At 59.8% G+C, this 57,671-nt stretch carries 41 protein-coding genes (2 of these 41 cut by a window edge); 25 read left to right on the top strand and 16 right to left on the bottom strand.

Features of this window, described 5'->3' with window-relative positions; genetic code table 11:
- Together H8F23_RS04445 and H8F23_RS04440 are read right to left on the bottom strand one after the other, a co-directional pair.
- A protein-coding gene (locus H8F23_RS04445; protein ID WP_194933550.1) for a molybdopterin oxidoreductase family protein crosses the window boundary here: on the bottom strand, window positions 1–283 show its start. Its footprint begins 1,823 nt before the window's first position; only the first 283 of its 2,106 coding nucleotides appear in the window; it begins with the start codon at window positions 281–283; its stop codon lies off the left edge, out of view.
- Between the two features lie 134 nt (window positions 284–417).
- Entirely contained in the window at window positions 418–708 is a 291-nt protein-coding gene (locus H8F23_RS04440; RefSeq protein ID WP_016986650.1) for a hypothetical protein, read from the bottom strand.
- Window positions 709–1,111: 403 nt separating this feature from the next.
- Between H8F23_RS04440 and argF the strand changes: the two genes are divergently transcribed.
- Both argF and H8F23_RS04430 read left to right on the top strand, forming a co-directional pair.
- The gene (gene argF / locus H8F23_RS04435) at window positions 1,112–2,032 is read left to right on the top strand and encodes an ornithine carbamoyltransferase (protein WP_093430582.1); all 921 of its coding nucleotides are present in this window, start codon (window positions 1,112–1,114) and stop codon (window positions 2,030–2,032) included.
- The gene (locus tag H8F23_RS04430; RefSeq protein ID WP_102901027.1) at window positions 2,029–3,138 is read left to right on the top strand and encodes an ABC transporter ATP-binding protein; all 1,110 of its coding nucleotides are present in this window, start codon (window positions 2,029–2,031) and stop codon (window positions 3,136–3,138) included. Before argF ends, H8F23_RS04430 begins: the two co-directional genes overlap by 4 nt.
- A 78-nt stretch (window positions 3,139–3,216) precedes the next feature.
- Here H8F23_RS04430 and H8F23_RS04425 read toward each other — a convergent pair whose 3' ends face one another.
- Both H8F23_RS04425 and ybaK read right to left on the bottom strand, forming a co-directional pair.
- Complete coding sequence (locus H8F23_RS04425; protein WP_194933549.1) at window positions 3,217–3,999, bottom strand: PhzF family phenazine biosynthesis protein; 783 nt, start codon at window positions 3,997–3,999, stop codon at window positions 3,217–3,219.
- A gap of 95 nt (window positions 4,000–4,094) precedes the next feature.
- On the bottom strand, window positions 4,095–4,565 hold the full coding sequence (gene ybaK / locus H8F23_RS04420) for a Cys-tRNA(Pro) deacylase (protein WP_090285884.1): 471 nt from the start codon (window positions 4,563–4,565) through the stop codon (window positions 4,095–4,097).
- A 363-nt stretch (window positions 4,566–4,928) separates the two neighbouring features.
- On the opposite strand from ybaK, the gene H8F23_RS04415 reads away from it, so the two are divergent.
- From H8F23_RS04415 to H8F23_RS04365, 11 genes are all read left to right on the top strand, one after another.
- Window positions 4,929–5,780 (top strand): MIP/aquaporin family protein, encoded by an 852-nt coding sequence (locus tag H8F23_RS04415; RefSeq protein ID WP_016986645.1) that lies wholly within the window; start codon window positions 4,929–4,931, stop codon window positions 5,778–5,780.
- Window positions 5,781–5,857: 77 nt separating this feature from the next.
- Window positions 5,858–7,360 carry a glycerol kinase GlpK gene (glpK, locus tag H8F23_RS04410; protein WP_093430586.1) on the top strand — a complete coding sequence of 501 codons (1,503 nt, stop codon included), beginning with the start codon at window positions 5,858–5,860 and terminating at the stop codon, window positions 7,358–7,360.
- 95 nt (window positions 7,361–7,455) lie between these two features.
- Window positions 7,456–8,211, top strand: a complete 756-nt coding sequence (locus H8F23_RS04405; RefSeq protein ID WP_007916700.1) for a DeoR/GlpR family transcriptional regulator — start codon at window positions 7,456–7,458, stop codon at window positions 8,209–8,211.
- Window positions 8,212–8,455: 244 nt separating this feature from the next.
- Window positions 8,456–9,994 carry a glycerol-3-phosphate dehydrogenase gene (gene glpD, locus H8F23_RS04400; protein WP_194933548.1) on the top strand — a complete coding sequence of 513 codons (1,539 nt, stop codon included), beginning with the start codon at window positions 8,456–8,458 and terminating at the stop codon, window positions 9,992–9,994.
- A 503-nt stretch (window positions 9,995–10,497) separates the two neighbouring features.
- Window positions 10,498–11,424, top strand: a complete 927-nt coding sequence (locus H8F23_RS04395; protein WP_137219176.1) for a glutamate/aspartate ABC transporter substrate-binding protein — start codon at window positions 10,498–10,500, stop codon at window positions 11,422–11,424.
- 193 nt (window positions 11,425–11,617) lie between these two features.
- Complete coding sequence (locus H8F23_RS04390) at window positions 11,618–12,364, top strand: amino acid ABC transporter permease (RefSeq protein ID WP_016986630.1); 747 nt, start codon at window positions 11,618–11,620, stop codon at window positions 12,362–12,364.
- Window positions 12,364–13,035 (top strand): amino acid ABC transporter permease, encoded by a 672-nt coding sequence (locus H8F23_RS04385; protein ID WP_003227756.1) that lies wholly within the window; start codon window positions 12,364–12,366, stop codon window positions 13,033–13,035. Before H8F23_RS04390 ends, H8F23_RS04385 begins: the two co-directional genes overlap by 1 nt.
- The gene (locus tag H8F23_RS04380) at window positions 13,032–13,766 is read left to right on the top strand and encodes an amino acid ABC transporter ATP-binding protein (protein ID WP_007963947.1); all 735 of its coding nucleotides are present in this window, start codon (window positions 13,032–13,034) and stop codon (window positions 13,764–13,766) included. The genes H8F23_RS04385 and H8F23_RS04380 overlap by 4 nt, the downstream gene beginning before the upstream one ends.
- A gap of 170 nt (window positions 13,767–13,936) precedes the next feature.
- Window positions 13,937–15,838, top strand: a complete 1,902-nt coding sequence (gene aauS / locus H8F23_RS04375) for a two-component sensor histidine kinase AauS (RefSeq protein ID WP_194933547.1) — start codon at window positions 13,937–13,939, stop codon at window positions 15,836–15,838.
- The gene (gene aauR / locus H8F23_RS04370; protein ID WP_007949592.1) at window positions 15,835–17,163 is read left to right on the top strand and encodes a two-component response regulator AauR; all 1,329 of its coding nucleotides are present in this window, start codon (window positions 15,835–15,837) and stop codon (window positions 17,161–17,163) included. Before aauS ends, aauR begins: the two co-directional genes overlap by 4 nt.
- Before the next feature lie 11 nt (window positions 17,164–17,174).
- Window positions 17,175–17,513 carry a GlpM family protein gene (locus H8F23_RS04365; RefSeq protein WP_194933546.1) on the top strand — a complete coding sequence of 113 codons (339 nt, stop codon included), beginning with the start codon at window positions 17,175–17,177 and terminating at the stop codon, window positions 17,511–17,513.
- Between the two features lie 196 nt (window positions 17,514–17,709).
- On the opposite strand, the gene H8F23_RS04360 is transcribed toward H8F23_RS04365, so the two are convergent.
- Both H8F23_RS04360 and H8F23_RS04355 read right to left on the bottom strand, forming a co-directional pair.
- On the bottom strand, window positions 17,710–18,375 hold the full coding sequence (locus H8F23_RS04360; protein ID WP_194933545.1) for a DsbA family oxidoreductase: 666 nt from the start codon (window positions 18,373–18,375) through the stop codon (window positions 17,710–17,712).
- A 177-nt stretch (window positions 18,376–18,552) separates the two neighbouring features.
- On the bottom strand, window positions 18,553–19,587 hold the full coding sequence (locus H8F23_RS04355) for an alpha/beta fold hydrolase (RefSeq protein ID WP_095048301.1): 1,035 nt from the start codon (window positions 19,585–19,587) through the stop codon (window positions 18,553–18,555).
- Window positions 19,588–19,805: 218 nt separating this feature from the next.
- Between H8F23_RS04355 and H8F23_RS04350 the strand changes: the two genes are divergently transcribed.
- The 3 genes from H8F23_RS04350 to metR all read left to right on the top strand — a co-directional run bounded on the left by H8F23_RS04350 (window position 19,806) and on the right by metR (window position 27,048).
- A complete protein-coding gene (locus H8F23_RS04350) occupies window positions 19,806–25,352 on the top strand; it encodes a dermonecrotic toxin domain-containing protein (RefSeq protein ID WP_194933544.1) in 5,547 nt (1,848 codons plus the stop codon).
- Window positions 25,353–25,478: 126 nt separating this feature from the next.
- Complete coding sequence (locus H8F23_RS04345) at window positions 25,479–25,991, top strand: hypothetical protein (protein ID WP_194933543.1); 513 nt, start codon at window positions 25,479–25,481, stop codon at window positions 25,989–25,991.
- Window positions 25,992–26,130: 139 nt separating this feature from the next.
- Window positions 26,131–27,048 (top strand): transcriptional regulator MetR, encoded by a 918-nt coding sequence (metR, locus tag H8F23_RS04340; RefSeq protein WP_007916739.1) that lies wholly within the window; start codon window positions 26,131–26,133, stop codon window positions 27,046–27,048.
- 36 nt (window positions 27,049–27,084) lie between these two features.
- On the opposite strand, the gene H8F23_RS04335 is transcribed toward metR, so the two are convergent.
- From H8F23_RS04335 to H8F23_RS04320, 4 genes are all read right to left on the bottom strand, one after another.
- The gene (locus H8F23_RS04335) at window positions 27,085–27,582 is read right to left on the bottom strand and encodes a GNAT family N-acetyltransferase (RefSeq protein ID WP_194933542.1); all 498 of its coding nucleotides are present in this window, start codon (window positions 27,580–27,582) and stop codon (window positions 27,085–27,087) included.
- A gap of 2 nt (window positions 27,583–27,584) precedes the next feature.
- A complete protein-coding gene (locus H8F23_RS04330; RefSeq protein ID WP_093430595.1) occupies window positions 27,585–28,223 on the bottom strand; it encodes a LysE family translocator in 639 nt (212 codons plus the stop codon).
- A gap of 23 nt (window positions 28,224–28,246) precedes the next feature.
- The gene (locus H8F23_RS04325; protein ID WP_194933541.1) at window positions 28,247–28,681 is read right to left on the bottom strand and encodes an NUDIX hydrolase; all 435 of its coding nucleotides are present in this window, start codon (window positions 28,679–28,681) and stop codon (window positions 28,247–28,249) included.
- A 67-nt stretch (window positions 28,682–28,748) separates the two neighbouring features.
- Window positions 28,749–30,110 carry an HD domain-containing phosphohydrolase gene (locus H8F23_RS04320; RefSeq protein WP_194933540.1) on the bottom strand — a complete coding sequence of 454 codons (1,362 nt, stop codon included), beginning with the start codon at window positions 30,108–30,110 and terminating at the stop codon, window positions 28,749–28,751.
- Window positions 30,111–30,362: 252 nt separating this feature from the next.
- Between H8F23_RS04320 and H8F23_RS04315 the strand changes: the two genes are divergently transcribed.
- From H8F23_RS04315 to H8F23_RS04295, 5 genes are read left to right on the top strand one after another with little or no spacing between them, the layout of a single operon-like run.
- Window positions 30,363–32,621, top strand: a complete 2,259-nt coding sequence (locus H8F23_RS04315; protein ID WP_194933539.1) for a GGDEF/EAL domain-containing response regulator — start codon at window positions 30,363–30,365, stop codon at window positions 32,619–32,621.
- Window positions 32,618–34,492, top strand: a complete 1,875-nt coding sequence (locus tag H8F23_RS04310; RefSeq protein ID WP_194933538.1) for a putative bifunctional diguanylate cyclase/phosphodiesterase — start codon at window positions 32,618–32,620, stop codon at window positions 34,490–34,492. The genes H8F23_RS04315 and H8F23_RS04310 overlap by 4 nt, the downstream gene beginning before the upstream one ends.
- 40 nt (window positions 34,493–34,532) lie before the next feature.
- Window positions 34,533–35,486, top strand: a complete 954-nt coding sequence (locus H8F23_RS04305; protein ID WP_194933537.1) for a cytochrome-c peroxidase — start codon at window positions 34,533–34,535, stop codon at window positions 35,484–35,486.
- Window positions 35,483–37,297, top strand: coding sequence for a DAHL domain-containing protein (locus tag H8F23_RS04300; RefSeq protein ID WP_194933536.1), 1,815 nt, complete (start codon window positions 35,483–35,485; stop codon window positions 37,295–37,297). Before H8F23_RS04305 ends, H8F23_RS04300 begins: the two co-directional genes overlap by 4 nt.
- Window positions 37,294–38,697, top strand: a complete 1,404-nt coding sequence (locus H8F23_RS04295; protein WP_194933535.1) for an ATP-binding protein — start codon at window positions 37,294–37,296, stop codon at window positions 38,695–38,697. Before H8F23_RS04300 ends, H8F23_RS04295 begins: the two co-directional genes overlap by 4 nt.
- A 7-nt stretch (window positions 38,698–38,704) precedes the next feature.
- On the opposite strand, the gene H8F23_RS04290 is transcribed toward H8F23_RS04295, so the two are convergent.
- Together H8F23_RS04290 and H8F23_RS04285 are read right to left on the bottom strand one after the other, a co-directional pair.
- Window positions 38,705–40,030: an APC family permease gene (locus tag H8F23_RS04290; protein ID WP_194933534.1), complete on the bottom strand. Its 1,326-nt coding sequence runs from the start codon at window positions 40,028–40,030 to the stop codon at window positions 38,705–38,707.
- A 316-nt stretch (window positions 40,031–40,346) separates the two neighbouring features.
- Window positions 40,347–41,168, bottom strand: coding sequence for a carbon-nitrogen hydrolase family protein (locus tag H8F23_RS04285; RefSeq protein WP_194933533.1), 822 nt, complete (start codon window positions 41,166–41,168; stop codon window positions 40,347–40,349).
- Between the two features lie 125 nt (window positions 41,169–41,293).
- Here H8F23_RS04285 and H8F23_RS04280 point away from each other — a divergent pair, with 125 nt between their 5' ends.
- Both H8F23_RS04280 and H8F23_RS04275 read left to right on the top strand, forming a co-directional pair.
- Entirely contained in the window at window positions 41,294–42,094 is an 801-nt protein-coding gene (locus H8F23_RS04280) for a helix-turn-helix transcriptional regulator (RefSeq protein ID WP_194933532.1), read from the top strand.
- 171 nt (window positions 42,095–42,265) lie between these two features.
- Window positions 42,266–43,885, top strand: a complete 1,620-nt coding sequence (locus H8F23_RS04275; RefSeq protein ID WP_194933531.1) for an FMN-binding glutamate synthase family protein — start codon at window positions 42,266–42,268, stop codon at window positions 43,883–43,885.
- A gap of 37 nt (window positions 43,886–43,922) precedes the next feature.
- Here the strand turns inward: H8F23_RS04275 and H8F23_RS04270 are convergent, their stop codons facing one another.
- The 3 genes from H8F23_RS04270 to H8F23_RS04260 form a co-directional block, all read right to left on the bottom strand.
- On the bottom strand, window positions 43,923–44,285 hold the full coding sequence (locus tag H8F23_RS04270) for a GtrA family protein (protein ID WP_194933530.1): 363 nt from the start codon (window positions 44,283–44,285) through the stop codon (window positions 43,923–43,925).
- Between the two features lie 117 nt (window positions 44,286–44,402).
- Window positions 44,403–45,887, bottom strand: a complete 1,485-nt coding sequence (locus tag H8F23_RS04265) for a glucosyltransferase domain-containing protein (RefSeq protein ID WP_194933529.1) — start codon at window positions 45,885–45,887, stop codon at window positions 44,403–44,405.
- A gap of 156 nt (window positions 45,888–46,043) precedes the next feature.
- The gene (locus tag H8F23_RS04260; protein WP_194933528.1) at window positions 46,044–47,465 is read right to left on the bottom strand and encodes an amino acid permease; all 1,422 of its coding nucleotides are present in this window, start codon (window positions 47,463–47,465) and stop codon (window positions 46,044–46,046) included.
- Window positions 47,466–47,990: 525 nt separating this feature from the next.
- On the opposite strand from H8F23_RS04260, the gene H8F23_RS04255 reads away from it, so the two are divergent.
- Entirely contained in the window at window positions 47,991–51,134 is a 3,144-nt protein-coding gene (locus H8F23_RS04255) for a transglycosylase domain-containing protein (RefSeq protein ID WP_194933527.1), read from the top strand.
- A 192-nt stretch (window positions 51,135–51,326) separates the two neighbouring features.
- On the top strand, window positions 51,327–56,441 hold the full coding sequence (locus H8F23_RS04250; RefSeq protein WP_194933526.1) for a dermonecrotic toxin domain-containing protein: 5,115 nt from the start codon (window positions 51,327–51,329) through the stop codon (window positions 56,439–56,441).
- Window positions 56,442–56,496: 55 nt separating this feature from the next.
- Here the strand turns inward: H8F23_RS04250 and H8F23_RS04245 are convergent, their stop codons facing one another.
- Window positions 56,497–57,671, bottom strand: the 3' portion of a protein-coding gene (locus H8F23_RS04245) for a hypothetical protein (protein WP_194933525.1). Its footprint extends 46 nt past the window's final position; the window shows 1,175 of its 1,221 coding nt (coding positions 47–1,221); its start codon lies beyond the right edge, outside the window — the gene reads right to left on this strand; the stop codon is at window positions 56,497–56,499.

The raw sequence follows: 57,671 nt of genomic DNA, 5'->3' as shown, positions 1-57,671 counted from the left end.
TGGCCGCCAGCTTCTCGGCCACCAGCGCAAAAGCCTCGTCCCACTCTATCGGCAGCCATTCACTGCCCACACGGCGCATTGGCTGGCGCAGGCGATCCGGATCGTTCTGGATGTCTTGCAGGGCCACAGCCTTGGGGCAGATGTGTCCACGACTAAACGTGTCGAGCGCGTCACCCTTGATTGAAGTGATTGCGACGTTGCCATCGGTTTCGGTGGTTTCGATGGTCAGCCCGCAAATGGCTTCACACAGATGGCAGGCACGGTGATGGAGAGTCTTGGTCATGGCCAGTCTCTGTCTTGTTCTGGGCAGGCATTCACGCCCGCGGGAACAAAACTATGGCCCCGGCGCCGATCCTGCGCCAGCGACGTTCGTCCTGTGAATCGGCGGTTATCAGGCGAGCCGATAAACCGCCTAGATCAGTTGGACGGCAGCTGAGGCGGTGCGGCCAGCTGAATCTCCTGAATGGTTTCAATCTGCTCGTGGGCGACGTGTACGCCGGTGAGTTCGCCGATCAATCGCCAGTGTTCGTCGAGCCCGGCACTGATGGTCGCCATGCGATCGATCATGTGGCGGCCGGCACTCTTCACCACTTCGTCTTCGCTGCGCAGCAGTTCGAATGACATTGAAGTGACTGAGGCGGTGAGATGGGTCAGTGAGCGAGCCGTGTGGCCCAGCAGTTCCATTAACAGTTTTTCTTTCGATTCCATGCGGAGGCTTCCTGCGTCGCTCGAAACTTATTTATAACCCAGCACTTTGCTTTAGCAAATGTTTCAGCCTGAGCATCCGACCAAGTGATGGCATGGCGCCACGGTCGTAAACCGACCCAAGCGACGCGTTCCCCGCCACACCGCATTGCCAAGCCCTGTAAGGCCAGTGTACAAAGAGGCTCGCTGCTGTCCTGAACCCGGCTTCAAATGCGCGACTGCAACATTCAGTGCGCCCTCCGAATCCCGCAAAAACCGTAGCCTATTGGAAAAACGCGACATTTAGTGTCAATATCGCGCCTTCCCCTATTTCGTCGCCCCGTGCGGCTTACGCCGCAGGTCTCGCCCGTTGTTCCGTTAAACAAGGCTTTGAGCATCTGCGGTTTGTAGCAAAAGGTAGTCAATGATGAGCGCAAGGCACTTTCTCTCCCTGATGGATTGCACGCCCGAAGAGCTGGTCAGCGTGATCCGTCGAGGCGTTGAGCTCAAGGACCTGCGTAACCGCGGCGTACTGTTCGAGCCTCTGAAAAACCGCGTGCTGGGGATGATCTTCGAAAAATCCTCGACCCGTACCCGGATCTCCTTCGAGGCCGGCATGATCCAGCTCGGCGGCCAGGCAATCTTCCTGTCGCCGCGCGATACCCAACTGGGCCGTGGCGAGCCGATCGGCGACTGCGCCATCGTCATGTCGAGCATGCTCGATGCGGTGATGATCCGTACCTTTGCCCACAGCACCCTGACCGAATTCGCCGCCAACTCGCGCGTGCCAGTGATCAACGGCCTGTCCGATGACCTGCACCCGTGCCAGTTGCTGGCCGACATGCAGACGTTCCTTGAACACCGTGGCTCGATCCAGGGCAAAACGGTCGCCTGGATCGGCGACGGCAACAACATGTGCAACAGCTATATAGAAGCGGCGATCCAGTTCGACTTCCAGTTGCGCGTTGCCTGCCCGGAAGGCTACGAGCCAAATCCTGAGTTCGTCGCCAGAGCCGGCGATCGCGTGACCATCGTCCGCGACCCGCAAGACGCCGTGCGCGGCGCGCATCTGGTGAGCACCGACGTCTGGACTTCGATGGGTCAGGAAGAGGAAACTGCCAAGCGCCTCAAGCTGTTCGCGCCGTTTCAGGTCAACCGCGCCCTGCTCGACCTCGCTGCCGAGGACGTGCTGTTCATGCATTGCCTGCCGGCGCACCGTGGCGAAGAAATCAGCCTCGACCTGCTTGATGACCCGCGCTCCGTCGCCTGGGATCAGGCAGAAAACCGTCTCCACGCACAGAAGGCCCTGCTCGAGTTCCTCGTTGAACCGGCATATCACCACGCATGAGTCATGAATTACTGCTGAACCTGCGCAACCTTGCTTGCGGCTATCAAGATCAACGTGTGGTGCAGAACCTCAATCTGCACCTCAACGCCGGTGACATCGGCTGCCTGCTCGGCTCGTCCGGCTGCGGCAAGACCACCACCCTGCGTGCCATTGCCGGATTTGAGCCGGTGCACGAAGGTGAAATCACCCTCGGTGGCGAAACCATTTCCAGCGCCGGCTTCACCCTCGCCCCGGAAAAGCGCCGGATCGGCATGGTGTTCCAGGACTACGCACTGTTCCCGCACCTGAGCGTCGCCGACAACATTGCCTTTGGTATTCGCAAGCACCCGAACAAGGAACGCGTCACCGAAGAGCTGCTCGAACTGGTCAACCTGAAAAACCTCGGCAAGCGCTTCCCGCACGAGTTGTCCGGCGGCCAGCAACAGCGCGTTGCCCTCGCCCGTGCGTTGGCGCCGGAGCCGCAATTGCTGCTGCTTGATGAGCCGTTTTCCAACCTCGATGGCGAACTGCGGCGCAAGCTCAGCCATGAAGTGCGCGACATCCTCAAGGCGCGTGGCACCAGCGCAATTCTGGTGACCCACGACCAGGAAGAGGCTTTTGCCGTCAGCGATCACGTTGGCGTGTTCAAGGAAGGTCGACTGGAGCAGTGGGACACGCCGTACAACCTGTATCACGAACCGGCAACGCCTTATGTGGCCAGCTTCATCGGTCAGGGTTACTTCATTCGTGGTCAACTCGGCAGCCCGGAATCGGTGCAGACCGAACTGGGTGAGTTGCGCGGGAATCGCGCTTATACGTGGCCGATTGGCGGCGCGGTGGATGTGTTGCTGCGTCCCGATGACATTGTTTATGCCCCGGACAGTGGGTTGAAAGCGCGGATTGTCGGCAAGACGTTCCTTGGCGCTTCGACGCTGTATCGCCTGCAATTGCCAACGGGTGCGCAGCTGGAATCGATTTTCCCCAGCCATGCGGATCATCAGGTGGGTGCGGAGGTGGGGATTCGTGTAGCGGCCGAACACTTGGTACTTTTCCAGGCCTCCGGCAGCACCGCCGCACAAATCCCGGCAGTGGAAAACGGCGTCCGCCGCTACAGCACCGCGCTTTAAAGATCAAAAGATCGCAGCCTTCGGCAGCTCCTACAGGGATCAATGTAGGAGCTGCCGAAGGCTGCGATCTTTTAGCTTTTAACCGAGGATCAGGGTGCCGCTCGCAACCAGCGTCGCATTGCCGCCAATCTTCACCCGTTCACCCTCCAGACGACAGAATAACTCCCCGCCCCGCGCTGAACGCTGGCACGCGGTCAGGCTCGACTTGCCCAGACGTTTCGACCAATACGGAATCAGGCTGCAATGCGTCGAGCCGGTCACCGGATCCTCATTGATGCCAATTGCCGGGGCGAAATAGCGCGAGACGAAGTCGTGCTGATTGCCCCGCGCGGTGACGATCGCGCCGAGCCACGGCAGCTTGGCCAAAGCGACCATGTCGGGCTTGCAATCGAGCACGGCCTGCTCCGACTCCAGCACCACAAACAATTCGTTTGAGCCAAGTACATCAACCGCTTCGACACCCAGCGCCCGCTCAACGTCGACAGTCACACCAATCTCAGACGGCATGATCGACGGGAAATCCAGCCACAACCGATCACCTTCCCGCGTGACGCTAAGCGGACCGGATTTACAGGTAAAGTCGATACGCTCGGCGCTTTCCTTGTAGATCTCGAACAGCACATAAGCACTGGCCAACGTGGCGTGCCCGCACAACGGCACTTCAGTGGTCGGGGTAAACCAGCGGATATGCCAGGCCTGACCTTCGCGCACCAGAAATGCGGTTTCCGCCAGATTGTGTTCGGCGGCGATCTTCTGCATCAGCTCATCCGCGAGCCACGTCTCCAGCCGATAAACCATCGCCGGATTACCACTGAACGGCCGATCACTGAACGCGTCGACCTGATGAAACTCGAGCTGCATAATTTTCTCCCTGAGCCAGTCGACAGAGGATGCAGCCACGCTGTGATCAGCGCCAGTGACAGAACCCGTCAATTTTTTACATACAGCATTAATGACTACGGACGGCCGATGTCGGCAAATTTGGCCTGGGTGTGTTCGGCGAGTACTGCGGGTGCCAGTTCCACTTCCAGGCCACGCCGACCGGCGCTGACATAAATAGTCGCAAAACCCTGAGCCGAGTTGTCGATAAAGGTACGCAGGCGCTTCTTCTGCCCCAACGGGCTGATGCCGCCCAACAGATACCCGGTGGAGCGCTGAGCGGCTGCCGGGTCAGCCATCTCGACTTTTTTTACGCCAGCGGCATGGGCCAGACCTTTGAGGTCGAGGCTTCCGACGACCGGCACCACCGCCACCAGCAACTCGCCTTTTTCACTGGCCGCGAGCAGGGTTTTAAACACCTGTGCCGGTTCAAGTGCCAGCTTCTCTGCGGCCTCAAGGCCATAGGACGCGGCCTTCGGGTCATGTTCGTAACTGTGCACGCGATGTTCGGCACGAACTTTTTTCAACAAGTCCAACGCAGGGGTCATGGCAAGCTCCAGGCTCGGCAATGGCAAAAAAAACCTCCGCCGGATTCTAGGTGATCAGCCTCCAAAAGGCTCTATCCCAAGCCACGATTCCCGTGGCTCGCAGACATTCAGCGCACGTTGTCGCACTTGGGCCACAAAGGATCATTCACCCAGCGAATAGTTTTATTGTGACCGACGGTTCACTTTCGACCTTTGACAGGTTTGTTTCTTGTCTATATTTTTTCGAATCTGAATAATGTAAGAATTGTCGTCACAGCGGCACTCAGCAGTAAACCGGGAACGGAATGGGGATTCCTACTCGGGGAAAATCGCGCCTTGCCCTGTTGGCAAACGCGCCAGACAACAACAAAAACGAGGTTTTCAATGACAACTGCTTTACAGCAACCAACGCTCTCGAGCCAATGCATGGCCGAGTTTCTGGGTACTGCACTACTGATTTTTTTCGGCACCGGCTGTGTCGCCGCGCTCAAAGTCGCGGGTGCCAGCTTCGGCCTATGGGAAATCAGCATCATCTGGGGCGTCGGCGTCAGCATGGCGATCTACCTCACCGCCGGAGTTTCCGGCGCACACCTGAACCCGGCCGTGAGCATTGCCCTGGCGATCTTCGCCGACTTCGAAAAGCGCAAACTGCCGTTCTATATTCTTGCCCAGATCGCCGGCGCCTTCTGCGGCGCGCTGCTGGTTTACACGCTGTACAGCAATCTTTTCTTCGATTACGAACAAACTCACCAAATGGTCCGTGGTTCGGCCGCCAGCCTTGAGTTGGCCTCGGTGTTTTCGACCTTCCCGAACCCGGTGCTGTCCACCGCCCAGGCATTCCTGGTCGAGATGATCATCACGGCGATCCTGATGGGCGTGATCATGTCCCTGACCGATGACAACAACGGCCTGCCGAAAGGCCCGCTGGCACCGCTGCTGATCGGCTTGCTGATTGCCGTGATCGGCAGTTCGATGGGACCGTTGACCGGTTTCGCCATGAACCCGGCGCGTGACTTCGGTCCGAAACTGATGACTTTCTTCGCCGGCTGGGGTGAAATTTCCTTCACTGGCGGCCGTGATATTCCGTATTTCCTGATTCCGATTTTTGCACCGATTGTCGGTGCCTGCCTCGGCGCTGCCGGGTATCGCGGGCTCATCGCCCGTCACCTGACCGGCGCCACACCTGCTACAAAGGATGCAGAACCGGCCATTGACGGCAAACCAAGAACTTCTTGAAACAGTCGGCGCCGGCTCCTGCCCTATAGAGCCTGCGCCACGGCCCAATCTCCCTTATTTCGTCCAAGGCAATCGACATGACCGACATTCAGAATAAGAACTACATCATTGCCCTCGATCAGGGTACGACCAGCTCCCGCGCGATCATTTTCGACCGCGACGCGAACGTGGTCTGCACCGCGCAGCGCGAATTCGCCCAGCATTACCCGCAAGCCGGTTGGGTTGAACACGACCCGATGGAAATCTTCGCCACCCAGAGCGCGGTGATGGTTGAAGCGCTGGCCCAGGCTGGCCTGCATCACGATCAGGTGGCTGCCATCGGCATCACCAACCAGCGTGAAACCACCGTGGTCTGGGACAAGACCACCGGCCGCCCGGTGTACAACGCCATCGTCTGGCAGTGCCGCCGCAGCACCGAGATCTGCCAGCAGCTCAAGCGCGATGGCCACGAAGACTACATCCGCGACAACACTGGCCTGGTTACCGACCCGTACTTCTCCGGCACCAAACTGAAGTGGATCCTCGACAACGTCGAAGGCAGCCGCGAACGAGCGCGCAACGGCGAACTGCTGTTCGGCACCGTCGATAGCTGGCTGATCTGGAAATTCACCGGCGGCAAGGTGCACGTTACCGACTACACCAACGCGTCGCGCACCATGCTCTTCAATATCCATTCGCTGGAATGGGATTCGAAGATGCTGGAAATCCTCGACATCCCGCGCGAGATGCTTCCGGAAGTGAAGGCTTCTTCGGAAATCTACGGTCGCACCAAGAGCGGCATTGCCATCGGTGGTATCGCCGGTGACCAGCAAGCCGCGTTGTTCGGGCAGATGTGCGTGGAGCCGGGTCAAGCGAAAAACACCTACGGCACCGGCTGCTTCCTGCTGATGAACACTGGCGACAAAGCGGTGAAATCCCAGCACGGCATGCTCACCACCATCGCTTGCGGCCCGCGTGGCGAAGTGGCTTATGCGCTGGAAGGCGCGGTGTTCAACGGCGGTTCGACCGTGCAGTGGCTGCGCGATGAACTGAAAATCATCAACGACGCCCACGACACCGAATACTTCGCCAATAAAGTAAAAGACAGCAACGGCGTGTACCTGGTGCCAGCCTTCACCGGTCTGGGCGCGCCGTACTGGGACCCGTATGCCCGTGGCGCGCTGTTCGGCCTGACTCGCGGCGTGCGCGTGGATCACATCATCCGCGCCGCGCTGGAGTCGATCGCTTACCAGACTCGCGACGTGCTCGACGCCATGCAGCAAGACTCCGGCGAACGCCTCAAAGCCCTGCGCGTGGACGGCGGCGCGGTGGCGAACAACTTCCTCATGCAGTTCCAGGCCGACATCCTCGGCACGCAGGTCGAGCGTCCGCAAATGCGCGAAACCACTGCACTTGGCGCCGCGTATCTGGCCGGTCTGGCGTGCGGTTTCTGGGGCAGCCTGGACGAACTGCGTGGTAAAGCGGTGATCGAGCGTGAGTTTGAACCGAGCCTGGACGAAACCGAGAAAGAGAAGCTGTACAAAGGCTGGAAGAAAGCCGTCAGCCGCACCCGTGACTGGGCGCGTGAAGACGCTGAATAAGCCAACCTTCAGATCCAGATAGGCATCTAACTGGTCGGGAGCGGATTCCTGCGGCATCATGGGCAAATTTTGCACGGCAGCCCAAAGGAAGCCCCATGAATCTGCCTCCCCGTCAGCAGCAAATCCTCGAGCTGGTCCGCGAACGCGGCTATGTGAGCATCGAGGAAATGGCCACGCTGTTCGTTGTTACCCCGCAAACCATCCGCCGCGACATCAATCAGCTCGCGGAAGCTAATCTGTTGCGTCGCTACCATGGTGGCGCAGCCTACGATTCCAGCGTCGAAAATACTGCCTATGCGATGCGCGCCGACCAGATGCGCGATGAAAAACAACGCATCGGTGAAGCCATCGCCGCCCAGATCCCCGATCACGCCTCGCTGTTCATCAATATCGGCACCACCACCGAATCGATTGCCCGCGCCCTGCTCAACCACAATCATCTGAAGATCATCACCAACAACCTGCATGTGGCGTCGATGCTCAGTGCCAAGGATGATTTCGATGTACTGCTGACCGGCGGCAATGTGCGCCGTGATGGCGGCGTGGTCGGTCAGGCGAGTGTGGATTTCATTAATCAGTTCAAGGTTGATTTTGCGCTGGTCGGGATCAGCGGGATTGATGAAGACGGCAGTTTGCTCGACTTTGACTATCAGGAAGTGCGGGTTTCCCAGGCGATCATTGCCAATGCGCGGCAGGTGATTCTGGCGGCGGACTCGAGCAAGTTCGGGCGTAACGCGATGATTCGCCTGGGGCCGATCAGCCTGATCGATTGCCTGGTAACCGATCAGCAGCCGGTGCCGGCGCTGGCGCAGTTGTTGAGCCAGCACAAGATTCGCCTGGAAGTCGTTTAACCCGCAAGATCAACAGATCGCAGCCTTCGGCAGCTCCTACATGGGTTCACTTGACCTGTAGGTGCTGCCGTAGGCTGCGATCTTTTGCTTTTAATGTTCGAAAATTTTCTTTTAACCGCCCTTCGATGAGTTTTTTCAATCGAACGTGACTGGCTGCGCGGGTGTTTATGGGCTACCATTTTCGCAAATGAACATTCATGTTCGATTTCCAATATAGAAAATCAAAAGAACCCGAGGCCAGCCGATGTCCACCTCTACCTTGCGTACGCCCCCAATCTCCGAGATCTACGACATCGCCGTCATTGGCGGCGGGATCAATGGCGTGGGGATCGCAGCGGATGCCGCCGGTCGCGGGCTTTCGGTGTTCCTTTGCGAAAAAGACGATCTGGCCAGCCACACCTCGTCGGCCAGCAGCAAGCTGATCCACGGCGGCCTGCGCTACCTCGAACATTACGAATTCCGTCTGGTGCGGGAAGCACTGGCTGAGCGCGAAGTGTTGCTGGCCAAGGCGCCGCATATCGTCAAACCGATGCGTTTCGTGTTGCCGCACCGTCCACACTTGCGTCCGGCGTGGATGATCCGCGCTGGCCTGTTCCTGTATGACAACCTCGGCAAGCGCGAAAAACTGCCAGGTTCGAAAAGCCTGAAGTTCGGCGCCGACAGCGCGCTGAAAAGTGAAATCAAGAAAGGCTTCGAATATTCCGACTGCTGGGTCGATGACGCCCGCCTCGTTGTCTTGAACGCCATGGCCGCCCGCGAAAAAGGCGCTCACGTGCACACCCAGACCCGGTGCGTCAGCGCCCGTCGCACCAAAGGCCTGTGGCACCTGCATTTGGAACGTGCCGACGGCAGCCTGTTTTCGATCACCGCCAAAGCGCTGGTGAACGCCGCCGGCCCGTGGGTTGCCAAGTTCATTCGTGACGACCTGAAGATGGAATCGCCTTACGGCATCCGTTTGATCCAGGGCAGCCATATCATCGTGCCGAAGTTGTACGAAGGCGATCACGCGCACATTCTGCAAAACGAAGATCAGCGCATCGTCTTCACCATTCCATATTTGAACCACTTCACCCTGATCGGCACCACCGATCGTGAGTACACCGGTGATCCGGCGAAAGTGGCAATCACCGACGCCGAAACCGACTACCTGTTGAAAGTGGTCAACGCCCACTTCAAGCAGCAGATCAGCCGTGACGACATCCAGCACAGCTACTCTGGCGTACGCCCACTGTGCAACGACGAATCCGACAATCCGTCGGCCGTCACCCGTGATTACACCCTGGCCTTGTCGGGCAGCACTGAAGAGGCACCGCTGTTGTCGGTGTTCGGCGGCAAGCTGACCACCTACCGCAAGCTCGCCGAGTCGGCGATGGCACAGTTGATGCCGTTCTTCACCCAGATGCGCCCGAACTGGACCGCCACCGCTACCCTGCCTGGCGGCGAGGACATGACCACCCCGCAAGCCTTGTGCGCGCAGATCCGCGACAAGTTCGACTTCGTACCGACCGAGATCGCCCGCCGCTGGGCCACCACCTACGGCAGCCGGACCTGGCGCATGCTTGAAGGTGTGGAAAGCCTCGCGGACATGGGCGAACACATCGGCGGCGGGCTCTACACCCGCGAAGTCGATTACCTGTGCAGCGAAGAGTGGGCAACCACGGCCCACGACATTCTGTGGCGCCGCAGCAAGCTGGGCCTGTTCACCACTCCGGCCGAGCAGGAGAAACTGGCGGCGTACCTGGGTAAGGTCGAGCAGAACCGTAGCAAGATTGAAGCGGCGTGATCTGAACATCGCTTAAACGAAAGCCCCTGAATTGAGAGATTCAGGGGCTTTTTGTTTTGTGGGCTCTGCAAAATGTGATTGTGTCAGTTTGATCGTTTCCCCCTCACCCCCAGGGGTTGGAGGGGGAAGGGAGTCGATCGAGGTGCTCTGTAAATCCTGAGTTCGACTCGGTATTCCAGGTCGGCGTAACTTGCCCAAACAACGCGGTCGGTCCCCTCTCCCTCTGGGAGAGGGTTAGGGGCTTTTGATCGTTCGGTTTTCCGAACGCGACTTCTCGGTCGATTCGGTAAACCGGATCAGTTACACCAAAACAAACCATCACAAAACTTTAATAACGTTATAAATCATAAAGTTAAGTACATCTCCCTGGTCTGGCACGAGTCATGCTCTACACTCTCTCGACGAATGCTTGTTGTGCCAACACTTCAGGAGCCGTCAGGCATTCGAAGCACAAAAGGGCCGACGAACTGGCTCCATAAAAAAAACAATTCGAGGAAAATTTGATGCGCATCGTTCCCCATATCCTGGGCGCAGCCATTGCGGCCGCTCTGATCAGCACGCCAGTTTTCGCCGCCGAGCTCACCGGCACCCTGAAGAAAATCAACGATTCGGGCACCATCACGCTCGCTCACCGCGACAGCTCCATTCCGTTTTCCTACATCGCGGATGCTTCCGGCAAACCAGTGGGCTACTCCCACGACATTCAAGTGGCCATCGTTGAAGCCCTGAAAAAAGACCTGAACAAGCCAGACCTGCAGGTCAAATACAACCTGGTAACCTCGCAAACCCGTATCCCGCTGATCCAGAACGGCACCGCGGATATCGAGTGCGGCTCCACCACCAACAACGCCGAACGCGCTCAGCAAGTCGACTTCACCGTCAACATCTTCGAAATCGGCACCCGTCTGCTGGTCAAGAAAGACAAGGATGGCAAGCCGTCCTACGCTGACTTCGCCGACCTCAAAGGCAAAAACGTCGTGACCACTGCCGGCACCACGTCCGAGCGCATCATCAAAGCGATGAACGCCGACAAGCAGATGGGCATGAACATCATCTCCGCCAAAGACCACGGCGAATCCTTCAACATGCTGGAAAGCGGCCGCGCCGTTGCCTTCATGATGGACGACGCTTTGCTGGCCGGCGAAGAAGCCAAGGCCAAGAAGCCGAACGACTGGATCATCACCGGTACTCCACAGTCCTTCGAAGCCTATGCGTGCATGGTTCGTAAAGACGACCCGGCCTTCAAGAAGGCTGTCGATGACGCCATCGTCGCCCTGTACAAGTCTGGCGAGATCAACAAGATCTACAGCAAGTGGTTCGAAAGCCCGGTTCCACCAAAAGGCCTGAACCTGAACTTCCCGATGAGCGACAAGGTAAAAGATCTGATCGCCAACCCGAGCGACAAGCCGGCGCCTGACGTAAAAATCTGATTCCTGACTAACCTTACTGCCTGAGGGGGCCACTCTCCCTCAGGCGTCTGTTACTACCTGCGGGCTTCACTGTGGAACACTCGACCTGGCGGTTTCCGAGCCGATCGCGTGTGCCTGACGTTCAGCGTCAGGCGGGAAAGGATCTTCCCCAAGCGGGTGCTTGTACATCGATCGATCTCGAGGGGAGACCCTAATGAATTACAACTGGGACTGGGGCGTGTTCTTCAAGTCCACCGGCGTCGGCAGCGAGACTTATCTCGACTGGTACGTCACCGGTTTGGGCTGGACCATTGCCATCGCCATCGTGGCATGGATCATCGCCTTGCTGCTGGGCTCCATTCTGGGGGTCATGCGCACGGTGCCAAACCGCATCGTATCGGGCATCGCCACCTGCTACGTCGAGCTGTTCCGTAACGTGCCGCTGCTGGTGCAACTGTTCATCTGGTACTTCCTGGTGCCCGACCTGCTGCCGCAAAACCTGCAGGACTGGTACAAACAGGACCTCAACCCGACCACCTCGGCTTACCTGAGCGTTGTCGTGTGCCTGGGCCTGTTCACCGCCGCCCGTGTCTGCGAGCAAGTGCGTACCGGTATCCAGGCGCTGCCACGCGGCCAGGAATCCGCCGCGCGCGCCATGGGTTTCAAGCTGCCGCAGATCTACTGGAACGTGCTGCTGCCCCAGGCCTACCGGATCATCATTCCGCCGCTTACCTCGGAATTCCTCAACGTCTTCAAGAACTCCTCCGTGGCGTCCTTGATCGGTTTGATGGAACTGCTGGCGCAAACCAAACAGACCGCTGAGTTCTCGGCCAACCTGTTTGAAGCCTTCACCCTGGCCACGCTGATCTACTTCACCCTGAACATGAGCCTGATGTTGCTGATGCGCATGGTCGAGAAGAAAGTCGCAGTGCCCGGCCTGATCTCCGTGGGGGGTAAATAATGGACTTCGATTTCAGCGGCATCATCCCCGCCATCCCGGGCCTGTGGAACGGCATGGTCATGACCTTGCAGTTGATGGTCATGGGCGTGGTCGGCGGCATCGTGCTGGGGACCATCCTCGCACTGATGCGCCTGTCGTCGAGCAAACTGCTGTCGCGGGTGGCCGGCGCTTATGTGAACTACTTCCGTTCGATCCCGCTGCTGCTGGTGATCACCTGGTTCTACCTGGCGGTGCCGTTCGTGCTGCGCTGGATCACCGGTGAAGACACGCCGATCGGTGCGTTCACCTCCTGCGTCGTGGCCTTCATGATGTTCGAAGCCGCGTACTTCTGCGAGATCGTCCGGGCCGGTGTGCAGTCGATCCCCAAAGGCCAGATGGCCGCCGCGCAAGCGATGGGCATGACCTATGGCCAGACCATGCGCCTGATCATCCTGCCCCAGGCGTTCCGCAAGATGACCCCGTTGCTGCTGCAACAGTCGATCATCCTGTTCCAGGACACCTCGCTGGTTTACACCGTGGGTCTGGTGGACTTCCTCAACTCCGCCCGCTCCAGCGGCGACATCATTGGCCGGTCCAACGAGTTCCTGATCTTCGCCGGTGTCGTCTACTTCATCATCAGCTTTTCCGCCTCGCTGCTGGTCAAGCGTCTGCAAAAAAGGTTCGCCGTATGATCTCTATCAAGAACATCAACAAGTGGTATGGGGACTTCCAGGTGCTGACTGATTGCAGCACCGAGGTCAAGAAAGGCGAAGTGATCGTGGTCTGCGGCCCGTCGGGTTCCGGCAAATCGACCCTGATCAAATGCGTCAACGCGCTCGAGCCGTTCCAGAAAGGCGACATCGTCGTCGACGGCACCTCGATTGCCGACTCGAAGACCAACCTGCCGAAACTGCGTTCGCGCGTGGGCATGGTGTTCCAGCATTTCGAACTGTTCCCGCACCTGACCATCACCGAAAACCTGACCATCGCGCAGATCAAGGTGTTGGGCCGCAGCAAGGAAGAGGCGACCAAGAAAGGTCTGCAATTGCTCGAGCGCGTCGGCTTGTCCGCTCACGCCCACAAACATCCGGGGCAATTGTCCGGTGGTCAGCAACAGCGTGTGGCGATTGCCCGTGCGCTGGCGATGGACCCGATTGTCATGCTGTTCGACGAACCGACTTCGGCGCTCGATCCGGAGATGGTCAACGAAGTGCTCGACGTGATGGTGCAACTGGCCCACGAAGGCATGACCATGATGTGCGTAACCCACGAAATGGGCTTTGCGCGCAAAGTGGCTGACCGGGTGATCTTCATGGACGCCGGCAAGATCATCGAAGACTGCCCGAAAGAGGAATTCTTCGGCGACATCAGCGCCCGCTCCGAACGCGCGCAGCACTTCCTCGAGAAAATCCTGCAGCACTAAAACCGAGTACTTGCGCCATCACACTGATCCCTGTGGGAGCGAGCTTGCTCGCGAAAGCGGACTGACATTCAACATTGATGTTGAGTGATCCGCCCCCTTCGCGAGCAAGCTCGCTCCCACAGGGACAGCGGTGAACCTGCAAGTGTGGTGGTTGACCCAAGGCAACTGTGATGAAATGCGACCCCACTCTCTATCGCGCCGCGCCGCCATCACTTGCCGTGAAGCCTCGTCTGATTCGTCATCTGTTTCTGCCGCCACTGGTCATCGTCCTGATGATCGGGTTGGGTTACGCCGGCTTCTGGACCAGTGAGCATTTCGGCATTCGCAGCCTCAGCGAAAACGGCCAGCGTCAGCTCGAACTGAACGCCCGCGCCGTCGAAAGCGAAATCAGCAAGTACACCTATCTGCCCAGCCTGCTGGAACTCGAAACCAGTGTGTCGCAGCTGCTGGCCGACCCGACCCCGGAACACCGGCAAACGGTCAACGATTACCTTGAAGGCCTGAACCGGCGCAGTCGCAGTCGGGCCATCTACGTGATGGACACCACCGGCCGTGTGATGGCCACCAGCAACTGGCGCGATGTCGACAGTTACCTCGGTGAAGACCTGTCCTTTCGCGCCTACTTCCAGAAAGCCGTACGCGGCGAGCCGGGGCGTTTCTACGGCATCGGCAGCACCAACGGCGAGCCCGGCTATTACCTCGCCCACGGCCTCGAAGAGCATGGCAAGATCATCGGCGTCGCCGTGGTCAAAGTGCGCCTGGAAGCCATGGAAGAACGCTGGCAACGCGCACGCCTCGAAGCCTTTGTCAGCGATGAGAACGGCATCATCATTCTCTCCAGCGATCCGGCCCGACGCCTCAAGTCAGTGATCCCGCTCACCGACGAAACCAAAGAAAAACTCGCCCGCAGCCTGCAGTACTACTGGTTCCCGCTCAACGAACTGCAACCGCTGGCCCGGGAAACCCTGTCCGAAGGCGTGGAAAAACTGACCTTCCCCGCCAACAGCGAAGTGCGCTCCGACGATGACGACATCAGCTATCTGGCACAAACCCGGCCACTGAGCGACACACCGTGGAATTTCACCCTGCTCACGCCGTTGCAGGACCTGCGCCGCGAAGCCATCAACCAAGGGATTCTGGTCGCCGTCGCGTTTGCGCTGGTGGCATTCCTGTTGATCGCCTGGAACGAGCGGCGCAAGGTCATCGCCACCCGTCTCGCCGCCCGCGAAGCCTTGCAGGAAGCCAACAATCAACTGGAGCGTCGGATTACCGAACGCACCACTGATCTGCGCGCCAGCAACGAGCGCCTGAAGAGCCAGATCCGCGAACGGCGTCAGGCCGAAGAGACGCTGCGCCGTGCGCAGGATGAACTGGTGCAGGCCGGCAAGCTCGCCGCCATCGGTCAGATGTCGACCAGCATCGCCCACGAATTGAACCAGCCGCTGGCGGCGATGCGTACGCTATCGGGCAACACCGTGCGCTTCCTCGAACGGGGCCAACTGGATGTCGCCAGCACCAATCTGAAAACCATCAACGAGCTGATCGACCGCATGGGCCGGATCACCGCCAGCCTGCGTTCGTTCGCCCGGCGCGGTGACAACCAGGGCCAGGCCAGCCTCGGCAAAGCCGTGGAGGCCGCGCTGCAATTGCTCGGGGCACGCCTGGAGAGTTCGGCGGTCAACATTCACCGCCAGTTCATCGATGTCCAGGTGCAGATCGACCAGACCCGCCTCGAACAGATTCTGGTCAACCTGATCGGCAACGCCCTCGACGCCATGCAGGCGCAACCCCTGCCCGAGCTGTGGCTGGAGGGTGAAGAATTCAACGCCAAATACCGCCTGCGTGTACGTGACAACGGTCACGGCATCGACGCTGAAGCGCGCAAGCATCTGTTCGAACCGTTTTTCACCACCAAGCCCGGCGAACAAGGCCTGGGCCTTGGCCTGACCCTTTCCGCCAGCCTCGCCGCCGCCACCGGCGGGCATCTGGGTGTCGAACACCCGGCCAGCGGTGGCACCACCTTCGTCCTCAGTTTACCGTTGGTAAGCCCTACTCCTGCCGAGCCAATATGAACCACGACCTTAGTGTGCTGATCGTCGAAGACGACCCCCATGTGCTGCTCGGCTGCCAACAGGCGCTGACCCTCGAAGACATTCCCTGTGTCGGCGTCGGCAGTGCGGAAGAAGCGCTGGAGCGCGTCGGCGACAACTTTGCCGGCATCGTCATCAGCGACATTCGCCTGCCGGGCATCGATGGCCTCGAACTGCTGACCCGCCTCAAGCAACGTGATCGCAGCCTGCCGGTGGTGTTGATCACCGGCCACGGCGACATTTCCATGGCTGTCGGCGCGATGCAGAAAGGCGCCTACGACTTCATGGAAAAACCGTTCTCGCCGGAGCGTCTGGTCGACGTCGCACGGCGGGCGCTGGAGCAACGCAGCCTCGCCCGCGAGGTCTCATCGCTGCGCCGGCAACTGGCCGAGCGCGACTCCCTTGAGGGGCGGATCATTGGCCGCTCGCCGGCGATGCAGAACCTGCGCGAACTGATTGCCAACGTCGCCGACACTTCGGCCAACGTGCTGATCGAAGGCGAGACCGGCACCGGTAAGGAACTGGTCGCCCGCTGCCTGCACGATTTCAGTCGTCGCCACAGCAAGCAATTCGTCGCGCTGAACTGCGGCGGGCTGCCGGAAAATCTTTTTGAAAGCGAGATTTTCGGCCACGAGGCCAACGCCTTTACCGGTGCCGGCAAACGCCGTATCGGCAAGATCGAACACGCCGACGGCGGCACGCTGTTCCTCGACGAAGTGGAAAGCATGCCGCTGCCATTGCAGATCAAACTGCTGCGCGTACTGCAGGAACGCACCCTCGAACGTCTCGGCTCGAACCAGAGCGTGGCCGTGGATTGCCGGGTGATCGCAGCAACCAAATCCGACCTCGACGAAGCGAGCAAGGCTGGCGAGTTTCGCAGCGACCTGTACTACCGCCTCAACGTCGTGACCCTGGAACTGCCGCCGTTGCGCGAGCGCCGCGAAGACATCCTGCAACTGTTCGAACACTTCACCCAGCAGTCGGCCCTGCGTTTCGATCGCGCGCTGCCGGAGCTGGACAACCAGACCCTGTCGAACCTGATGAGCCACGATTGGCCAGGCAATGTGCGCGAACTGCGCAACGTCGCCGAACGTTTTGCCCTCGGCCTGCCGGCGTTCAAAAAGTCCGGCGCCAGCAGTGGCGGACAAGGCCTGGCGTTTGCCGAAGCGGTGGAAGCGTTCGAGCGCAACCTGCTCAGCGACGCCCTGCAACGCAGCGGCGGTAACCTGACTCAGGCCAGCCTGGAATTGGGCATGGCCAAGACCACGCTGTTCGACAAAGTGAAGAAGTACGGGTTGAGCCATTAAGCGAGAACAATGTGGATCTGTTTTTCAAAGCCCTGTTGGGCGCAGCGGTGGTGCTGATCATCGCGGCGCTGTCGAAAACCAAAAACTATTACATAGCCGGACTGGTACCGCTGTTTCCGACGTTTGCGCTGATTGCGCATTACATCGTCGGCAAAGGGCGTTCGATTGAAGATCTGAAGACCACGATCGTGTTCGGCATGTGGTCGATCATTCCGTACTTTGTGTATCTGGCGACGTTGTATGTGATGGTGGATCGGCTGCGACTGGAGGTTTCGTTGGCCGTGGCGGCGGTGGCGTGGTTGATGGCTGCTACGGTGTTGGTGACGGTTTGGGTTCGGTTACACAGCTGACCCTCACCCCAGCCCTCTCCCAGAGGGAGAGGGGGCCGACCGCTGAATATTGAAGATCTCCGCCGACGTGAAAGTGCAGTACCGAATCCATAATCGACTCAATGCATCAGGTCGGCGGATAGCCAAATACAACGCGGTCAGTCCCCTCTCCCTCCGGGAGAGGGTTAGGGTGAGGGGCTTTTGGCTCCTACCGATATCAGCTGACCGTCCCGCCCTTGGACTCCGCCATGATCTGCCGGATCGCGCCAACAAACGCCTCCACCGGCTGGCCACCCGTCACCGCGTACTGCCCGTTGAACACCACCGTCGGCACCGAACTCACCCCTCGCTGCAACCACAATTGCTCTTCTTCACGCACCTCATCGGCAAACTCGTCCGACGCCAGAACTGCCTCTGCACGCTGACGATCCAGCCCGACACTTTCCGCAATCTGCACCAGTTGCCGATGATCCGACGGATTGCCGCCATCGCTGAAATACGCCTTGAACAGCGCCTCTTTCAACAGCTGTTGCACACCTTCAAGACCGGCCCAGTGCAGCAAGCGGTGCGCATCGAAAGTGTTGTAGATACGGCTGTTGCCGTCAGTGCGAAACGCAAACCCGAGCTCAGCGCCACGGGCACGAATGGCTTCACGATTTTTCTGCGATTGCTCAGGGGTCGAGCCGTACTTCTCTTGAATATGCTCGGCGATGTTCTGCCCGTCTGCGCCCATTTTCGGATTGAGTTCGAACGGCTGAAAACGGATCTCGGCCTGCACTTCGTTGCGCAGAATTTCCAGTGCCTCTAACAGGCCATACAAACCGACGACGCACCAAGGGCAGGAGACGTCGCTGACAAAATCGATTTTCAAGGCAGAACTCATCACACACCTCGCGGGGGGAAATCGTGCGGGAAAGTTTGCACGATACACCTGCCCTGACCTTTGTGGTCACCGTAATGCCCCTTCGCGAGCAAGCTCGCTCCCACAGGGGAACGCATTCCAAATGTGGGAGCGAGCTTGCTCGCGAAGGGGCCATCACCATCACCACAAATCTTTGGGCTACAGCAGATTCCCGCCCACCACCGGCTCAATCTGCGCCCAATGCGAGGTGTCTTCACGATGCGCCTGCAAATACGGCAACACCGCCGCCAGCAACGGCTCCTTGAACGCCTCTTGAAAACGATGCGCCAACCCCGGAATCAGCTTCAACTGGCTGCCGCGAATATGCGCCGCCAGATGAACCCCGTGCATCACCGGCAACAACGGATCCGCCGTGCCATGCACCACCAGCGTCGGTACCCGCAACTGATTGAGTAATGCCACCCGGCTCGGCTCGGCAAGAATCGCCATGATCTGCCGCTTCACGCCTTCGGGATTGAACGCGCGGTCATACGACAGCGCAGCCTGATGCAGCAAGACCTGGCGATCATCGGTGACCGCCGGGCTGCCCAGCGCGGCCAGCAGATCAGCCTGCTGTTCCAGCGCCACCTGTCGATTCGGTGCGCCGCGACGCGACAATAACTGCACCAGCGCCGCGCTTGGTGCCGGCAGACCTTCGGCGCCCGAGGTGGTCATGATCAACGTCAGACTCTCGACCCGCTGCGGTGCCATCGCCGCCATGTGCTGGGCAATCATCCCGCCCATGCTCGCGCCCAGCACGTGGAATTGCTCGACGTGCAACGCGTCCATCAAGCCCAGCGCGTCGTCTGCCATGTCGGTCAGGCTGTAAGGCGCCGCCACCGGCAGACCGAGCTTGTAGCGCAGCACCTCGAAGGTCAGATTGGCGTCAGCCGGCGCCTGCCGCCAGGTCGACAGACCGACGTCGCGGTTGTCATAGCGAATCACCCGAAAACCCTGCTGACACAGCGCAACCACTACTTCGTCCGGCCAGTGGATCAACTGTCCACCCAAGCCCATGACCAGCAACAACGCCGGATCCGACGCGCGACCAATGCTCTGGTAAGCCAGGCTCACCTGCTGCAGATCAACGTGCTCGGTCGGCACATTGACGTCGCAACGCGCCGCCGCCCAAGACGACGATCCGAAAAAAATCGCGACCAGAACAGCCGCGACCGATACAAAACCCTTGACCATGAAAAACACCGAAACGCAGAACCCCAGTAGAGCGCGAGTCTGATGAAGTTTGTTCAAGCGCGCTGCCACACTTCGATGACAGTTTGATGAAGAGTGCCGAGTGGTCATGGGCGGTGGTTGCAAACAATATCTATGTACCGCCATCGCCTTGCGCGATTTCTCTTGAATGACCCGCTCAGGGACGGATTCCCCGCCCCGCCAATGCGAGTCACGCCACCATGCTCGAGCGCCTTATTCTGGATGAGCTCCCCGCACCGTCACCGTTGCCCGAGACCGTCGAACTGCTGCCGAAAACGATTGATGACAGCCTGCTGCTGCAGGCTTGCCAACGCTGGCGCGCCAGCAGCGAGGGTTTGCGCGATTTGTTTGCCGCCAGCCCGGCCCTGCGCGACAGCGTCAATGAATTGCTGCGCCAACAACTGCAACTGGACGGCGAAAAGACCGGACTGCGCTTTGCGGCCACCGCTGACCAGCCGGAGCACATCGTCAGCCTCACCGACGCCTGTGCCTTTGTCGTTCAACACCCGACACTGGAAACCGATCTGGATCAGCGTTGTGTCCTCACCGGTATCCGCGCGGGCCATCTGTTATCCACTCTGAAGCCCCTGCAGCTCCTGAAAAAACTCAAAGCCCTCGACCCGCGCAAATGCCACGAGATTCGCTGGGCAGAATTCTGGGACGCGCGAGCGCCGCGCACACCGGTGTCGCGACGTACCCGCGCCACGCAGCTTTACCGCGAGCATTTCGAAGCCACTGCACACATGGCTCTCGCCCATCAGACGATTACCCCAGCGCAACTCAAAACGCTGCAACTGATCATTGATTCAGGTGCTGACGCGCTGACAATCGAGGGTCAACCTGTGCACACGGAAAAGTTGGCCCTGGTGCTGAGCAACGACAGCAAAATCAAACTCCCCGGTGCATGGGTCGTCAGCGTCGGCAATTTGGCCACGGCGGCGCCTTTGCTTTATCTGCCCGGAAACGCCACATCGATCCAGGCCTTCACCACCCGCGCAGACATGCAGACGTGGCTGACCAGCGAGGTACAGATTCCCACCGGACTGCCCAAGGACATCCTTCGCGTTGACTACAGCGCAGCGCTTGACCCGATGGTCACTGGCGCCAGCGATCTGTTCGCCGACCGTCACCACGCGCAGCTCGACGCCTTGAGCAATACCAACAAAGGCCATCCCGGGCTCAGGGCGCATGGCGCGCGCTCACTGGTGCATGTCGACCTGATTGATCATCAGCGCAGCAGCGCGATCATCGTGGCGGCACCGCCAAAACCGCTCAACTCCGCCAGCGATGTCGAGACCGACGAAACACCGCTGTTCGGCAGCCTGTCCGCCGGGATTCCACTGGCCGTGCGCCACGCGGCACTCAAGCGCCAACGCGAGGCGTTTGAGCGCTTGCAAGACGATGACAGCGACGGCGCTCGATACCGAGAATGCCAGAACGCCATCGATGCGCTGGAAACCGCCGAACAAGCCGGCACCACCGCTGCCACAACGCTGCTTTACAGTGAAACGGCCCTCGACGTGAGCACCTTCAATACGGCGTTCAGTGCCCTGCGTCAGGCACACCGGGACGGTTTGTATGCCGAAGGCAGACTGCAAGCGGCACTGGGCCAACTCGACAGCGCCGAACACGATCTGCTCAAAGCCGTGCTGGATACCCCCGTCGCGGCCGAACGCGACGCGGACATCACGGCGGCCAGCCTGATCTTGTCACTGAGCGAAACCAGGGATGGGGTCACGACAACGCAGAGCGAAGTGCTCAAGGGCGCACTCGTCATCGGACGCCAGGCGGCACTCTCGGACACTTCCAGTCTGATGCTCTACTGGCCGGGCAATGGCGGTGGCCTGCAACGCTTTGCCGATCGCCGGACACTGGCGCGCGAGGTGTTCAGGATTCTCGATGACGACAGCAACCTGACCCTGCAACTGAGCCCGATCACCACCGACCCACTGCAGCACTGCCTCAAGGAGCTGGTGACCGACTTCGAAGCAAAAGCCACCCCCCTGCGCGGTATACCCGAGCAGGCCGACGCACTGACCATCCTGCGCCAGGGCTGCCTCGGCAATCTGCAGGTTCCGCTGCACGCCGCCAGACAACTGGCCTTTGCTCATCTGCAGGAACAGCAACGCAGCGGCACCCTCGCCGGGCATCTGCCGGGCTGGCTGGTTACGCTCAAAGAGAGCGAGCGCAGCGAGTTGAAACAGAACATCGAGGCGTACATTGCGGCGATGCGCCAAAGCCACGCGCTGATGACGCTTGCGCTGGAACCCCGTGACGACTTCACCCGCCGCCACCTGCACGCACGCCTGCGCAAGGATTTCTCCCTTGATGGTGACTTTTCCATCCTGGTTGAACTGCCCGATTCGACCACCACCGAACAGGTGCCCGAGGCTGGGCCCGGTGGCATCAGGAAGAAGACCAACATTGTGCCCAGCAAAGCACACAGCAAAATGTCACTGGAGGACCTGGCCCAGCTCAATATCGATAACGTGCAATCGGTGCTCAATGACTCGCTGTCACAACGCCTGGTCTTCCTGCGTCTGGAGATCACCGCGACGCACAAGAACGATCGCAGGCGCCTGCTCAACGGCATCAACCTGACCTATCTGCGCAGGGTCCTGCCGGAACTCGACCTGCCCAAAGCCTATGAGCAGAAGATCCGTGACGCCTTTCAGGGCGCCGCCAGCGAGTCGGCATTCGTCAGACAACATCGCCGGGAAAGCCTGATCGAACCCTGGCGCCTGATGCTGAAAATACAGGGCGAAAATGCACGCCTGCAAAAACACCTCAGCGCTGATGAAGCCGCGCTGCTGAACACAGCCATCGATGCCGACACCCCACAGGCGTGGCAAGCCAACGGCAAGCGCCTGGTACTGTTGCCGGTGTCGTTGAAAGTAGGCGGAAAGGACACCCCCCGCGAAGGCCCGGTGACGCTGTCCGGCGTCTGCTTCATCCAAGAGCAGGTCAGCGGCGTTACCCTCCTGTACCTGCCGGACAGCCACGACGGGCAGTTTTTCCGCCGCTACGACACGTTAGAGGCGGCGCGCAAAGGGCTGTTCACCTTGTGCGCAACTGACAAATGGATCGACTACCTGGCAGGCAGGACCTTGCACGGCAACGTCAGGGCCCATGTCCGGCGGATCGGTCAGGCTGTGGAAAAAAACTTCGATGCCATTATCCAAGTCGGCGTGCGCTGGCCGGCCAGTACTTCGCTGGCCGCGCACCTGCTCGACGCGCACATGGGACGCTTGGTCGAAGCCCATCGCGGCACGTCGCGCTCCAATGATGAGCTGTTCTTCGAGCGTTACGCCCTGAAAGGCCCGCGCGCCTTCAACTACATCAAAATGGCCTTGGGCATGGTGCCCTTCGTCGGTAGTGTGCTGGCCCTCTACCAGGCCTGGACCGCTGCCAATCAGGCGACCGCCGCATTCTTGCGCGGCGATGTGGCCGACGGTCTGATGGAAATCGAATCGATGCTGTTGTCGTTGATCGACGCGTTCATGGATCTGCTTCCGGGCGAAGCCGCGGCGTCGACCCTCTCGCGGACGACCCGTGCGTTGACGCGGGCGCGTCAGCTTCACGCGGTGGTGCGCAATGTGGCGGCACTGCAGATCAAGTCGCAGCGTCACGCCCGGCATGTGCTGGCGCGCTTCAAGGATTACGAATATGAAAAGCCGATTTCCCTGGCCGCCACAGAGCCGGTCGGCCACGGCCTCTATCGCGGGATCTACCGGCATGCCGACGGTGACTTCATCGAGCGTCAGGGTCGCCTCTACCAGGTAGAGCTGAGCCGGGATTCGCGCAGCTGGCGCCTGACCGGCAACTCGCGAAAAACCTACAAGCAGCCGATCGCACTGGATGAAAGCGGACACTGGGACACCTGGTTCGGCGTCCACGGTACAGCCCTTGAAGGCGCCGTGGTGGGAGGCGGCAATGTCGTCGGGCGTGTCGCCGATACGCTCGACCCTTACTGGCCGCCGGTGATTCGCCAACGCTTGCCGCGCTGGCTGGTGGATCGACACTTCCGCCGTCACCATCAACTGACCGCCGAGGCTGACGAACTGGCCCTCCAATTGCAACGCAGGGGAGCAAAAAGTGACCGGGTGATCAATGCCTACGCCGCAGCCACGGACGCGCAACGCCTGACCATGTTGCCAGCGGTCGAAGCCGCTTGCGTGGGCGATATCCAATTGGCCAGGCAGCGTTATGAGGCGTTGACCGAGTTGACTACGCTGACCCAGGGCAGAAAACGCAGGGCTGTCGCCCAGATGCAAAGCAGGACCGCATGGCTGTTGACTGAACGTTACCGGCGACGCGTCTTTCACCTGTGGCATAAAATTGATGGCATGACACGAGCAATCAACCGATTGAAGGAGCTACACAATGCGTTGCCGGGTGATGCTGTGGCTGAACGTTTGAAACACTTTGAAGACATACACCGGTTTCGTGTCGAGATCATCAACCAGCTCGATCAATTGGGCGAACTCAAGGATCAGGTCAATCACTGGTATGAACGCATGCTGGCTAAAGACCGGCCGAAAATTTCGGCGCTGGTCGATAACACGAACAGTCGTCACAGTGAAGCCGTGTTGCTGTACATGAAAACCTCCCAACGCCTGGAAATTGTCAGAAAAACCGGCAGCCCCGACGATGCCTCGTGGCGCTATTTTGAGACGATGGCAGCGCCCCTGCGCAACAAAATCGATCTGCGTCTGTACCGCCAGTACAACCTGCCGAACATGCAGAATACGACCGCCCAACGTAAAAGCATTCTTCAGGAAAGCATCGACGCTTGCGTCGAGTATCGGCGCGAGATGGCGGTATGGACCGCCAGCTATCCGCAATTCTTTCATCTGGACGTAGTCGAGCCCTTGCTCGAAGGCATTGATCGCATGGCGGATCGAGCGCGTGCCGCAATCAACAAGCCACCTGAACCGAGGGTCGCGGGGCAACCTCTGCAGCGCGTGTTCATCACGGATGACAACCAATTGCGCCATGGCGTGGAGCAATGGGACAACGTGACCAACACCCGTCAATACAGAAGTACCGGGATTGGAGGTTATGAAGAAATCTGGGAACAAGGCGCCGATGGCGTCATGCGCCTGACCAACCCGCAAAACCTGGCAGTTCCCTCCCCCGCCGAGCTGAGTCTGGCCACCCTGGTAACTGAGGCACAGCAACGTCTGGAGAACGTGGCCACTTACCGCGCCACGGTGCAGAGCAACGCCAACCGCGGCATGCTCCCCGTCGACCTGCAACACATGATGGACAGTCAGGCGAGTGAACTCACCAGCCGTGCCGACGGTATCGTTGCCAAGTCGGCAGAGCAACCGATCATCCAGCAATTGCGCGATCAGGCCGCCGAGCTGATCGTCGAAGGCCGTACCTTGCGCACCCAACACTCATTGACCAGTCAAAAGCCTACCGACGGCATGCTTGATGACCTCATCGGTCAAAACGCGGTGGAGATCCGTAAACCCCTTGCGATCCGGCAACTGGCGGATCATCAGGGTCGCCCCAACTACCTGCAGGAATATGAGGTCTGGAATCTCACGCAGGAGCCTGCGCAATTACTCTGGTACGTGCATTTCCATTACCGCTCGGCGACCCGGCCTTTGCGTCAATTCGAAAGGGCTCACCTGAAACTGCCGGCGCATCGCAAGCTGACTCACGCTGACGACCCGACCCTGCTCGATTCCAGAATCACTGCACAGTCCATTGTCCTGCGGCATTTCGAAGGGATTTGAATCCACGCTGTGCTACCGCCTGTCGCTACTGTCAGATCTGACAGTAGCGCGGCCAAGTGTTTGCGCAGCCAATGGATCGACGACGGAACTCTTGGTGAAACGTCGATACGATCGGGAATGGCAGACATGAATAACAATCTTCTTCAGAACGGCGACTTTGACACGGGTGAGTTTGATCCTTGGGAGGTACACGTATTCCAAGGCGAAGCCTGCGTCATTCAGCATAATCGCAGCGCCCAGGCGCAGGTGCTGCCCGGAGTGAACAACGGCGTCGTGCTGTTGAACCGATTCAATGTCCAACCCGGTGCCTTTACCGTGCAGATCGATGCATCCGCGCCTGAGGCCAAATACCATCAGGATCCGCCGAACATCGACACGCACGGGATTCTGTTTTTTATCATTTCGGGCTATGGAGAGGGCGGTAGAAAAATCCAGTACGACATCGGTAGCTGGTGGCTGAAACCTGCACAAAACTCTTTCAAATACTCCGGCGTCATGTTGGACGGCGTAGTGGAGGCCGAGGTGCAAGTATCCTTTCCTTCTGATCCTCTCAGGGTCAAGGGCCCGCTCTACATCGATAACGTCAGCTATACGCTCGATTCACCCGAACACGTTCGCGAAACCCGATGGAGTCAGTGAACGGCAGACCGGTACCACCTATGCACAAGGACGTGCGGCGCTCCACGGATTAAAGAGGTGTAACGGTCGACAGCTCACGTAACTTGAGACAAACTCACCCTCCTTGCGTTTATCACAAGTTTTCCTCATGGAGCCTTCGGTGCTTGAAATCCGTCACCTGAAAACCCTGCACGCCTTGCGTGAAGCCGACAGCCTGGTCGATGCCGCCGACCGTTTGCACCTGACGCAGTCGGCGCTGTCCCACCAGTTCAAGGAGCTTGAGGAACGCCTGGGCATGGCGTTGTTCGTGCGCAAGACCAAACCGGTCCGGTTCACCAGCGCCGGTTTGCGCTTGCTGCAACTGGCTGACGCAACCCTGCCGCTGTTGCGCGCCGCCGAGCGGGATATCGGCCGTCTCGCCGGTGGTACGGCTGGGCGTTTGCACATGGCCATCGAATGCCACAGCTGCTTTCAGTGGCTGATGCCGACCATCGACCAGTTCCGCGATGCCTGGCCGGAAGTCGAACTCGACCTCGCTTCGGGTTTCGCCTTCGCACCGCTGCCGGCGCTGGCGCGTGGCGATCTGGATCTGGTGGTGACTTCCGATCCACTGGAAATCGCCGGCATCACCTATGTACCGCTGTTCACCTACGAAGCCATGCTTGCCGTGGCCAATCAGCATGCGCTGGCGAGCAAGCCGTACATCGTCCCCGAAGACTTGCTGACGGAAACGCTGATCACCTACCCGGTGGAACGCGACCGTCTCGACATCTTCACACGCTTCCTGGAACCGGCCGACATCGAGCCGGCGCAGGTGCGCACTTCGGAACTGACGGTGATGATGATGCAACTGGTCGCCAGCGGCCGTGGCGTCTGTGGCATGCCGCACTGGGCGCTGCACGAATACAGCTCGCGCGGTTACGTGAAGGGTAAACGGCTGGGGGAAAAAGGCCTGTTCGCAACGTTGTATGCGGCGATTCGCACCGACATGCTCGATGCACCGTACATGCGGGATTTTCTGCTGACGGCGAAGGACACCTCGTTCTCGACCCTGGACGGTGTCAGCGCGGTTCGCTGAGTCAAGTACACCGCTCCCACAGGGATCAGCGCAGTATCAGAGTTGACGCCACATGTGGATCTTGTCGAAGTAGTCTTCGCCCACCCGCACCGCCAACGGTTCGAGGCCGAACTGGATAAAGCCGCAGCGCTGGTAGAGATTGAACGCGGCGTCATTGCCGGCGGTAACGGTAAGCTGGAGCAGTTTCAGTGCCGGGTGGTTTTGCGCTTCGGTAATGGCCGCCTGTACCAGTTCATGGCCCAGACCGTGCTGGCGAAAATCCGCCGAAACGTACATGCCGAACAACGTGGCCTTGTGGCGAGCCTTCTCGCGCGGTTCGAAGGCCAGGCCGACGATGCCGGCCAACGTGCCGGCTTCAAACGCGCCAAGCACCACATCGAGCTTGCTGGTCAGACGCCCTTCCCACCAGCTCAATGGCATCACCGCGCGTTCGCGAACGCTGGAGGTGAACGCCTGCGGATGGCGGTCATAGGCTTCTAGCATCAGTTCGCGGTAAGCCAGGGCATGACTGGCGTCCAGCCGTTCGATCCACATGTTCACGCCGTCCTGCGTTGCTCAAGCATCAGCCGCACAGCGAGGCCGCCGAGGACGAAGCCCATGAAATAACGCTGCAGCGCCAGCCACGTCGGGTTACGCACAAACCACGAAGCGATGCCCGCCGCGAACAGCGCGATCAGCAAATTGACGCAGAAACTGACGCTGATCTGGGTCAGGCCGAGAATGATGCTTTGGGTGAACACCGAACCGTGTTCAGGGGAGATGAACTGCGGAAACACCGAGAGGTAGAACACAGCGATTTTCGGGTTCAGCGCGCTGGTGAGAAAGCCCATGGTGATCAGCTTTCGCGACGAGTCCGGCGGCAATTGCTGCGCCTCGAACGGTGAGCGCGCGCCGGGTTTCACTGCTTGCCAGGCCAGCCACAGCAAGTACAGCGCACCGGCCCACTTCAGCACTTCATAGGCCATCGGCACTGCCAGAAACACCGCAGTCAATCCCGCAGCCGCCGCGAACATATGCACAAAGAATCCACTGACCACGCCGAGCAACGAGGTGACTCCGGCCTTGCGCCCCTGACAGATCGAACGCGAAATCAGATAGATCATGTTCGGCCCTGGCGTCAGCACCATCAGCAATGCGGCAGCGGCGAAAATCAGCAAGTCTTGAAGCGGGATCATGGCAAAGTCCTTTGCGTGGATGATCAGGCGATTGCGCTCAGCGATTTGCGATAAAACGGCAGGATCAGGTCGCGTGTCAATGGCGCCAGAACCACAGCAGGATCAGTGGCCGGATCGACCCAGATCACTTCTTCGATTTCCGCCGCCGGTGTGACGTCGGCCTCGATCGTCAGTTGAAAGATCTCGGCCTGCACGACACACCCCGGCTCGTTGGCCGCAGGCGCCGAGAACTGGCCGAGAAAGCTGGTCTGCGCAGGATCGATCCGCAACCCCAGCTCTTCTTCCAGCTCGCGGGCCAGCGCGTGCACCGGCAACTCGTGCGCCTCGATCTTGCCGCCCGGTTGCATGAACGCCGTGGTGCCGCGCTTGCGCACCAACAGAGTCTGGCCTGCGGGATTGAGCAACAGCGCGGCGGCTATACGAATGAGGTTTGCAGAGACAACGGATGCAGAAGTCATGGATCAGCCACCGGCCTGGAAAAACCGCAAGGATCCCATGCCCGGCCCAATGACGTCACCTCACCGATCATTCCCCCTGCGCCTTGAGCGTGGCTTCAACCTCCTCCGGCACCTTGACGAAAATCGTGTACTTGCCGCCCTCCATGGCTTCAAACGCAATCAGCTTTTCCACCAACAGCGCGCTGAGCACCTTGCCGGCATTGAGCAGCAGCATGCCGTTATCGGCATTGAGGTTGCGCGCCAGAATCATCCCCGCCGCCAGATCCCGAGTGGACAGCACCTTGACCGACGGATCCGCCAGCGTCACGTCGCTGAGGAACGCGGCACACACCTGAATGAAATCCTCGACCAGATCGGGATCGTACAAACGCCCGGCGTACTGGCGCAGGTACAGCAGCGCTTCATCGCTGTTCATCTGCCGCTCAAGGATCAGACCGCGCTGCAACTCGACGAAATCCACTGCCAGCTTCAGCAAGCGTGAGCCGAACGGAATGCCCTCGCCCTTGAGCCGGTCGGGAAAGCCGCTGCCGTCCCAGCGCTCCTGATGATGCAGGATCAGACGCGCCGCATCCTTCATCGGGTCCAGGGTCATGAGCAACGATTCGCTCTGCTTCGGATAGCTGCGATAGCGCTCGCGTTCGGTATGGCGCAGCAGATCCGAGGGCGTGGTCATCATCGCGTCGGTCCAGCTCAGTTTGCCAATGTTGTACAGCGCCGCCGCCATGGTCAGATCACGGCTGGTGGCCTCGTCCAGCCCGTGCTGTTTGCAGTAGCTGCGCACCAGTTCGATGATTTGCCGGTTGGTCTGTTTGGCAGGTGGCAAGCGCAGATTGGCCAGCAACGAAAACACTTCGGTACCGGTGACATAGCTGTGCTTGAGCTCTTCGTACGCCAGATCGAGCATGTCGGCGGTCTGCTGCAGTTCGGCGGTGCGCGCTGCGACATGCTTTTCCAAAGTGCTGTTAAGCAGTTTGAGCTGGTCGTTCTGCACCCGGGTCAAGCGCTCCAGCCGTTGGCGCTCCTGCTCGGAATGCTGGTGTTCGAGGGACTGGCGCAGAATCAGCAGCAGCTCTTCGTCATTCCACGGTTTGCTGATGTACCGGTGAATCTGCCCGTCATTGATGGCTTTGATGATCGCCGCCGGGTCGGCATAGCCGGTGAGCATGATCCGCGCCGTCGCCGGAAAACGTTCACGGACATGCGCCAGTAACGAAGCACCGTCCATGCTCGGCATCCGCGCATCGCTCATCACCAGGTTGACCGGCTGCTGCGCGAGGATCTCCAGCGCCTGGGCGCCGCTGGTGGCCAACAGAAGATCGTAGGGTTGGCCGCGTAACAGGCGACGCAGGCTGTTGAGGATTGACTCCTCGTCATCAACCAGCAGCACTGTGGGTCGATGCGCCGGCAGCGGCGCGGATGGCTCTTCCATGGCATAGCCTCAAGCAAACAGGGAAATTACGACGCACCGAGCCAACACTTCGCCGGTCCGCGCCTGAGTCCAAGGCTAGATGATTTTGGCCGGCATTCACGCCGATCTTTGTCCGGGGCCGAAAGCGCAGTGCCGGGGAGCCGACTATGCTGAAGACTGCGCAAGACTCCATCGGCGGATACAAACAGGCAAATGGCGAGGGAAAAGGATGCCCCGGATCACCACAGCATGCCTCCCCACGGGTGGCGCGGCATGACAGCGCCAACCGTGCACATCAATCGCCGCGTGCTGATCGTTGACGACAGCCCGGCGATCCATGGCGATTTCGCCAAGATTCTCAGCCCGGTCATCCCCGGTGACGATGGCTTGGGCGAAACCGAGAGCCTGCTGTTCGGCACGCCGTCCGCACCGCAAACCCAACATTTCGAACTGGATTCGGCCTTTCAGGGCCGCGAAGCCCTGGAAAAACTCGAGGCCGCGCTGGCGCAAAACCGCCCCTACGCCATGGCCTTCATCGACATGCGCATGCCACCGGGCTGGGATGGTCTGGAGACCATCGAACGGCTGTGGCAGGTCGACCCCAAGCTGCAAGTTGCGCTGTGCACGGCCTATTCCGATTATTCCTGGGAAGACATTGACCGGCGTCTGGCGCTGAACGACCGCTTGCTGATCCTGAAAAAGCCCTTCGACGCCATCGAGATCCGCCAGATGGCCAGCGCCCTCACGGTCAAATGGCAGATGACCGAAGACGCCGAACTGAAGATGAGCCTGCTGGAGCAAGCGGTGCAGGAGCGAACCCGGGAGCTGTCCGACGCCAACGTGATCGTGCAGAACAGCCCGACCATTCTTTACCGTTTGCGCGGCGAACCCTCGTTTGCGCTGATGTACATCTCCCACAACATCACCCGTTACGGCCACGTCGCCGCCGACCTGGTGGGTTCGCCCGACTGGGCCCAGGCACTGATTCATCCGGACGATCAGGCGAACGTCGATGCGGCCATGGCCCGGGTGCTGGATCGGCATGCGTCGGGCGCGTCCATCGAGTTCCGCATGCGCACCGGCCAGGGCACCTGGCGCTGGGTGGAGAACCGCTACATCCCGGTGCGCGATGATGACGGTCGTCTGCTGGAAGTCGAAGGCATCATCCTCGACATCACCGAGCGTCGCCTGGCCGAGGACAAACTGGCCTTGCTCGCCCGCTCTGATGGCCTCACGGGGCTGGCCAATCGCGCCACGCTGATCGAGCGCCTGCATCAGGCGTTTGCCGCCGCGCGACGGGGTGCCATGCCGTTTGCGGTGTTCTACCTGGACCTCGACCATTTCAAGCGGATCAATGACACCCTGGGCCACCCGGTGGGCGATCTGCTGCTGCAGGAAGTCGCCCGGCGCATCAAGTCCGGTGTCCGCGAAAGTGACGTAGTGGCGCGCCTGGGCGGCGACGAATTCGCGATCCTGCAACTGGACGTCAGCGACCCGACCCAATCGGCCGCGATGGCTGCCAATATCCGCGACGCGCTGCTGGCGCCTTACCAACTGGCCGGCAATGCGCTGCATATTTCGGTGAGCATCGGCATCAGCAGTTACAGCGACCTCAGCCTCGATGCCGACGCGCTGCTCGGGCAAGCCGACATGGCGCTGTACCGCGCCAAGGAAATGGGCCGCAATCAGTACCACTTCCACTCCGAGGAAATCTCTCGGGAAGTGGCCGAACGCATGACCCTCGTCAGCGAATTGATGACCGCCCTTGAGGGCAATGAGCTGATGCTGCGCTATGCGCCGGAGGTCGATCTGCACAGCGGCAGGATTCTCGGCATGGAGGCACAAGTCCTCTGGCAGCATCCTCGTCGCGGCCTGCTGCAGGCCTGCGACTTCGTGCCGATTGCGGAGAAAACCGGCGCAATCATTCCGCTCGGGCGCTGGTTGCTGGATCACGCCTGCCACCAGATGCATCTGTGGCGTAACGAAGGCGTCGCGCCGCCCGTAATGGCGATCAAACTTTCGCTGGCCCAACTCAAGAGCGGCCCCGAGCTGATCTACAACGTGCTGCGCACCACCGCCCGTTGGGAACTCGCCCCTTGGGACCTGCGTTTCGATGTCACCGAGGCCACACTGGCCCAGACCAAGTGGACGCACAACGACGCGTTGCCGCGCCTGCGTGAACTGGGCGTGAGCATCGCCATCGATGATTTCGGCACCGAATACTCCTCGTTCGACTACCTGAAAACCTACCGGGTCAATCACCTCAAACTGGCGCAGAGCTTCGTCGACAGTGCCGCCCACGATGTCGCCAGTGCCAACGCCCTGCGCGCGATCGTCAACTTCGCCCGCGACCTGGACATCGACATCATTGCTGAAGGCCAGCCGTCGTCGGATCAACCGTGCACGCCCCCCACCGCGCCCCCGCTGCCCAGCGCCCGGGGCATGTATTTCAGCGCAGCGGTCAGCGCCGAACAAGCCGGGCATTTGCTCAAGAACAGTTGCCGGCTGACGCCAAAGGAGGACGAGGCATGAAAACGCCTTTTCCGCAGACCAACCGGCGCATCCTGATCATCGACGACACGCCGGCGATCCATGATGACTTTCGCAAGATCCTCGCCCCGCAGGTGGCGGACGCCGTCGATTTGCAGCAACTGGAGCAGACGCTGTTCGGCACCCAGCAGACGCCGCACCTGAGCTTCCAGCTCGACTCCGCCTATCAGGGCCAGGAAGCGCTGGCGCTGGTCAACCGCGCACTGGCCAGTGGCAATCCCTACGCCCTCGCCTTTATCGACATGCGCATGCCGCCCGGCTGGGATGGCCTGGAAACCATCGAGCAACTGTGGCGGGTCGACCCGAACCTGCAAATCGCCTTGTGCACCGCCTACAGCGACTACAGCTGGGAAGCGATGGCCGAACGGCTGGAGTTCGGCGATCAGTTGCTGATCCTGAAAAAGCCGTTCGACAGTCTGGAAATCCGTCAGATGGCCAACGCCCTGACCTGGAAATGGCAACTGGCGCAGGACGCGGCGCTGAAGATGCTCAGCCTTAAGCGGACCATCGAGGCGCGGGTGCACGAACTGCTCAAGGTCTCGCACCTGCTGCAATACGATAGCCTCACGGAGCTGCCCAACAGCACCCTGCTCGGTGATCGCCTGAGTCAGGCCATGGCCGTGTGCCGACGGCATGACAAACAATTGGTGGTGATGTTTCTCGGTCTGGATCGCTTCAAGCGCATCAACAATGCGCTGGGCCATCCGGCGGGTGACGAGATGCTCAAACGGGTCGCCCGACAACTGTTGTCCTGCGTGCGTGATTCGGACTCGGTGTTTCGCTACGGTTCCGATGAGTTCGTGGTGATCCTCGGCGACATCATCCACCCTCAGCAAACCCACGGCATCGCGGAAAAACTCCTCGCCGCCATTCGCCTGCCGCAGACGATTGCCGGCCACGACGTCAGTGTCACCGCCAGCCTCGGCATCAGCGTCTACCCCGAAGACGGCCTCGAAGCCACCGAGCTGATCAAGAAAGCCGAGACCGCGATGCGCAACGTCAAGGAACAGGGGCCTGACAACATCGGCTTTTTTATCGAGGCCATGAACCAGCACGCCCGAGAACAGCACAGCATCGAGTCGGGCATTCGCCGCGCCCTGCAGGCCCATGAGTTCGTCCTGCACTATCAGCCGAAAATCGACTTGCGCAGTGCCAAAGTGGTGGGTGCCGAAGCACTGCTGCGCTGGCAGAAACCGGGGCATGGCTGGGTCTATCCGTCGGACTTCATCCCGGTGGCCGAGGACAGCGGCCTGATCGTGCCGTTGAGCAAATGGGTACTGGCTGAAGCTTGTCGTCAGACCCGTGCCTGGCAACTGGCCGGACTGCCGCCGATCCGCATGTCGGTCAACACGTCACCCATCGATTTTCGCCAGCGTGACTTCGTTGCCGGCATCGAGCGCGTCCTGCAACAGACAGGTCTGGCCCCCGAATGGCTGGAGCTGGAAATCACCGAAGGCGTGCTGATGCAAAACGTCGAGGCGACGATGACAGCGCTCAATCGCCTGAAAGCGCTGGGCACGCGTCTGGCCATCGATGACTTCGGCACCGGCTATTCCAGCCTGAGCTACTTGAGGCGATTTCCCATCGATGTGCTGAAGATCGACCAATCGTTCATTCGCAACCTGTGCAACGACCGCAACGATGCCGCGCTGGTGAGCGCCATCATCAACCTGGGCAAGAGTCTGGAACTGGACGTCATCGCCGAAGGCATCGAAACCGCTGACCAACTGGCCTTTCTCAAGGCCCATCACTGCGAAGAAGGCCAGGGCTACTTTTTCAGCGAAGCCCTGCCCGCAGACGCATTTGCGCGGTTGCTGGCCGGTACGCAACCCGCGCCCTGGACGATTGAATGATCACTGTGAAACCGGCCTGGCGTCAGGGAGACAATTGCCGATGAGCCTTTTCCATTACGGCATCGCGTTGCTGCTGTGCGGAGTCTGTATCGGCGCCAGTGCCGAGCCGCTGGACGAGCCGCTCAAACCGCTGCCCGCGGTGCCGCAGCAGGATCCCCGGCGCGTGGAACTCGGTCGACGGCTATTCCACGAGCCACGTTTGTCGATCAACAACACGCTGTCCTGCGCCAGCTGCCATCAACTCGACAAGAACGGTGCCGACAGCCGCGCCTTGTCGCTGGGCTTCGACGGCAAACCGGTGGCCGTCAACACACCGACCGTGTTCAACGCGGCCCTCAATTTCCGTCAGTTCTGGGATGGCCGCGTCGAAACGCTGGAGGAACAGAGCAACGTCGTCATCACCAGCCCCCATGAAATGGGCAGCGACTGGCGCACCGTGATCGAACGCATCGGCAACGACCCCGACTATCGTCGTGATTTCGCCGCCACCTACCCGGACGGCGTGACCCAGGCCAACGTCCAGCAGGCGCTGGCCAGTTTTGAACGCACCTTGTTGACGCCCAACTCACGCTTCGATCAATACCTGCTCGGCAACACCGACATCCTCACTCTGGAGGAAAAGTACGGTTACCAGCGCTTCAAGGAGTACGGCTGCATTGCCTGCCATCAGGGAGTGAACATCGGCGGCAACATGTTCCAGAAATTCGGCGTGTTCGGCGATTACATTGCCGATCGCGGCAACCCGACCGTGGCCGATCAGGGTCGCTTCAACGTCACCGCCGATGAAGCAGACCGGGCCGTGTTCAAAGTGCCGAGCCTGCGCAATGTCGCGATCACCGCGCCGTACTTTCACGACGGATCGGCCCCTACCCTCGAACGCGCCGTGGATGTGATGTTCCAGTATCAGTTGGGGCGGATGCCGAGCGCTGAGGACAAACGGCTGATCATGCTGTTTCTCGCAACCCTGACCGGCCAACGGGAGGACCAGCCATGATCAACATTTCGCGGCGACGCAGCCTGTTGTTGCTGACCCTGGTGGCCCTGGCGCTGGCCTCGATCCTGCTGTTCCTGTACTTCAAATCCAGCTCTGACCAGAGCATGACGTACACCGAATCGCGGGATCTGATCCGGCAGATCAAACAGCAGAATTCGCAGTGGGAGAACGAGATCCTCAAGGCCAGGGTGGCACTGACCCACAACTACGATCCACTGGTGTCACCGATGAATGAGATGAACCGGCTCTGGGCGCGCTTCGACGAGATCGAGTCCGGGCATGGGCGCAACGATTCGACGCAATGGAACGATGCTCACGAAAGCTTCCTGCAGGCGATGCAGGAAAAGACCCGTCTGGTCGAACAGTTCAAATCGCACAACGCACTATTACGCAACTCCCTGGCTTTTTTGCCCACCGCTGAAGACGACATCCAACAGCAACTGGCCAGCCTGTCGGACTTCGATAAATTGCAGCTGCAAAACATCACCACCGACACCTACGACCTGCTGCTCAGCGCCCTCGAATTCGCCCAGGTCACCTCCGAGGACCGGGCCGCCGACATCGAGGTCGGCCTGAACAAGCTGAAAGTCAATGCACAACGCCTGCCGCTCGCGTTTCAGACCCCGATCAAAATCCTGAGCAGCCATATCTCGCTGATTGCGCGCGAGCAGCCAGTGGTCAATCAGTTGCTCGAAAGCATCGAAAACATCCCCGTGGCCGAGCGCCTCGACAACATCACCACCATGCTCGATCACGACCAGCAAAGCGCCGATCGGGTCGACCGGCAATACCACTTCTACCTGCTGTTGTTTTCGGTCTTGCTGGTGTTGTCGCTGGTGTGGCTGGCCATTCGTTTGATCGGTAGTTTCGCCGAAATCAATCGGGTCAATAACGCCCTGCAAACGGCCAACGATGCACTGGAACAAAGAGTCGAAGAACGCACCCGGGAACTGCGGGACGCCCAGAGCGAACTGCTCGACGCGGCACGTCAGGCCGGCATGGCGGAAATCGCCACCAATGTGTTGCACAACGTCGGCAACGTGCTCAACAGCGTGAACATCTCCAGCGACCTGATTACGCGCAAGCTGCGCAACAGCAAGGCCCAAGGCCTGGGCAAGGCCATGCAACTGATCAACGAACACCCGGATGACCTCGGCGTGTTCCTCAGCGAAGACGCCAAGGGCAAATTGCTCCCCAGCTACCTCAACCAATTGGTGGTCGCCATTACCCAGGAACAGCAGGAAATGCTCGACGAGTTGAACCAGATGAACAAAAGCGTCGACCACATCAAGGACATCGTCGCCACCCAGCAATCCTATGCCGGCGCCAACAGCATGACCGAACCGCTGTTCATCAACGAATTGCTCGAAGACGCGTTGCGCATGAACGCCGGCGCTCTGACCCGGCACCACGTCACGGTGGTCCGGGAGTACGCCGACGTGCCGCAGGTGATGGGCGACAAACACCGTTTGCTGCTGATCCTGATCAACCTCATCAGCAACGCCAAATACGCCATGTCCGACCTCAGCAACCGCCCCCGGACCATGACCCTGGCGGTCAAAATTGTCGATGACAACTTCCTTGAAATCAGCGTCAAGGACGACGGCGAAGGCATCGCCGCGGAAAACATGACGCGGATCTTTGCCCACGGTTTCACCACCCGCAAGGAAGGCCACGGTTTCGGTCTGCACAGTTGCGCCTTGGCCGCCATCGAGATGAACGGCCACCTCACCGCGCACAGCGACGGCCCGGGCCAGGGTGCATTGTTCACCTTGCAGATCCCCCTGATCAGCGTCACGGAGAGCGCATGAGCGAGCTGTCGAACCGCCGCATTCTGCTGATCGACGACATGCCGTCGATCCATGAAGACTTTCGCAAGATTCTCGCGCCGCCGGCGGCGCAGTCAGTGGAACTGGACGAGATGGAAGCAGCACTGTTTGGCGCTCAGGTGCGCGCCGAACGTCCGCCGTTCGAGCTGGACTCGGCCTATGGCGGCGAGGAAGGTCTGGGCAAACTGAACCAGGCCTTGGCGGAACAACGCCCCTATGCGCTGGCCTTTGTCGACATGCGCATGCCCGACGGCTGGGATGGCGCGAAAACCATCGAGCATCTCTGGCAGCAAGACCCGCAGTTGCAAGTGGTGGTCTGCACCGCCTACTCGGATTATTCCTGGGATGAACTGCTGGAGCGTCTGCAGGCCCATGACCGCTTGCTGATTCTGAAGAAACCGTTCGACAACATCGAAGTGCAGCAGATGGCCAACACCCTGCTGACCAAATGGCAGATGACCGAACGCGCGTCATTGCAAATGCACCACCTGGAACATCTGGTCGATCAACGCACCGCCCAGTTCAAGCAGGCCAGCGAAGAACTGCAGCGGGAAATCGATGAGCGCAAGCAACTGGAAAGTCAGTTGGTGCAGTCGGAAAAACTCGCCTCACTGGGGCAAATGGCGGCGGGCGTGGCCCATGAAATCAATAACCCGATTGGCTTTATCTCCTCCAACCTCGGCACGCTGGACGGCTACTTCAAACAATTGCTCAGCGTACTCGATGCCTGGCAGACGCTTGGGCCAACACCAGACGGCGAATCCGTGGCGCGGCTTGAGCAATTGCGCAAAGACGCCGATCTGGATTTTCTCCTCGAAGACATTCCGGTGCTGATCCGCGAATCCAAGGAAGGCATTGGCCGCGTCGGGCAGATCGTCAAGGACCTGAAGGATTTCTCCCGGGTCGATAGCCATCAGCAATGGCAGTGGGCCAATCTGCAACAAGGCATCGAGTCGACCCTGAACATTGTCGCCAGTGAACTCAAGTACAAGGCCGACCTGATCAAGGAGTACCAGCCCCTGCCGGACATCGAATGCCTGCCGTCGCAAATCAATCAGGTGATCATGAACCTGGTGGTCAATGCGGCGCAGGCCATGGGCCCCGAACGCGGCACCATCACCTTGCGCACCGGGCAACAACAAGACACGGCGTGGGTGGAAGTCGCGGACACCGGCGCGGGGATTGCGCCGGAGATCCTGCAGAAAATCTTCGATCCGTTCTTCACCACCAAACCGGTCGGCCAGGGCACCGGGCTGGGCCTGTCCCTGTCCTACGGCATTGTGAAAAAGCACGGTGGCGACATTTCGGTACGCAGCGAACCGGGGGTGGGCACGACCTTTCGCGTCGAGTTGCCAATGCGCCAGAGCCGACCCGCTGCCTGAAGGCGCCTCAGGTCGCTTCCTGAAAGTCCATTTCCGGTGGCTGGCGACGGAAACCACCGGTGAGTACTGCCAGGTAAACCACGCCGATCGCCAGCCAGCTCAAGCCCAGGTACACCGCCAGGTGATCGAGGCTGACCATCAGCCACAAGTCCGCCACCAGCCCGATCAACGGGCAGAGCAGAAACAGCAGCAGCTCGCGTGGGCCTTTTTTCTCGCCGCCGATCCAGTAATGAAAGATCACCGACAGGTTGACCAGACTGAACGCCAGGAACGCGCCGAAGTTGATGAACGAGGTCGAAGTGGTCACGTCGAGTTTCAGCGCCAGCAACGCCACCACGGCGCAGAGCAGGATGCTGTTGACCGGTGTGCCGAAGCGCGCGTGCAAGGTGCCGAAAAATGACTTGGGCAGCACGCCGTCGCGGCCCATGGCGAACAGCAGTCGCGAGCCACTGGCTTGCGCCGACAGCCCCGAGGCGAACTGGCCGACAATCAGGCCGATGAGGAAGATCGACACGAATAGGTCGCCGCCGATGTTGCGGGCGATTTCATAGGCGGCCGAGTCAACGCTGTCGAACTGGAACGACGGGTGCGCGATCTGCACAAAGTATGAAACGCCAACGAAGATCAGCCCGCCGATCAAGGTGATCAACATGATCGCGCGCGGGATGGTGCGGCGTGGGTCGCGGGTTTCTTCGGTCAGCGTGCTGACCGCATCGAAGCCGAGGAACGAGTAGCAGGCGATGGCCGCGCCGCTCATGATCAGCGGCATCTGCATGTCGCCGTTGAAGAACGGCTTGATCGACCACAACGGCGTGCTCGCATCGCCACCGATGTAGTGCACGCACAGCGCGACGAAAGCGATCAGCACGAGGAACTGCACCAGCATCAGCAAGGCGTTGATGCCGTTGGCCAGTTTCAGGCCAATGATGTTGATCGCGCTGGTGATGCCGATAAAGGCCAGCACCCAGATCCATTGCGGGATCGACGGGAATGCCGAGGCCAGATAAGCCGCGCCGATCAGCCAGATCGCCATCGGCAGAAACAGGTAATCGAGCAACACCGCCCAACCGGCGATGAAGCCGAGTTTCGGGCTGATTGCCTTGCGCACGTAGCTGTAAGCGGAACCGGCCACTGGAAACGCGGCGGCCATGCGCCCGTAACTCATGGCGGTGAAGAACATCGCCACCAGCGCCGCCAGATACGCGGCGGGGACCATACTGGCGGTGGACTGAGCGAGGATGCCGAAGGTACCGAGGACAATGATCGGCGTCATGTAGGCGATGCCGAACAGCACCACCGACCCTAGTGAAAGGGTGCGTTGCAAACGAGCCATGGGCGACTTACTCCGAATGTTATTGGATTTATGGCAGAGCCGGGTTCGGCGAATGTTTTCGGGTTGGTTTTGTTGTTCTGGTGTGGCTTGAGTTTTTTGTTCGACTTGAAATCTTTTCCCCCTCACCCCAGCCCTCTCCCCCAGGGGGGAGAGGGGGAAAGGGAGCAGATCTCCATGGCTTTCAAATCCTGAGTTCGACGTGAATTCGCAGTTCCAAATCCTGAGTGCGACTCGGTATTTCAGGTCGGCTTACCTCGAACAATCAACTCGGTCAGTCCCCTCTCCCTCCGGGAGAGGGCTAGGGTGAGGGCAGCGGTTAACGGCATGGAATCAACAATTCACGAACACCATCGCCGTGCTCCACCACCTCCCCCGGCAACTTCAACCGCTGATCGTCCAGATAGCGGTAATCCTTGCGCGCAATCTCCAACCGCGCGAAATCCAGCTCAACGCTGAACGTCCCCTCCTCACGCCCGGCTTCGAACAGCAACGTCCCCAGCGGATCGACCAGCGCACTGCCACCGGCAAACATCAAACCGTCATCCCCGGCCTCGACGCGATTGACCATCAACGCAAAGGCCTGATTCTCCTGGGCACGGGCCATGATCGCGGTGCGGTGAGTCGGCGCGTACGGGTCCATGTTGCCGTTAGTCACGATCAGCAACTCGGCACCCAGTTGCGCCAAGGCCCGGGCCGACTCTGGAAACTCGATGTCGTAGCAAATCAACAGGCCGACACGCACGCCGTTCCACTCGCAGGTGGCGTAACGGTCGCCTGCCTCGAACACACCGCGATCCGACGCCCACAAATGCGTCTTGCGATATTTCAGGGCGATGCCTTCAGGGGTGATCAACAGCGTGGTGTTGTAGAAGCGACCGTTGTCGTTCTCGGCCATGCCGATCACCACGGCGATGTCGCGTTCACGCGCCGCAGCCCGCACCGCGCTGACGGTCGGGCCGTCGAGCGGTTCGGCGGTTTGCGCCACGGTTTCGGCCGTCGGGAAGCCCATCAGGTGGGTTTCCGGGAACACGATCAATTGCGTGTCGGCCGCACACGCGGCAATCGCTGCCAGTGCGCGTTCGAGGTTGTATGCCGTGGCATTGTCACGGCCCGCCAGTTGGGCGAGTTCGACTTTCATGGGAGTTCCTTGTTATGAGCGTCGGGCGCTGAAAGATTGCCCGGTGGCTGTCTGTGGGCCAGTATGCGCAGCAAGCAGCCGGCCAGGGAATTACGCGGCCGGGGTAACCCGATAGGGGTAGATCGATGACACTTTCGTTTGACGACATCACCTGGCACCGCGCAGTAGGGCAACTGATCGACGCGCTCGACAAGCCGAATTTCTGGGCGCAACTGGTGCGTTTGCTCGACCAGTACGTGCCGTTCGATAGCTGGGTGGCGCTGCTGTTCAGCGCCGATCAACACCCGCAAGTCTTCGCCGAATGCCCGGGCGAAGATGGCAATCCTGACCCGTTGTTTCAGGATTATCTGCGTGGTCTGTACCTGCTCGACCCGTTTTACATCGCCTGCCGCGAGCAAACCCGCACCGGTCTGTATCGCCTCTCGGAAGTGGCGCCGGAGCATTTCGAACTGACCGAGTATTACCAGCGATACTTTCGTCTGAATGTCGTGGCCGATGAAATCCAGTTCAATTGTCAGCTCGAAGGTGATCGCACGTTGTGCCTGTCACTGGGCAGTGAAAAACGTTTCACTGGCGAACAGATTGCCCTGCTGTCATTGATTCAGCCTTGGGTGCTGGGTTTGTTGCGCCAACGACTACCCTATGAAATCAACGAAACCGTGGCCCTCGCCGGCGCCCCTGCCCGGGCTGACTGGCGGGTGCAACTGGAAGCCTCGGTGCAGCAACTCAAGGGCGCGCAGTTGACGGCCCGGGAACTGGATGTCGGGCGCTTGATGCTCAGCGGTTGCTCCAGTAAAGAAATCGCCCGTAAGCTGGAAATCTCCGTAGAAACCGTGAAAGTCCATAAGAAACACATGTACAGCAAGCTGGGGATCAAATCCCAGTCCGAGCTGTTTTCGATTTTTCTTCAGGCGCAAAACGCCTGATCGTTTGGTGAAGTTGCCTCATGTAGGAGTGAGCCTGCTCGCGATAGCGTCGGGTCAGTCAAATCATTTGTAGCTGATATACCGCTATCGCGAGCAGGCTCACTCCTACAGGGGAATGTGTTTATCCCTCAATCTTCGCTGATTATTCCGAGTCCGAACCAAGGAAACCGTATGAGCCTGTCACTCCTGAGCCGCTACGCCTTCTTTGCCGTCTGCGTGATTTTCACCCTCGCCAGCCTGCCTTTTCTCGAACATGACTGGCTGTGGCCAATCACTGCGGTCACCGGCGTGCTGAGCCTGATCGGTCTGTTCGACCTGCTGCAAAGCCCCCACGCAGTGCGCCGCAACTACCCGATCCTCGGCAACATCCGCTATCTGGTCGAAGGCATCCGCCCGGAAATCCGCCAGTACCTGCTGGAGTCCGACAGCGATGCCCTGCCCTTCTCCCGCGCCCAGCGTTCGCTGGTCTATTCGCGAGCGAAAAACGAAACCGCCGACAAGCCGTTCGGCACGCTGATCGATGTCTATCAATCCGGCTTCGAATTCATCGGCCACTCGATGCGCCCGGCGCCACTGAGCGACCCGAGCAGTTTCCGCGTCACCGTCGGTGGCCCGCAGTGCAGTCAGCCGTACTCGGCCTCGGTATTCAACATCTCGGCGATGAGCTTCGGTTCGCTCAGCGCCAATGCCATTCGCGCGTTGAACCAAGGCGCGAAACTCGGCAACTTCGCCCACGACACCGGTGAAGGCAGCATCAGCCCGTATCACCGCGAACACGGCGGCGACCTGACCTGGGAGCTGGGCAGTGGCTACTTCGGCTGCCGCACCAGCGACGGCCGTTTCGACCCGGAACGCTTCGCCACCCAGGCACAGAACCCGCAAGTGCGGATGATCGAAATCAAGATGAGCCAGGGCGCGAAACCGGGCCACGGCGGCATCCTGCCCAAACACAAAGTCACCAAGGAAATCGCTGAAACACGCGGCATCCTGATGGGCGAAGATTGCGTCTCGCCGTCACGTCACAGCGCGTTTTCCACGCCGATAGAAATGATGCAGTTCATCCAGCAACTGCGCGAACTGTCCGGTGGCAAACCGGTGGGCTTCAAGTTCTGCCTCGGCCATCCGTGGGAGTTCATGGGCATCGCCAAAGCCATGCTGGAAACCGGCATCCTTCCCGACTTCATCGTCGTCGACGGCAAGGAAGGTGGCACCGGCGCCGCGCCGGTCGAGTTCACCGACCACATCGGCGTACCGATGCGCGAGGGCCTGCTGTTTGTCCACAACACCCTGGTCGGCCTGAACCTGCGCGACAAGATCAAACTCGGCGCCAGCGGCAAGATCGTCAGCGCCTTCGACATCGCCAGCGTACTGGCCATCGGCGCCGACTGGGCCAACTCCGCGCGCGGCTTCATGTTCGCCATCGGCTGCATTCAATCGCAAAGCTGCCACACCAACAAATGCCCGACCGGCGTGGCCACGCAGGATGCTCTGCGCCAGCGTGCGCTGGTGGTGCCGGACAAGGCGCAGCGCGTGTTCAACTTCCACCGCAACACGCTCAAAGCATTGGCGGAAATGTTGGCAGCGGCTGGCCTTGAGCATCCATCGCAACTGTCGGCCAAGCACCTGGTGCGGCGCATGTCGGCGACCGAGATCAAACTGTTCTCGCAGTTGCATGTGTTCCTGAAACCGGGGGAATTGCTCACTGGGGAAGTGAATGGCGAGTTTTACTCGCGGATGTGGCAGATGGCGCGGGCGGACAGTTTTGAGCCGCAGGAAATAGCGGCTGCATAGCGCACCAATGCGCCAGTCTGCCCAATGGACTGGCGCTTTACTCCTGTCGCTCGCGCAACAAGACAAACCGGAAAAAGCAGTAACCCAACAACAGATTGAGCAGCGTGAAAGACGTCACTGTGATCAATCCATGCAGACTCCGCGCATCGGCAATCAAACCGATGCCAAAACTCACCCCGGCCATCACGCCGATAAACAGCAGATAGCCGAACACCGACGTGCTGCGCTCAAAGGTGTAGAGCACGTTCACGTAAAACGAGAACGCTGCTGCCACGCAAAACGCGGCGAAATTGCTCACGGCCTGAGTCAGACCGACAGCGCTGCACAGGACAAAAAAGATCTGCCAGTGAATCAATCCATCGGCGATGCCGATCACTGTCAATGCGGAGAATCCCTTCATCGCAATTCCTTGCCCATGGCCGTTCTTTAGCGAACGTTCAACCTAGGCCATGCCTGGGTTGCGGTCTACTGTCAGAAATTACAGGTGCAGGACTGAATGCGACGAGTGGTCAGTGTTTCACCACTGCAACAACCGCCCGTGCGGCGGCTCTTGCATGACGATAAAGCCGTAATCGCCAATCAGATAAATGCGGTAATACAGACTGTCGACCAGTGCCGGGTAACCCAGATAACCGACGTGGGTCGCGTTGCGCCGCTCACGTTCGGCAACCACGTTGGTGATGCCCACCGAGGGCAGATTCTCGGCCAGCATGTAGTAATCGACATTGAGCAGATAACGCAAAACCGGCAGCTGTTGGAACGATCCCTCGGCACTCGCCAGCCAGCGCTCGGAGTAATTGATCGACAGGTAAATACGTTTGGCTTCACGCAGTGCTCGATGAGCGGCGATGTCGTGACCGAGGCTGTACAGGGCAGCGGTGGCGAAGGTTTTCTGCATGTTCAAAACGCGGCCGTAAGCAAAGGACAGCGACAGCGTCGCCAGCAGCGGGATGATCAGCAGCAAGGGCAACAAACGATGATGCGGCGCCAATGCCAGGCGGGCTAGATAGAACAGAAACACCAGGAGCACACCGAACCCCATCAATGTTCGCGCACCCTCGTTGAAGTCGCGAAACAGCAAGGTGATGCCTGGCACGAGCAGTACCAGCACCGCGAAAGCGTTCAGGCCAATGATCAAAGCGCTTGCGCGCCGCTCCGGCCATGCGAGTCGTGCCAGTCCCCAGAGCGCAAAAAGCACCAGAGCGGCAAACACCCACAGATATCCACCGTGAAATAGCAGCGCGGTTTTTTCCACGACCCGCCCCATGTTGATACCGATCTGCAGGAAGGGATGCCCTGCCCGGTCGAGCAGTTCCGCTTGCCGAGAAAACGCCATGAACGGGTACGCGGTGACCGCATAGATCGCGACGCCCAGGCCCAGCTGCGCAAGCTTGCCGCCGAGCAAGTGCCAGATCTTCATCCACGCGACGCGCCGATGCACCGTCCTGAGCAACTCCACACAACACAAGCCGAGAAAGACGTTGAGGCTGATCTGGTACAGCCCGATGCCCAGGGCAATCAATACCGCCGGAACCAGCCAGCGCTGCACCCGCGTCGAACCGTGAAAGGTGACCGCGTAGATCATCGCCACCAGACTCAAGGCCATGTTCGGCCCGTCGTATTGATAGGACAAATCCTGCAGCAGGAACGGGTTGTACCAGAGCGGCAGTGGCACCAGACAACAGGCCAGTGTCGGTTCGGGGAAGTAGTGAAATGTCAGTCGTGTCAGCGCCAGGCTCATCGCCACAGTGGCGAGCAACAGCGGCAGGGGAAAGATATCCGGCGCAGCGCCGGTGAAGGTCAACGCTTGATACAGCCAGTCGGCAAACAGCCGCCCGTAACCGGCCCAGGCATTACCGGCGGCCAGTGCCCGCCAGTTGTCGTCGATGTAGGGAAAGTCGGCGAGGATCAACGGCAGAACATATAACCCGGTCGCCAGCAGAAAGAACAACAGCACCTGGCGCCGGCCGAGTTCGCGAACGACAAAATCGCTGATCCTCATCGCTGCGCCTCTATTCACTGCCGCGCCAAGTGGTACAGATTTGAACCTCGGCGCCGGGTTTGTATCGCTGTTTCAGACCGGCGGTCGGGCTGCAACAGCGCCCACAAAAAAGCCCCAATCTCGCGACCGGGGCTTCGTTGCTTCAGCCGCTACGACTTAAGAGGCCGAACGCGCCGCACCCTGCGTTTCACCGGTCGGTTGCAGCTTGAACACGTAGAACAACACCGTCAGCAGCACCAGGAACGCCGGCCCCACATACAGCGCCACGCGCGTGTCCGGGAAGTACGCCATCAGGCCGACCACCAGCACCAGAAACGCTAGCGCAAAGTACGAGCTGACCGGGTACAGCCACATCTTGTACTTGAGGCCGGCACGTTCGCTGGCGCTCAGGCCTCTGCGGAATTTCAGTTGCGCCAGCAGGATCATCACCCAGGTCCAGATCGCGCCGAAGGTGGCAATCGAGGTCACCCAGACAAAGACTTTTTCCGGCACCAGATAGTTGAGCAGCACGCCCAGTAACAACGCACCGATCGACAGCAACAGTGCACGACGCGGTACACCGTTATTCGAAGTCTTGGCAAAACCGGCCGGTGCCTGGCCGTTCTGCGCCAGGCTGTAGAGCATGCGTCCGGTGCTGAAGATACCGCCGTTGCACGACGACAACGCTGCGGTGATCACCACGAAGTTGATGATGCCGGCGGCAGTCTTGATGCCCAGACGCTCAAAGGTCATCACGAACGGGCTGCCCTGGGTGCCGATTTCGTTCCACGGGTAGATCGAGAGAATCACGAACAGTGCGCCGACGTAGAACAGCAGAATCCGCCAGAACACCGAGCCGATCGCATCGGGAATGGTCTTCTGCGGGTTCTTCGCTTCACCGGCGGTCAGGCCGATCATCTCCACGCCAAGGTAGGCGAACATGACCATTTGCAGGGACATCAGCACGCCGGTCACGCCGTTGGGCATGAAGCCGCCGTGGGCCCACAGGTTGGAAATCCCCAGTGCCACGCCGTCATTGCCGAACCCGAAGGCGATGATGCCGACGCCGCCGATGACCATCGCAATGATGGTGACGATCTTGATCAGGGCGAACCAGAATTCGAACTCACCGAAGGCCTTCACCGCGATCAGGTTGACCGAACCCATGCTGATCAGCGCCGCGAGGGCCCAGATCCAGCGCGGTACATCGGGAAACCAGATGCCCATGTACACGGCCACCGCCGTGATTTCCGCGACGCAGGTCACCAGCCACAGGAACCAGTAATTCCAGCCCGTGAGGAAGCCCGCCAATGGGCCAAGATAATCTTGCGCGTAACGGCTGAACGAGCCGGCGACCGGGTTATGCACGGCCATCTCACCGAGGGCGCGCATGATCACCAGGATCGCCAGACCACCCAGAATGTACGACAGCATGATCGCCGGGCCAGCCATTTCGATGGCCTTGGCGGAACCTAAAAACAGACCGACGCCGATACAGGCGCCGAGCGCCATCAGGCGAATATGCCGTTCGCCGAGTTCGCGTTTGAGCGGACCGCCCTGAGCGGTGTCGCCGTGAGGCAGGTGATTGCCAACTGGCATAGGGGTGCAACCTCGTCTTGTTATTGGATTTGACCACCGAGTTTCGAAGCGTCGGCCGGTAAGCCTTGGCTGCTGTGAAACCGCGCCTGCCTCGTGGGCAGACGCGTCTTGCAGGACCACCTGCAAGATCAGCGGGGCGTGCAGTATAAAAAGCCTTGGGTAGGCGTTTTCACTCTATAAACCACAACATTCAGCGACAACTCTCGGTTAAAGCGCGGTTTGCGGAGAGGCTTTACCTGCTTAGCGTAGGATTATTCGCCGCTGAAAAAGCCGCCGAGTATTGCACAGCATTGGTGCATCGTCATGTGTCCGCTTGGTCAACTTTATTGCTGAACGGTTCTATTGCGGCCGCTCAGATCTCCCTCGCCGCAAAGTTTGCTTCAGGCTCATTTTCGCTCCGGCACCCGCCTTCCAGATTTATTCAGCAACTCCCCTCGCCCATCCCGCACATTTTTTTCACCAGCCCCAACCACCGTCTAAGCTTCAGACAAGTCCGATCAATCTGCGTGAATGGATCAATCGACTATGGGCGCTTTGTGGCAAACCGATTCGAGTAAAGCCGTGGTTCCGACTGAACGAGTGGATGAAGCGCCTGTCCCTGAAAAACCCCGCCGCAACCGGCATGGGTGGAAGGCTTTCTGGTTGTTGCTGGTGATTATCGCGATCGTCGTGGGGCTGGCTGCGTCCAAGGAAATGCGCACTTCGCGCTTCCAGTCGCGTGAGCTCAGCCAATACGCCGCGTCGCTGACGTACACCCTCGAACCCGGTCCCAGCGAAGCCATTCGCTATCCGGGCAATGGGCCGTTCGATCTGCGCCTGGGTTACAGCTCGCTGGATGAATTCCTGCCGCGCCTGCTCAAACGCAACTACGTCATCACCGAACAGGCGCGGTTTTCCCCGGCACTGCTCAGCTACACCGACAAGGGCCTGTTCGTGCCGTATTCGGAAAAGATTCAGGCCGGGCTGTCGATCACCGATTGCCGCGCCGCACCGCTGTACAAGTACAACTACCCACAACAGCTGTATTCAAGTTTCGAATCCATCCCGCCGGTGGTGGTCAGCAGCCTGTTATTCATCGAAAACCGCTTCCTGCTCGACCCGAAACAGCCGCTGGCCAACCCGGCGGTGGACTGGCCGCGCTTCGGCATGGCCGCGTGGTCGCAAGTGGCAAAATTGCTGCACCTGCCGGGGCAGTCGGCGGGCGGTAGCACGCTGGCGACGCAATTGGAAAAGTACCGGCATTCCCCGGATGGCCTGACGGTGTCCGGTGCCGAGAAACTGCGGCAGATGATGTCGGCCAGCGTGCGCGCCTATCAGCCCGGCCCGCAAACCCTCGGGGCACGGCAGAACATCGTGCGTGACTACCTCAACAGCGTGCCGCTGTCGGCGGTGCCGGGGCATGGCGAAGTGCATGGCATGGCCGAAGGCCTGCGCGTCTGGTACGGCAGCGACTTCAACCAGGCCAACGAACAACTGAACAGCCCGGCCACCGATGCGAAGACCATGGCTGCCAAAGGTTTGGCCCTGCGCGAGATGTTGTCGCTGATGATCGCCCAGCGCCGCCCTTCGCATTACCTGACCAAGGGCCGCGAAGAGCTTGCCGACCTCACCGACAGCCATTTGCGCCTGCTCAAACAGAACGGTGTGATCGACAACGCCTTGGCCGATGCCGCGCTGACCAGCAAGGTCACCTACCGCGACTGGCAGACCCAACCGACGATTCAACCCATCGAAACCAACAAAGGCATCAGCGTCGCCCGCAGTCGTCTGGCGAGCATGCTCAACCGGCCGCTGTACGACCTCGACCGCCTCGACCTCTCGGCCACCAGCACCCTGCAGGGCGACCTGCAAACCCAGGCCACCGCTTACCTGAAGAAACTCGCCGACCCGGCCTACGCCGCCGAAATCGGCTTGCTCGGTGAACGTTTGCTGACCCCGACCAGCACCACCCAAGTGCGCTACAGCTTTACCCTCTTCGAACTGACCCCGGACGGTTCCCGCGTGCGGGTGCAGACCGATAGCACCGACCAGCCGTTCGATATCAACGAAGGCAGCAAACTCGAACTCGGCTCCACCGCGAAAATGCGCGTGCTCACCACTTACCTGCAAATCATCGCCGAACTGCACGACAAGTACGGCGCCATGAGCGTGCCGGAACTGAAGAAAGTCGAAGTCCCCGATCAGGACCGCTTGAGCCAGTGGGTCATCGATTACCTGATCCAGAACAAGGATCACGACCTGTCGAAGATGCTCGGCGCAGCCCTCGACCGCAAATACTCGGCCAGCCCCGGCGAGGCGTTTTTCACCGGCGGCGGCCTGCATGTGTTCCACAACTTCCGCAAGGAAGACAACGGCCGCATACCGACCCTGCGCGATGCCCTGCGTGAATCGATCAACCTGCCGTTCATTCGGCTGATGCGCGATGTGGTGCGTTATGTCACTTATTCAGGGCCCAATAGCAGTGCCGAACTGCTCAAGGACGATCGCGATCCGCGCCGGCAGGAATACCTGGCAAGTTTCGCCGACCGCGAAGGCACGGCGTTCCAGCTCAAGTTCTGGAAAAAATACAGGAACAAAGACACACAAGCGCGCCTCGACACCTTCCTCGACAGCATGCGCCCGACGCCGATCCGCATGGCCGCCGTGCATCGCTACCTGCTGCCCGATGCCAGTCAGGAAGACTTCAATACGTTCGTCCGCTCACACCTCAAAGGCACCAAGCTCACCGAAAAACTCACCGATGATCGCCTGATCCGCCTCTACGATTCCTATGGTCCCGGCAGTTACGATTTGCCCGATCAAGGCTTCATCGCCAAGGTGCATCCGCTGGACCTGTGGATGATGGGCTACCTGTTGAACCACCCGGACGCGACCTTCAGCGAGATCGTCAAGGCCAGTCACTTCGAACGTCAGGAAGTCTACAGCTGGCTGTTCAAGAGCAAGCACAAGGGCGCCCGCGACAGTCGTATTCGCACCATGCTCGAGATTGAAGCATTCCTTGAAATCCACCAGCGCTGGCAGAAAGTCGGCTACCCGTTCGACCATCTAGTGCCGTCGCTGGCCACCGCGATTGGCAGCTCCGGTGACCGCCCTGCCGCACTGGCCGAGTTGATCGGCACCATTCTCAATGACGGCGTGCGCATGCCGACGCTGCGCATCGACAGCCTGCATTTCGCCGCCGGCACGCCGTACGAAACGGCACTGGTCAATGACCCGCATGTCGGCAAACGGGTGATGCCTTCGGAGGTCGCCACGGCCATGCGCGAAGCGCTGTCGCAAGTGGTCGACGCCGGCACGGCAAAACGTGTTTCCGGCAGTTTCAAACTGGCTGATGGCAGCCCACTGGCCATGGGTGGCAAAACCGGGACCGGTGACAACCGGATCGAAGCCATCGGTTCGGGCGGACGCATCCTCAGTTCGAAGTCGATCAACCGCACGGCGACGTTTGTTTTCTACATCGGCGATCACCACTTCGGCACCCTCACCGCGTTCGTTCCGGGGCGTTCGGCAGAGAACTTCAAGTTCACCTCGGCCCTGCCAGTGCAGGTGCTCAAGGGCATGGCGCCGATTCTGACGCCGTATCTGCAACCGGGCAGCGACTCACAGTGCAACCCGACGCAGACCGCCAGCGTGGCGATGCTCGAAGCGCCGCGCCCTACGGCGAGGTAACAAATCGTGTCGGCTTTTTCTGCATCAGGGTGACGAATTTTCGCTTCAGCGGGTGGTATTTATATATTTTTCAGATTCGAATTTTCGTCGAATTGGCGCTGCGCAAAGCCGTTTGCCTCCCGATCTTTGAACTTTTGTTTTGCCCTGCCCTGAGTAGGCTGATCACTCCTCAACAATCAAGGATGATTGGCCATGTCTCTCTCTCCCCTGCCTGCGGAAAACGCGGACAAAGGACGGCACTACGAATTCATCAAGTCTGCCGTCAACGACACCTTCAAAAGCGCCACCGTCAGCCGGGGTCTCGCGTTGGCTGCCTCACCTCTGAAGAACGAAGCCTGGTACACCAACGCGCCTTCCGCGTATCTGAGCAAACTCGCTGCGGCCAATCTCAAGGCCTGGGGGTCGCAGAACCAGGTTGACCATCTCTTGGCGAAAATCGATCTCCATGCCTTCGCCGAGCCGCTGCTCAAGGCAAAAATCAAGGAGCGGCACGGCATCGAGCCGGACGTCAAAACCACCTTTCTGCGCCTGTACCTGCCCAAGGACAAACCGTGGTACGCCATCGACCTTTCCGCAGGCGTCGTGACCCGCACCGTCTCGCTGCTGGATGCCGCCCTGCACAACTTCGCCAGCAGTGAAACGGTCGGCCATGGCTCGGATTACATCAGCCAACCCGATGAACGCGGTCTGTTTGATATCTTGCCGATCAAAAGCGCCATGCCGATCAGCCAGTTTCAGGCGCTGTGCCGCGATCTGGATATCGGCGCGCAGTATAAAAAACACCTGGAAAGTTACCTGCTGCCCGGCGAACCGCTGGCCGAGAGCGTGTTGCAGTACAAGGTCAACGAGAGTCAGAAGGACGCCCTCGCCGTCGCCGCGCATCTGGCACTGATCAAGGACGACATCCAGTACGACGCCTACAAAATGCTCTTGAGCCTGACCGAGGAGAAACCGCAACTGCTGCTCAATGGCCGCTCGATGCAGTGCTCCGATCTGTCGCTGCTGGGCACCCGGCTGACCGGGATCCTGCTGCTGACGCACACGGTCTCGGACAACCGTGGCGTGCGACGCCTGATCGTCTACATCCCCCACGACCCGGATCATCCGCTCAAGGAATACGCCTCGCTGAAAGCCTTCCGTGATGAGTTGGCGCGCCAGTTTCGCGAAGACCGGTTCAGCGAGACAACCCGACAGACCTACCGCCAGTTCTTCAGTCAGTTTGTCGACCATCAGCAGCGCGGGCACTTCTTTGCCGAGCTGGAACAACGGCTGTTCGTGGTCAGGTATCACCCGCGCCAGGATCCCACTGACCAGCAACCGGCGTGGCGCAAGGACCCGCTGGACAATCCCAGACTGCAGTTCGCTCAAGTGAAATTGCAGGGCGATTACTGGCGCCACGCCTATCAGCAAAAGCTCAACAAGATCCTCAACGACGCTAGGGAAATCGCCGTCTCCACCGCCGACACCGACAGCAAGGCGCGCTGGGCGTGGTGGGACAACTTCAAGAAAATCCTTTCGGACATTTTCAACGTGGCGCTGCTGATTGCCACGCCATTCGTGCCGGGACTGGGCGAACTGATGATGGCCTACACCGCCTACCAACTGACCAGCGATGTGATCGAAGGCATCGTCGATCTGGCCGAAGGGCTTTGGCAGGAAGCTGCCGGGCATGTCATCAGCGTGGTCACCGACATCATTCAGTTGGCCGCTTTCACAGCAGGCGCGCAGATCGGCGAAGCGTTTCGTATCAAGCTGTCGCCACTGGTCGACGGCATGAAACCGGTCAGGCTGCCCGACGGTAAAAACAGCTTGTGGCACCCGGACCTCAGCCCTTACCAACGCAATGAACTGATGCTCGCGCCCGGCGCAAAACCCGACCGCCATGGCCTGCATCCGTACGGCAACGAGCACGTCCTGCCACTGGAGGGCAAGCTGTACGTCGTCGAAAAAGCCTCGCCTGCAGCGACGTCCAACACCCACCGCATCAAGCACCCGAGCCGCGCCAACGCCTACCGCCCGCAAATCGAACACAACGGCCACGGCGCCTGGGTGCATGAAGTGGAAACGCCACAAGACTGGTCGAATGACGCGCTGATGCGGCGACTGGGCCACAGCGTCGAACGTTTTTCGCCCACGGAGCTGGAGCAGATCCGCATCGGCAGCGGCACCGATCACGACGCCCTGCGCCAGATGCATATCGACAACAGCCCGCCTCCACCGCTGTTGGCCGACACGGTCAGGCGCTTCAGCGCCTACGACGATGTGCTCACGGCGACTGCCGACATCCGCGCTGGCCGCCCGATCGATCCACAGGCCGTCTGGCTGGAACCGCTGTTGACCGGTTTGCCGGGCTGGCCTTACAGCAAAGCGCTGGAGGTGTTTGCCGATGCCAGCCTGACGGGTTACTCGCGCAAGTATGGCAATCCGCAGGCTGCACCGACGGAGACGTTGCGCATCAGCCTCAACGATCTGAATGCGGGCCAGTTGCCGGATCGCGTGGCGAACTTCCTCTCCGATGAACAATTCAACCACCTGCTGGGCCCGGACATTGCCCCTGAGCAACGCGTCGCGGCCTTGCGCAACCGGCTTGCCAATGCCGTCGATGAGCGCCGTGGCGACGTCTCCCGTCATGTCTATCAAGCAGGGGAACGATCAGATAACACCGACATCAGAATCGTCAAACAGACCTTCCCCGACCTCCCGCTGCCGCTTGCCGAAAAACTAGTGGCTCAGGCCAGACCCAGCGAACTGAAAAGAATCGCCGATGAAAAGCGCCTGCCGTTGCGCCTCAAGGTTCAGGCCCGCGAAATGGCTTTCGAAGCCTGCGCCACCCGCGCCTACGAGGGCTTTTATCATGACGAGCTGATGACCGCAGACAGTGAACGCCTCGCCCTCAATACCCTCAGGCTCAACACCGACACCTTTGCCGATCTGCGTCTGGAAGTGCGCGACGGCACCTATGACGGGCCACTGCGCTGCAGTGTCGGACCCGATGATGCAAGCGTCGTCAGGCGCCTGATCCGCGACGAGCAGGGTCGCTATGAAGTGCTCGACGCAGGCAACCGCACACTGCATGACGCGGATGATTTCTACGAGTCGATTCTGCAGGCCGTGCCTGCCGAAACATTGCCAGCCGTGGGTTACCGGCACGGTCAGGGGCGCCCGTTGAAACGGTGGGTCATGGAACAGGCTGCCGCCCCAGCGCAGCGCCGAACTGCGCTGGCAGAACCGCCGATCCGCCCAGTGGCGACGATCGAGACCGAAACGCTGGTGCGCGGTTGGCCGTGGTTCTGGGCTGAACCGACGCCGGAACAACGCATCAGTACGCTCTACCCGAAAATGAACACAAGAGAGGTGGCCGCCTTTATTGAAGCCTTGCAGCGCAAGAGCGACGGCAATGCACCCGATGCGATTGCCAAGCTGGAAAGCGAACGCAAGGAATTTCAGAGTGCATTGCAGAAATGGCGGGACACCTATCCCGCCGCAATGGACGACTCCGGACATATGCCCTTGGGAGCGTCCAGGGACTACGCGCAAAACGGCGGCCTGCACATCGAAGAACAGCTGATCGAATGTTTCGAGCGTAAAAGCGATCCGTTCGGTGAGCGCAGCCTGGATCCCGATCAGGGCTATACGCTGGACCTGACCTCCGGACTCAGAACTTATGATCTCGAACGCTGGTGGAAAGACCTGCGCAAGCAACCCGACATCAAGGTGCACCTCGACAAGATCACCTCACTGCGCATCAACAGAACATCCCTCTCGGCAGATCCCGAGGGATTGCTCGGCAGCTTCCCTCATCTGCGCCAATTGAGCGCCCGCCAGTGCAATCTTGAAGAGATACCCTCCAGCATCGGCCAGATGCGTCAACTCGAAGATCTGGATCTGGCCGACAACCGCATCGGCTCGGCGCCTCAACTCAAGGAACTGGTGCGTCTGCGCACCCTCAACCTCAATGGCAACCCCTTGCACCTGCCTCCGGATGTCGGGCGGATGTACCGGCTGGAAGAGCTGAGCCTGGCTAACACCGACATCCAGACCTGGCCCGAAGGGCTGTTCAAGGTGGGCAGCAACAATCGGCAGCGACCGCGCAGTTTCATGCTCGATATGCGGCAGGCGCCGATCAACACCTTGCCCGAGGTCACGCCGGGCTCCGAACAGGCGTTCGTTCTCAGTCGCGCGCGTTTTGGTATATCGGGACTCACCAATGAAGACCGTGTGCGTTTTGGCCAATACCGGGAGTCTTCAGGATTTGCTTTTGAGCAGCGTTATTCACAGGCAATCAAAACCGAGCTTCGCCATTGGCAAGTATCTTCCGATGAGTCTGGCGGTTTCAGCCCCTCAGCGGCGGTCAGCAAATATCGCGAAGAAACCTGGCATGACCTGATGGCCGAGCCGGACTCCGCCGGTTTTTTCAGCGTGATTGCCAAACAAAGAGAAAACGCCGATTACCGGACTGAGCCCGCACGCCGCAAGCTGACCCAGCGTGTCTGGGAAATGGTCGAAGCCGCCGCCCTCGATTCAGAGCTGCGCGAAAAACTGTTCAGACAGATTGTGTCCCCGGAGGACTGCGGCGATCTCGGTGCGCAATTGTTCAATTCACTGGGAATGAAAGTGCTGGTGTCCAAAGCCTATACAGCGCCGACATCGGCCCAGGTTCTGGATAACACCCTCGTACGCCTGGCCCGCAGTGCTGCGCGGCTGGACTTGGTGGGCGACGAGGCTCGCGTGGAATACAGCAACCAGGCGCAACAGAACCTGATCGATCCGAGAAAGCCTGCACCGGATGAAGTAGAGATTCATCTGGCATTCGAAACCGGCCTGGCGCAAAGACTGGAACTGCCCTGGCAATCGGAAGGCATGCGCTATCAACCTCGATCCGGTGTCACTAACGCGAAGATCGAACTGGCTCACCGAATGATCATGAATCGAGAGAAGGGCGACGGGTTGATCAATAAAATGATCAATCTGTCTTCAGACAACTTCTGGGAGCGTCATCTGCGCAAGACCCACCCGACGAAGTACGAACGCAATGATCGCCTCTTTGAGGACAAACTTGAATGGCTTGATGAACTGCGCGCGGCACAGGCGCAATGGGCCAACCTGACCGATCAGACACAGTTCAATGCACTGGTGCGAAAAATGGAAAAACTGGCGACTCAACTCGGCATCCCCCACGCCGAGGTTTTCTCTGGCGAAGCGATGAGTCAGGAACATTACGACAAACTGATCGATGACATCGGTTACCAGCGCAAAGAGTTGTCCAGAGAACTGACCCGCGAAGCGATGAGAGTCGCGGATCTCTAGCGGCAGGCTTTCAACCCGGCCGGCCCTGCCAAGGACTGGCCGGTTTACACCGCGACTAACTCACTTCCGAATCCCAGATCACCGTGATATTGCCCGTGTAAGGCCGGCCTCGGGCTTTGTCGATCATCCAGTGGGTTTGCTGCTCACCCACTTCGAAATGCAGGGTGCCAGGCTTGCGATCGATATACATGCCAGGTTGAAACGGTGCTGTCGCCTCGACTCCCAATGGCATGCGCTTGACCGCTTGCCCGGCGCTGTCGGTCAAGCCGTTGGGCAGACTGACACTGACGTCTACCCCTCCAGCGAAACCCTGGCCGTCAGTAATGGCGCAGCCCGAGCCCCAGCCCAGCCGATGCTCGCATTCAAGTTTCATGGTGAATTTCGATGACGCGGAGATATGGAATATCTGATCGCGGTAAAGACGCGAGGGCTTGCGTCCACTGTCCAGCCAGCGCTGCCAGCCGCCCTGCGGTTCCAGCACGACCTTGTTGCCGCCAGGCGGAACGTCCACTTTCAAGGTGTGCTGCACGTCCAGAACGAAATCGAGGGTCAGGCTGTTGTCGTCCGGCTCGAACAATTTGCCCAAATCGAAATCACCGCCAGGCCCCAGGCTGTAAGTCAGGGAACCGGTATAACGGCCGGTGGACATATTCAACGGGTTAGGTGTGCGCAGCTCGTAGGCGAAATCCAGCTTGTCGAAATACATCGACGGAATGTGGTACGCCGGCACCTTGAAACAATGGGCCTCCTGCGTGGTTTTCCAGAAAAACCGCCAGCTGTCTTCATCGTAGGCACCGGCGCCGCTGTACCAGCAAGGCGCGGGTATCGTTTGCACCCAATTACCCGTGGTCCATAACCTGCTATGGCCTTCAAGCGCATTGCTACCGCCTGCCAGTCGAACAGCCGGTTTGCTCAAAACATATTTGGAGCCCATGCCAATGATGCGTATTTCCACAGATTGCGTTTCCTGGGTCTGGCTGTTTGTCACGGTCAGCCGCCGCAAATTGGCGGGCGCCTTCACTGCCGCCCAGTCGAAAAGATCCAGATAGCGGGTAGAACTGAAACGTACCGGCAATTCGATGCTGAACATTCCGTGATTTTCACATTGGCCCGGATAGGTGGCGCAATAACCGCTGTTCGGCGTCTTGTTGACGAACGTCATCTTGTCCGGTCTGGAAGAGTCCGGTTGAAACAAGGCACGGATCTCCTGATTGATCGCCTGCGCCTGAG

The sequence above is a fragment of the Pseudomonas neuropathica genome, from assembly GCF_015461835.1.
GTDB classification, from domain to species: domain Bacteria; phylum Pseudomonadota; class Gammaproteobacteria; order Pseudomonadales; family Pseudomonadaceae; genus Aquipseudomonas; species Aquipseudomonas neuropathica.
This window is presented reverse-complemented; position numbering and strand designations above follow the sequence as displayed.

Bases quoted from the DNA above. Each gene is read 5' to 3' on its own strand.
- H8F23_RS04275 (WP_194933531.1), top strand. From the start codon at position 42,266: ATGAGCCTGTCACTCCTGAGCCGCTACGCCTTCTTTGCCGTCTGCGTG.
- H8F23_RS04355 (WP_095048301.1), bottom strand. From the start codon at position 19,587: ATGGTCAAGGGTTTTGTATCGGTCGCGGCTGTTCTGGTCGCGATTTTT.
- H8F23_RS04325 (WP_194933541.1), bottom strand. From the start codon at position 28,681: ATGACTTCTGCATCCGTTGTCTCTGCAAACCTCATTCGTATAGCCGCC.
- H8F23_RS04260 (WP_194933528.1), bottom strand. From the start codon at position 47,465: ATGCCAGTTGGCAATCACCTGCCTCACGGCGACACCGCTCAGGGCGGT.
- H8F23_RS04380 (WP_007963947.1), top strand. From the start codon at position 13,032: ATGATCTCTATCAAGAACATCAACAAGTGGTATGGGGACTTCCAGGTG.
- H8F23_RS04285 (WP_194933533.1), bottom strand. From the start codon at position 41,168: ATGAAAGTCGAACTCGCCCAACTGGCGGGCCGTGACAATGCCACGGCA.
- H8F23_RS04250 (WP_194933526.1), top strand. From the start codon at position 51,327: ATGTCTCTCTCTCCCCTGCCTGCGGAAAACGCGGACAAAGGACGGCAC.
- glpK (WP_093430586.1), top strand. From the start codon at position 5,858: ATGACCGACATTCAGAATAAGAACTACATCATTGCCCTCGATCAGGGT.
- H8F23_RS04405 (WP_007916700.1), top strand. From the start codon at position 7,456: ATGAATCTGCCTCCCCGTCAGCAGCAAATCCTCGAGCTGGTCCGCGAA.
- H8F23_RS04295 (WP_194933535.1), top strand. From the start codon at position 37,294: ATGAGCGAGCTGTCGAACCGCCGCATTCTGCTGATCGACGACATGCCG.
- H8F23_RS04395 (WP_137219176.1), top strand. From the start codon at position 10,498: ATGCGCATCGTTCCCCATATCCTGGGCGCAGCCATTGCGGCCGCTCTG.
- H8F23_RS04300 (WP_194933536.1), top strand. From the start codon at position 35,483: ATGATCAACATTTCGCGGCGACGCAGCCTGTTGTTGCTGACCCTGGTG.
- aauR (WP_007949592.1), top strand. From the start codon at position 15,835: ATGAACCACGACCTTAGTGTGCTGATCGTCGAAGACGACCCCCATGTG.
- H8F23_RS04280 (WP_194933532.1), top strand. From the start codon at position 41,294: ATGACACTTTCGTTTGACGACATCACCTGGCACCGCGCAGTAGGGCAA.
- H8F23_RS04330 (WP_093430595.1), bottom strand. From the start codon at position 28,223: ATGATCCCGCTTCAAGACTTGCTGATTTTCGCCGCTGCCGCATTGCTG.
- H8F23_RS04390 (WP_016986630.1), top strand. From the start codon at position 11,618: ATGAATTACAACTGGGACTGGGGCGTGTTCTTCAAGTCCACCGGCGTC.
- H8F23_RS04310 (WP_194933538.1), top strand. From the start codon at position 32,618: ATGAAAACGCCTTTTCCGCAGACCAACCGGCGCATCCTGATCATCGAC.
- H8F23_RS04345 (WP_194933543.1), top strand. From the start codon at position 25,479: ATGAATAACAATCTTCTTCAGAACGGCGACTTTGACACGGGTGAGTTT.
- H8F23_RS04350 (WP_194933544.1), top strand. From the start codon at position 19,806: ATGCTCGAGCGCCTTATTCTGGATGAGCTCCCCGCACCGTCACCGTTG.
- glpD (WP_194933548.1), top strand. From the start codon at position 8,456: ATGTCCACCTCTACCTTGCGTACGCCCCCAATCTCCGAGATCTACGAC.
- ybaK (WP_090285884.1), bottom strand. From the start codon at position 4,565: ATGACCCCTGCGTTGGACTTGTTGAAAAAAGTTCGTGCCGAACATCGC.
- H8F23_RS04360 (WP_194933545.1), bottom strand. From the start codon at position 18,375: ATGAGTTCTGCCTTGAAAATCGATTTTGTCAGCGACGTCTCCTGCCCT.
- H8F23_RS04320 (WP_194933540.1), bottom strand. From the start codon at position 30,110: ATGGAAGAGCCATCCGCGCCGCTGCCGGCGCATCGACCCACAGTGCTG.
- H8F23_RS04265 (WP_194933529.1), bottom strand. From the start codon at position 45,887: ATGAGGATCAGCGATTTTGTCGTTCGCGAACTCGGCCGGCGCCAGGTG.
- H8F23_RS04385 (WP_003227756.1), top strand. From the start codon at position 12,364: ATGGACTTCGATTTCAGCGGCATCATCCCCGCCATCCCGGGCCTGTGG.
- H8F23_RS04255 (WP_194933527.1), top strand. From the start codon at position 47,991: ATGGGCGCTTTGTGGCAAACCGATTCGAGTAAAGCCGTGGTTCCGACT.
- H8F23_RS04440 (WP_016986650.1), bottom strand. From the start codon at position 708: ATGGAATCGAAAGAAAAACTGTTAATGGAACTGCTGGGCCACACGGCT.
- H8F23_RS04425 (WP_194933549.1), bottom strand. From the start codon at position 3,999: ATGCAGCTCGAGTTTCATCAGGTCGACGCGTTCAGTGATCGGCCGTTC.
- H8F23_RS04335 (WP_194933542.1), bottom strand. From the start codon at position 27,582: ATGTGGATCGAACGGCTGGACGCCAGTCATGCCCTGGCTTACCGCGAA.
- H8F23_RS04305 (WP_194933537.1), top strand. From the start codon at position 34,533: ATGAGCCTTTTCCATTACGGCATCGCGTTGCTGCTGTGCGGAGTCTGT.
- H8F23_RS04315 (WP_194933539.1), top strand. From the start codon at position 30,363: ATGACAGCGCCAACCGTGCACATCAATCGCCGCGTGCTGATCGTTGAC.
- H8F23_RS04270 (WP_194933530.1), bottom strand. From the start codon at position 44,285: ATGAAGGGATTCTCCGCATTGACAGTGATCGGCATCGCCGATGGATTG.
- H8F23_RS04430 (WP_102901027.1), top strand. From the start codon at position 2,029: ATGAGTCATGAATTACTGCTGAACCTGCGCAACCTTGCTTGCGGCTAT.
- argF (WP_093430582.1), top strand. From the start codon at position 1,112: ATGAGCGCAAGGCACTTTCTCTCCCTGATGGATTGCACGCCCGAAGAG.
- H8F23_RS04290 (WP_194933534.1), bottom strand. From the start codon at position 40,030: ATGGCTCGTTTGCAACGCACCCTTTCACTAGGGTCGGTGGTGCTGTTC.
- H8F23_RS04415 (WP_016986645.1), top strand. From the start codon at position 4,929: ATGACAACTGCTTTACAGCAACCAACGCTCTCGAGCCAATGCATGGCC.
- aauS (WP_194933547.1), top strand. From the start codon at position 13,937: ATGAAATGCGACCCCACTCTCTATCGCGCCGCGCCGCCATCACTTGCC.